This is a genomic window from Aeromicrobium massiliense JC14 (assembly GCF_000312105.1).
Classification (GTDB): domain Bacteria; phylum Actinomycetota; class Actinomycetes; order Propionibacteriales; family Nocardioidaceae; genus Aeromicrobium; species Aeromicrobium massiliense.
Map to the genome: position 1 here is coordinate 61875 of NZ_HE978636.1, position 56916 is coordinate 118790.

Below are 56916 nucleotides of genomic sequence, written 5' to 3' on the forward strand. Positions count from 1 at the left end.
GCTCGTCGCGGACGTCGGCGTCGAGTGGACGAGCCTGTGGTCCGCCCGCGACGAGGCGTAGCCGCGCTCAGGCCTTGAGCCGCTCCAGGAAGCTGCGCACGTGGCTGTCGAGGTTGGACGACGTGGAGCGCAGGCTCTCGTCGTCGTGCCCGGCGATGCGCGAGTCCAGCGCGTCCACGCTGCCCCGCACGCCCTCGATCGAGGCCACGATCGCGTCCAGGGCCGCCGAGACTGCCTCGATCGCGCCCTGCGACGAGCCTAGCTGCTGCTCGACGCGGCGCGACGCGGCGTTCGTCTCCTCGGCCAGGCGCTTGACCTCGTCGGCGACGACGGCGAAGCCCTTGCCGGCCGCTCCGGCGCGCGCCGCCTCGATCGAGGCGTTCAGGGCGAGCAGCTTCGTCTGGTCCGAGACGTTGCTGATCAGGCCCACCACCTGGCCGATGACCTGCGACGACTCGGTCAGGTGCTCGACCGAGGCGCCCGCGCTCACCGCGTCCTCCTGCAGGGCGGTGACGTCGCGCAGCATCTCGCCGGCGGTCTGCGTCATGTCCGACGCCGCGACGTCGACGCGCTGCGAGCTGGACAGGATCTCGCGCTCGAACTCCAGCACGTCGCTCGCACGCTGACGGGCGAACGCGGCGATGCGGCGCTCGCTCTCGGCCAGCGACTCGCGCGCGGTGTTGATGGTCGTCGCGTGCACGCGGAACGCGCCCGGCAGTCCGCGCAGCAGCAGCCGGCGCTCGTGCCGCCCGGCCGTCGCGGCGGACAGGGACGCGCTGGCCTCGCGGACGAAGCCGTCGGTGACGTCGATCATCCGGTTCACGTCGCGGCGCACCGTCGGGGTGTCGACGCCGTCGACCTCCGGCAGCGGGCCGACCCGCTGCTCCAGGTCGCCCCGGCTCGTCGCTGCGGCCACCCGGCCGAGCTCGGCCACGACCTGGCGCAGTGCCGCGTTCTCGGCCTCCAGCGCCTGCACGGCCTGGCTCCGTCGTCCGATCCTCATGCGCTCGCCTCCAGGCTCCACACCCACGCGTCGTAGTCGGTCCCCTGCTCGCGCAGCTGCTCGTCGAGCCACGCACGGGACGCCTCGGCGGCCGCGGGCCCCGAGAGGCCGGCCTCCTGCGTCCGCATCGCGGCGTACAGCTCCTCGACCGGCCGCAGCGCCGAGCGGCGCGGTGCGCGACGCATCGAGTGGTACCCCGTGATCGCGCCGGTCCGGTCGAACGTCGGGGTCACGTGGGCGAAGACCCAGTACGCACCGCCGTCGTGGGCGAGGTTCTTCACGTAGGCGAAGATCTCCTGGCCCGCCTGCACCCGCTCCCACAGCAGCCCGAACACGCCGCGGGGCATGTCGGGGTGCCGGATGAGGTTGTGCGCCTGCCCCACCGCGTCCTCCTCGGTCAGCGCGCTGAAGCGCAGGAAGACGTCGTTGGCGTACGTGATGCGCCCTCGCAGGTCGGTCTTGGTGACGATCAGCTCCTCCTCCTGGAGGTGCCGCTCGGCGCCCGTGGGGGCGATCGTGGGAGTCATGGTTCCTTCCGGGCGCGGACAGGGCTGGGTCGTTCCCATCGGCAACCGGGCGCCCCACCTGACCAGGAGTGACCTGGCCCACAGGCTCACTCCACGGGCAGGCCGAGCCCCCGGGCGATGAGCATGCGCTGCACCTCGGACGTGCCCTCGCCGATCTCGAGGATCTTGGCGTCGCGGTAGAAGCGCGCGACCGGGTACTCCTCCATGAAGCCGTAGCCGCCGAAGACCTGCGTCGCGATGCGGGTCGCGGTGACCGCCGCCTCGGACGTGTAGAGCTTGGCGATGGAGGCGGCCTGCTTGAGCTCCTTGACCGGTGCTCCGGCGTCCTTCATGGCCGCGGCCCGGTAGGTCATCGTGCGGCCCACCTCGGCCATGACGGCCAGGTCGGCGACCTGGAAGGCGACGCCCTGCTTGGCCCCGATCGGCTTGCCGAACGTGGTGCGCTGGCCGGCGTACTCGACGCAGAGGTCGAGGCAGGCCTGGACGCAGCCCACGGCGAGCGCCGCGATCGCGATGCGTCCGTCGTCGAGCGTGGCCAGGAACTGCGCGTACCCCCGGCCGCGGTCGCCGAGCAGGTGGTCGGCCGGCACGCGGACGTCCTGCAGCGTGAGCGGGTGGGTGTCGGAGATGTGCCAGCCGAGCTTGTCGTACGGCGCCTCGGCGGTGAACCCGGGCGTGCCGGCCGGCACCATGATCGCGCTGATCTCCGGCCGGCCGCGGTCGTCCGTGCCGGTGCGCGCGGTGACCGTGACGAGCGAGGTGATCTCGCTGCCGGAGTTGGTGATGAACTGCTTGGCGCCGTTCACCACCCACGCGTCGCCGTCCAGCTCGGCGCGGGTGCGCGTGGCGCCGGCGTCCGAGCCCGCGCCCGGCTCGGTGAGGCCGAACCCGGCCAGCCGCCGGCCGGCGACGAGGTCGGGCAGCCAGCGCTGCTTCTGCTCCTCGGTGCCGAAGGTCAGGATCGGGTTGATGCCCAGGCCGACGCCGGCCTCGAGCGTGATGCCGATCGACTGGTCGACCCGGCCGAGCTCCTCGATCGCGACGCACAGGCTGGTGAAGTCGCCGCCGGACCCGCCGAGCTCCTCGGGCGCGGTGAGCCCGAACAGCCCCATGTCGCCCATCTTCTGGACGACGTCGACCGGGAAGTGGTGCGCCTTGTCCCACGCGGCGACGTGCGGCGCGACCTCGCCCTCGGCGAAGTCGCGGACGGCGTGACGGAAGGCCTGGTGCTCGGCGGACAGCTCGAAGGACATGCCCGCAGGTTAACGCACGTTAACCGGCCGCGGAAGGCGGCCGGGTTACCTACCTCACACGGTGCCCCGGAAGGGCCGGGCCTAGACTCGGGACGCCTGTCGACACCGAGGAGATTTCCGTGAGCAAGCCGCTGTCCAAGGTCCTGATCGCGAACCGCGGCGAGATCGCCGTCCGGGTCGTCCGCGCCTGCAAGGACGCCGGCATCGCGAGCGTGGCGGTGTACGCCGAGCCCGACCGCGACGCGCAGTTCGTCCGGCTCGCCGACGAGGCCTATTCGCTCGAGGGCGCGACCCCGGCCGACTCCTACCTGTCGATCGAGAAGATCATCGCCGTCGCCCAGCGCAGCGGCGCCGACAGCGTCCACCCCGGCTACGGCTTCCTGGCCGAGAACGCCGACTTCGCCCAGGCCGTCCTGGACGCCGGGCTCATCTGGATCGGCCCCCCGCCGGCGGCCATCGACGCCCTGGGCGACAAGGCCAAGGCCAAGCAGATCGCGCAGAAGGCGAACGCTCCGCTGGCGCCCGGCACCAAGGAGCCGGTCAAGGACGCCGACGAGGTCATCGCCTTCGCCGACGAGGTCGGCCTGCCGATCGCCATCAAGGCCGTCTTCGGCGGCGGCGGGCGCGGCCTCAAGGTCGCCCGCACCCGCGAGGAGATCCCGGAGCTGTACGAGTCGGCGGTCCGCGAGGCCGTGTCCGCGTTCGGCCGCGGCGAGTGCCTGGTCGAGAAGTTCCTCGACAAGCCGCGCCACGTCGAGACCCAGTGCCTGGCCGACAGCCACGGCAACGTCGTCGTGGTCTCCACCCGTGACTGCTCGCTGCAGCGCCGGCACCAGAAGCTCGTCGAGGAGGCGCCCGCGCCGTTCCTGAGCGACGACCAGCTCGAGCGTCTCTACGCCTCGTCCAAGGCCATCCTCAAGGAGGCCGGCTACGTCGGCGCCGGCACGTGCGAGTTCCTGGTGGCCCGCGACGGCACGATCAGCTTCCTGGAGGTCAACACCCGCCTGCAGGTCGAGCACCCGGTCTCCGAGGAGGTCACCGGCCTGGACCTCGTGCGCGAGATGTTCCGCATCGCCGCCGGCGAGGAGCTCGGCTACGACGACCCCGAGATCCGCGGCCACTCGATCGAGTACCGGATCAACGCCGAGGACGGCGGCCGCGGCTTCCTGCCCGCGCCCGGCACGCTGACCCGCTGGAACCCGCCGTCGGGCCCCGGCGTCCGCGTCGACGGCGGCTACACCGAGGGCGAGACGATCCCCGGCTCCTTCGACTCCCTCGTGGCCAAGCTCATCGTCACCGGCGCCACCCGCGAGCAGGCGCTCGAGCGCTCGCGCCGCGCGCTGGCCGAGTTCGAGGTCGACGGCATGCCCACCGTCATCCCGTTCCACCGCTCGGTCATCGAGGACCCGGCGTACACCGCCGAGGACGGCTCGTTCGACGTCTACACGACCTGGATCGAGACCGACTACGACAACCAGATCGAGCCGTACTCCGGTGCCGCCGCCGAGGGCGAGGACGCCGGCGAGCGCGAGCGCGTGACCGTCGAGGTCGCCGGCAAGCGCGTCGAGGTCGTCCTGCCCGCCGGGCTCGGGGCCAGCGCGGCGCCCGCCGCCGGCGCCAAGAAGGCCAAGCGCAAGGCCGGCGGCAGCGCGGGCGCGGCCGCCAGCGGCGACTCGCTCACCTCGCCCATGCAGGGCACCGTCGTGAAGATCGCCGTCGAGGAGGGCCAGACCGTCGCCGAGGGCGACCTGGTCGTCGTCATCGAGGCGATGAAGATGGAGCAGCCGCTCAACGCCCACAAGGCCGGTGTCGTCACCGGCCTCAGCGCCGAGATCGGCGCGACGCTGGGCGCCGGCGCGGTGGTCGCCGACATCTTGGACGCCGACCCGGCCTGACCCGGCACGCACGAAGGGCCCCCGACCGCGCGGTCGGGGGCCCTTCGTCGTCCGCAGGTCAGACGCGCTGCGGCGCCTGGTCGTCGATCTCGCCGTACGCGATGCCGGCCGCCCAGACCACGAGCGTGACGCCGACCCAGGTGCCCCAGCCCTCGATCTCGAAGCCCTGGTGGGACGACACCCAGTCGGTCAGCAGCAGCGCGACGAAGGTCAGCAGCAGACCGCCGGGGACGGTGTAGGCGCGCACGTACGGCACCCGCCAGCGGCGCACGGCGTAGCGCATCCCGGCCCACAGCGCGGTGAACAGCACCACGGCCAGCACGAACCCGCCCAGGCTCATCGAGACGCCGAACAGCCACGCGGCCAGGCCCAGCGACAGGGCGTTGACCACGGCGGACACGAGGACGGAGGTCAGCAGCGGGCGCACCCGAGCAGTATCCCAGAGGCCCGCCGGGCCCGTCACCGTCGGATCAGGCGAAGCCGAACCAGGTCGACTTCAGCCCGAGGCCGAAGCGGACCTTGTCACCGGTGAGGGTCGCGCTGCCCTTGGTGCCGGTCAGGACGACCGTGGTCGCGCGTCCGCCCCACGTGCCGCCACCGACGCGCTTGGTCACCTGCACGGTGCGCAGGGTGCCGATCGACGGGGCCAGCTTCTCCAGCGCGGTGCGCTGCACGGTCGCCCGCCACGTGTTGTTTGGGTTCGTGCTCCAGGCGTCGTACTTGTCGTCCTGGTTGCGCAGGTACGGCATCGAGCCGTCCGCCTGGCGACCGCCCGTGGACGAGGAGAACTGGGTCAGCGCCGGAGAGCCCTGGTAGGCCAGGAACTGGGCCGCCGTGGCGTTCACCGCGTTCTGGCCGCGCTCGGTCTCGGCCGACAGGCCGCCGTAGACCTGGCAGGACGTCGTGTCGCACAGGTCGTAGTAGCGCGACGCGCTCATCGAGCGCATGGCGTAGGTACGAGCCGCGACCGCCTGGGCCCGCACCGCGTTGCCGTGCCAGCTCGTGGGCATCTCGGCCGGCACCACGCCGAGCAGGTACTGCTCGAGGGTCAGGACGTTCACGGTGCGGCGTGACGTGGAGGACGCGATGCCCGAGCGCATCGCGCCCCGGTACGCCTTCTCCGCGCCGCCGGGCAGGACGAGCGTCACCGTGCCGTCGGTGGAGTAGAGCTGCACGTGACCGGACATGCCGGTGCGCTGGTTCGTCCACGACCCGGTGGCCGTCTTGCGCTGCAGCGTCGTGGTGGCCGCGCCGTCGCGCAGCAGCCGGAACTCGGCCTGCCCGGTCGGCAGCGTGGAGACCGCGCCGCCCACCGACAGGCGCAGGCCGGACTCGGCCTTGACCCGGACGTCCGAGGTGGTGTCGGCCTCGATCCGCACGCGGACGTCGACACGACGGCTCGCCAGGCTCGTGCCCGGGTAGTAGTACGCCAGGATCTGCTGCCAGGTCTGGCCGTGGTTCTTGGCCGCGTTGTAGGCCCCGTACTGGCTCATGCCGATGCCGTGGCCGAAGCCGCGGCCGCTGAAGGCGACCGTGGTTCCACTGACCGTGACCTTGTTCGACGTCGCCGCCGGGGTCGCCGGGGTCGACGGGGCCGGCGCGGGCGCGGGCGTCGAGGTGTTGACCGGGGCGACGGCCGGCCGGGGCGCACCGGCCGTGGGCCGCGGCCAGCCGCGGCTCAGCGACGGACCCGAACGGCTCTTGAGCCGCTTGCCGCGCTTGTCGTAGGCCCGAGCCGTGCCGCTGCGCAGGTCGACGTCGATGCGTCCCTTGGAGAACGTGACCCGGTACGTCTTGGACGAGAGCTTGCGCAGCGACCCGCGGGGGTAGCCGAGCGCGCCACGGGTCTCCTTGAGCGAGCGGTACAGCTTCTCGGCCGTGCCCCAGACCGCGTACGCGGACGAGCGCGACGTGCGCTGGTAGATCGTGCCGCCCTCGAAGCGCTGGTAGCGCCCGGACTTGGACATCACCTTGGAGCGCGGGAAGCCCAGCACGCCGGCGTCGCGGCCCAGGCCGGCGTAGCGCTGCAGGATCTTGCCCTCGACCAGGCGGGTGCCGCGACCGCTCTTGGAGTAGATGTCGGCCTTCATGAAGATCGTGCGGTAGCCGCCGCCGACCTGCGACTCGCCGTAGAACACCGTGCCGGTCCGGCCGGCGCCCAGGCGCGCGGCGTAGCGCTTGACGGCCGTGTTGTAGCCGGCGACGTAGCCCGCGACGCGGTCCCGCAGCCCGCCGGACTGGGTCAGCCAGGCGTAGCCGTAGCGCCCCGGGCAGGCGGTGGCCTTGACGTCGCGGTGGCCCATGATCCGCTGGTACTTGCGGCCGCCGATGCTGACGGTGCCCTTCGCCGGGATGTAGTGGGTGGCCATGCGCCAGCCGATGATCTTGACGACCGCGTTCTTCAGCGGCTCGGTCAGCGCGGCGGTGTCGTAGTTGCCCATCATCGAGACGCCCACGGTGTACTGGTTGACCGCCGTGACGCCCGCGTGCGCGCCGCGCACCATCTTGGGCGTGCCACCGGCGCGGCCCTCGAAGATCTGGCCGTACTTGTCGACCAGGAAGTTGTAGCCGATGTCGCACCATCCCAGGGCGTCCATGTGGTACTTCTGCGCGCTGCGCACGATGCCGGCCGACTGCGCCTTCGTGTAGCTGTTCGAGCCGGCCGTGTGGTGGAGCACCACACCGAGCGTCCGGGTGGCCACGGTCGGCGAGTCGCAGCGCTTGGCCGCCTTGGCGCCCCAGCGAGAGCGGGTGATGATCGCCGGCGGCGGGGTGAACGCCGGGCGCCCGTCGTAGTTCGCGGCGACGAGCTCGAGCGGCTCGGCGTCGACCGCGTCGGGGTCGTCCTCAGCCCCCTCGGGAAGCGCCGGCTCCTCGGGGACCACCGGGTCGGGCGCGACGACCGCGTCGGTGTCGCCCGGGTCGACCATGGCGACCGCGAGGTCCTGGGGCACGACACCGTTGCTGCTGCGGAAGCGGGCGGCCACGCCGTCGGAGTCGCCGACCCAGATGCCGTCGGTGCCCTCGGTCGCGGCGGTGCCGCCGGTCTCGACGTCGATGCTCTCCCACGCGCCCCAGGTGCCGTCCTGGCGGGTGCGGACGTCGACGACGACGTCCTCGGCACCACTGCCGCCGGCCCAGGTCACGCCGACCATCGAGAAGCCCTTGACGTCCTCACGGACGACCTCGGCCACGACGGGGCGGGACGCGCTCGCGCCCTGGGCAGCGGCCGGCTTGGCCGGGACCGGCACCGTGCGCATGCGCGGCTCCTCGGCCGGCGCCGCCTCGACCGTGGCCTCCTCCTCGACGACCTCGGGCTCGGGCTCGGCGGCGGGCTCGGGAGCGGTGACGGCGGGCTCGGGATCGGCGGCGGGTGCCGGGTCCGCCTCCGGGGCCGCGGCGACGTGCGGCGTCGGCCGCTCGGCCGGGGCGACCGTCTCGCTCGGCGCCGGTGCCGACGGCTCGACCTGGGCGGGCACGTCACCGGCGACGGTGTCGTCCGGGGGGCTCGAGACGACCGCGACGCCCACGACGGCGAAGACGGCGGTGGTCACGGTCAGACGACGGGCGAAGCGCCAGGCCTGCATGGGGGAAGTCCAATCCTGGAGGGCATGCGACAGGTGTTGCTCATGTGACAGAAGTTGCCACGGAGGATTATGCCTGTGGTATCGGCAGGCGTGAACCCCATCTGAGCGGGACTCCCCGGCGATCTCGTCGCGCGGGACGATGGTCAGAGCGTGGTGTGCAGGTGCCGCGCGGCCTCGGCGACCGAGCCCGACAGCGACGGGTACACGGTGAACGCGCCCGCGACCTGGTCGGCGGTGAGCGACGACGACACCGCGAGCGAGAGCACGTGGACGAGCTCGCTGGCCCGCGGGCCGACGATGACGCCGCCCACGACCGTGCCGACGCCCCGGCGGGCGAACAGCTTCACGAAGCCGTCGTGGATGCCCTGCATCTTGGCCCGGGCGTTGGACGCCAGCGGGTAGCTGGCGACGTCGACGAGCATCCCCTGCTCCTGGATCGCCTTCTGCGACAGGCCGACGGTGGCGATCTCGGGGGACGTGAAGATGTTGCTCGACATCTTGCGCAGGTCGAGCGGGTGCACGGCGTCGCCCAGCAGGTGCGACATCGCGATGCGGCCCTGCTCGGCGGCGACCGAGGCGAGCATGAGCACGCCGGTGCAGTCGCCGGCCGCGTAGATGCCGCGAGCGTGGGTGCGCGAGACCTTGTCGACCTTGACGAAGCCGCCGTCGTCCAGGCGGACGCCGGCCTCCTCCAGGCCCAAGCCCTCGGTGTTCGGGATCGAGCCGAGCGCCAGCAGGCAGTGCGAGCCCTCGACGGTGCGCCCGTCGGTGAGCGTCACGGTGACGGTGTCGCCGTCGCGCACGACCGACTGCATGCGCGAGCGGCCCAGCACCTCCATGCCTCGGCGACGGAACACGTCCTCGATCAGGTTTGCGGCGTCCTCGTCCTCGCCGGGCAGGACGCGGTCGCGGCTCGAGACGAGCGTGACCCGCACGCCCAGGCCGTTGTAGGCGGAGGCGAACTCGGCGCCGGTGACGCCGGAGCCGACCACGACGAGGTGCTCGGGCAGCGTGGTGAGGCCGTAGAGCTGCTCCCAGGTGAGGATGCGCTCGCCGTCGGGCATCGCGTCGGGGCTGACCCGCGGGTGCGCGCCGGTGGCGACCAGGATCGCGTCGGCGTCGATCGTCTCGGTGCCGCCGGCGGTGAGCTCGACCTCGACCCGTCCCGGTCCCGAGACCCGGGCGCTGCCGTCGAGCAGGCGGGCGCCGACGTCCTGGAGCCGCTGGGCGATGTCGCCGGACTGCGCCTCGGCCAGCGACGTGACGCGGGCGTTCACCGCGGCCATGTCGGCCTTGATCTCGCGCGGCACCTGCACGCCGAGCTCCGCGGCCCCCGCGACCTCGGTGAGGAAGTCGGACGTGGCGATGAGCGTCTTGCTCGGGACGCAGTCGGTCAGCACGGTGGAGCCGCCGATGCCCGTCTTCTCGACGAGCGTCACGTCCGCCCCCAGCCTGCGGGCGACGAGCGCCGCCTCGTAGCCGCCGGGTCCGCCACCGATGATCGCCACGTGAGTCACGTGGGCCATTGTCCCGCAGCCCGTGCCCGGCTGGCGAACCGGCTCGACCGGCTCAGGCGCGGTAGGTGTCGAGGCGGCCGGCCAGCTCGGCGAAGAACGCGGTGTTGAGCGCGAAGCCGGCCCGCACCTCCTCCAGGACCCGGGCCTTCTGCGCCTCGTCCAGCGGAAGCGCGTCGAGCCGGGCGCGGTAGCCGTCCTTGTACGGCTTCGGCTTCTCGATGCCCGGGAAGGCGTAGAACGCCAGCGCCTCAGGCCCGACGCCGTAGGTGCGGCCGACGATGCGGCCGATCGCCAGGCCGCCGGAGAGGTCGCCCAGGTAGCGCGTGTAGTGGTGCGCGACGTAGAGCCCGCCCCACGCGGCGGCGGCGCGCACCCGGTCGGCGTAGGCGGCGGTCGCGCCGCTCACCAGGCCGGGGGTGGCGTGCCGGCCCCAGTGGGCCAGGTCGGCGTCGATCGCGGTGAGCCGCTCGAGCGCCTCGTCGCGCACCGCGTCGACGAGCGGGTCGCCGGCGAGCTCGGCACCGACCTGCTCGAGCGCCTCGTAGACCGGTCGCAGGCCGGTCAGGTAGTCGGCGTAGGCGCGCTCGGTGAGGCGCCCCTCCAGCAGCTCGGACATGAAGGACGTGCCCTCGGCCTGCTCGTGGGCGGCCTTGGAGCCTTCGCGCACGACCACGGAGAGCGGCTGGGCGACGAGCTCGGTCTCGACGACGGTCATGCGGACTCCTTTTGGTGACTTGCTGTCAGAAACATGATGACACAGCGTCACCTGATGGTCTACCGTTTGCCAAGGCTCACCTAACTTAGGTTAGCCTCACCCCTTGACGGGGGTCAATGACGAAAGGAACGTCGTGCGTCTCGCCCGTGCTGCCATCGCCGCCTCGGCCCTGCTCGCCCTCGCCGCCTGCGGCTCGCTCCCCGAGCGCGGGCACGCCTCGGACGGCGACACCGCCTCGGTCGCGCTGGCCGACGCCACGGCGCTGGACGACCCGCGGTCGTACACCGGGCCCACGCACGCGGGCCTCGGCGAGCTGGCCATCGAGCCGGTCGCCGAGGACGTCGAGCCGCAGCTGCCCGTCACGGTCACCGACAGCCAGGGCACGAAGGTCACCGTCACGGACGCCAGCCGCATCCTGGCCCTGGACGTCTACGGCACGCTCTCGCAGACCGTCTTCGAGCTCGGTCTCGGCGACCGGGTCGTCGGCCGCGACGTCTCCACGCAGTTCGCCGAGGCGCAGGACCTGCCGCTCGTGACGAGCACCGGGCACGACCTGAGCGCCGAGAAGATCCTCGAGCTGAACCCGTCGGTCATCCTCACCGACACGTCGCTGGGCCCGTGGGACGTCGTGCTGCAGATGCGCGACGCGGGCATCCCGGTCGTGGTCGTCGACGGCGAGCGCGGCCTGGACAACATCGACGACCTCACGCACGAGGTGGCCGAGGCGCTCGGCGTGCCCGAGCCGGGCCAGGCCCTCGCCGAGCGGACCCAGGCCGAGGTCGACGAGGTGCGGGCCGAGATCGCCAAGGTCGCCCCGGCCACCACCCAGGGCAAGCTGCGGGCCGCGTTCCTCTACGTGCGTGGCAACGCCGGCATCTACTACATGTTCGGTGAGGGCTCGGGCGCCGACGGGCTCATCGACGCGCTCGGTCTCTACGACGTGGCCGGCGAGATCGGCTGGAAGGGCATGAAGCCGGTCAACGACGAGGGCATCGTCGCGGCGCAGCCCGAGCTGCTGATCCTCATGACCAAGGGCCTGGAGTCCGCCGGCGGCGTCGACGGCCTGCTCGAGCGCCTGCCCGCGCTCGCCCAGACCCCGGCCGGCCAGAACCGGCGCATCGTCGACATGGACGACGCGTTCGTGCTCGGCTACGGCCCGCGCACCGCCGACGTGCTCAACAGCCTGGCCGTCGCCGTCTACGCGCCGGAGTCGGTCGAGGGCGCCGAGTGACCGCCGTCCTGGACGCACACGCCGAGGCGCCCGCACTCCCCCGTGCCCGCACCGCGCGCACGTCGGGGCTGTTCCTCGCGCTGGGCGCCCTGCTCGTCGTCATGGTGCTCGTCGCGGCCGGACGCGGGCACCTGGACGTGCCGCCGATGCAGGTGCTCGGGTCGATCCTGCACCGGCTCGGCCTGGACGTCGGCCCGCTCCCCGAGCACCCGCAGGGCGACGCGACGCTGTGGAACGTCCGCTTCCCGCGGGTCGCCCTGGCCGTGCTGGTCGGCGCCTCGCTCGCCACCGCCGGCGCACTCATGCAGGGCGTGTTCGGCAACCCGCTGGCCGAGCCGAGCGTCGTGGGCGTCTCCACCGGCGCCGCCTTCGCCGCGTCCGTCTCCATCGTGTTCTCGCTGGCCTTCGCCGGCAGCTGGACGACGCCGCTGCTCGCCTTCGCCGGCGGCCTGGTCACCACGCTGCTGGTCTACGTCATGTCGCGCTCGGACGGCCGCACCGAGGTCGTCACCCTCGTGCTCACCGGCATCGCCGTGAACGCGGTCTGCAGCGCCGGCATGGCCCTCATGCTCTTCCTCGGCGACACCGCGGCCCGCGAGGAGATCGTCTTCTGGCAGCTGGGCAGCCTCAACGGCAGCCGCTGGCAGCACGTCGTCATCGTCCTGCCGTTCGTCGTGGCCGGCCTGGCCGGCGCCGCGGTGATCGCCCGCCGGCTGGACGTGCTGGCGCTCGGCGACCGGGCCGCCCGGCACGTCGGCATCGACGTCGAGCGGTTGCGCGTGGTCGCGATCGTGCTGGTCGCGCTGCTGACGGCCGCCGCCGTCTCGTTCGCCGGCATCATCGGGTTCGTCGGGCTCGTCGTGCCGCACCTCGTGCGCATGGTCGTCGGTCCGGGCCACCGGGTGCTCGTGCCCGCGAGCGCGCTGGGCGGCGCGGTGCTGCTGCTCGCCGCCGACCTCGTGGCCCGCACCGCCGTCGAGTCGGCCGACCTGCCGATCGGCATGCTGACCTCGCTCGTCGGCGGGCCGTTCTTCTTCTGGCTGCTGCGCCGCACGCGCCGCAGCGCCGGGGGGTGGGCGTGATGCTGCGCGTGAAGGACGTCGTCGTCGCCTACGGCGAGCGCCGCGTGCTCGACGGCGTGAGCCTCGAGGTGTCCCCCGGCGAGCTCGTCGCCCTGGTCGGCCCCAACGGCGCCGGCAAGTCGACGCTCATGGCCGTCATGAGCGGCGACGTGAAGCCCCAGCGCGGGCACGCCTCGGTCGACGGCGTGGACGTCGCGGCCTGGCGGGCCAAGGACCTGGCGCGCCGCCGGGCCGTCCTGACCCAGGAGCAGCGGCTCGCGTTCGGCTTCAGCGCCGTCGACGTCGTCCGCATGGGCCGGGCCCCCTGGGCGCGCACCGACCGCGAGGACGAGGACGACCGCGTCGTCGCCGAGTCGATGCTGCGCACCGACGTCGTCCACCTGGCCGGCCAGCCGTTCCCGACGCTCTCGGGCGGCGAGAAGGCGCGCACCTCGTTCGCGCGCGTCCTGGCCCAGGAGACCGAGCTCGTGCTGCTGGACGAACCGACCGCCGCGCTCGACCTGCGCCACCAGGACCAGGTGCTCGCCGAGGCCCGGGCCCTGGCGCTGGGCGGGCGGGCCGTCGTCGCGGTCGTCCACGACCTCAGCGTCGCGGCCGCCTACGCCGACCGGATGGCCGTGCTGCACGGCGGCGCGGTCGTGGCCGACGGCGTCCCCCGCGACGTGCTGCGGCCCGACCTCGTCGGCGAGGTCTACGAGCACCCGGTGGACGTCGTCGAGCACGGCGGCCGGCTGCTGGTCGTCCCGCACCGCCTGCACACCACTCCCACCCCTCAGGAGGAGACCCCGTGGTCGTCCGCTCGTTGATCTGCGTCGCCCTCGTGGCGGGGTCCGTCGCCGCCGGGTCCGTCCCGGCCCAGGCCGCGTCACGCGTGAGCGTCGGTGGGGCCGGCGGGGACGCCGCGATCGCCGCCGAGGGGAGCACCACGCTGACCCTGCGCGGCAGCGGCTTCCAGTCCGTGAAGGGTGGCCATGGCGGCATCTACGTCATGTTCGGCACGGTCGACGGGGCGTGGCAGCCGAGCAGGGGAACGGGCGGGTACGCCTACGTCGCCGACAGCGAGAGCCGGTCGAACGCCGGCTACCAGCGCTTCGTCGCGTTCCCCGGCTCCGACACCGCTGCGGAGGCCAACGGCGGCACCATCTCGGCCAAGGGCTCGTGGTCCACCGAGCTGACCGTCCCCGGCGTCACGTTCACCGCCGTGAACCGCAAGGGCGAGAGCGTCCAGGTCGACTGCCGCACCGATCGGTGCGGCGTCATCACCGTCGGGGCGCACGGCGTCGTGAACGCCAACAACGAGACGTTCACGCCGGTGAGCGTCGCGGCCGGCTCCGCGGGCACGGCCGCCCCGAGCGGCGGCTCCGCCACGCCGACGCCCGCCGCGACACCGACCACCACGGTCCCGGCCGCCGGAACGCGCAGGCCTAAGGCGGCGATCGACCCGGCGACGGCCGTGGAGGGGCACGTCCTCACCTTCACGGCCACCGGCTTCCGACCGCAGGAGCAGGTCGTGGTCTCGCTGGACGGCGGCGTGGCCGCGGTCGGTCCGCTCACCACCGGCACCAGCGGCGAGCTCGCCGGCGTCATCCAGCTGCCGTCGTCCGTCGGGGCCGGCACCCACGTGCTGTCGCTGACCGGCGCGTTGTCGGGCGCCGCCCCCGCGCTGAACTTCCCGGTGACCCGCGCGTCCAGCGACGTGGCTCCGGTGGCCGAGGAGGAGGACGGCCGCGCCTGGCTGCCCGTCGCCTTCGCCGTCGTCGGCGCCGTCGCGCTGCTCGGTGCGGTCGGCTTCCGCGCCGTCCGGTTCCTGCGCCGTCCGGTCGAGGAGGGCAGCCATGCGTGAGCGCGGCACCCTGCGGCTCGCCGCCGGCGGCGTCCTGGCCGCCCTCGGCCTCGTCGCCCTGCCCTGGCAGGCCCCCACGGCCGAGGCCGCGGTCGAGACCGTCGATGACGCGTCGTTCACGTGGGGCATCAGCGGGTACGCCCAGAAGGGCATCTTCGGCCCCTGGGAGATCAGCGGCACCAGCGGCGACGCCCGGAAGGTGACGACCACGGCGTCCGAGCTCGGCCTGTCCCCGGTGCCGGCGACGTCCCTGCCGTCGGGCGTGAGCTCGGTCAACGCGGTGCGGTTCACCGGCGGCGACGGCACGGTCGACCGCGACACCGGCGAGGCCTCGCTGCGGTGGACCGGGCGCTACACCGTGAACGCCTACCCGGCCTCGTTCGGCGCCCCGGCCGAGGTCTACGCCGACCCGCGGCTGGACGTCGGCGCCGACGGGTCGGGCACGCTCACCGCCGAGCTGACCCTCGCCGCCGGCCAGGACATGAGCGGCAACCCGACCCCGCCGCGGTCGTTCGGCCGGCTCACGCTGATGACGTTCTCGTCCGGCTCGATCAGCGGCCTGGACGACGAGGGCTACCGGCTCGAGCCCGACTACCGCGGCGTGCGCGTGACCCTGCCGTCGGGCGCCACCGCGCAGACGCGGAGCTGCTCGACCTCCGGTGGCGCCACCGGCTGGTGGGGTGCGTGGCCGCAGGACTTCCTGAGCGCCGTCGGCGACACCAGCATCGCCGCCCACTTCTACTCCACCGGCTGCGCCGGCATGCAGGACAACAAGCCGCCGCTCCCGGTCGACGTCTCGTTCGGCACCCCTGACGAGCCCGTCACCCCGACCCCCACGACCCCGACCCCCACCACACCGACGAAGCCCGCGCCCAGCGAGCCGGCGCCGTCGACGCCCGCCGACGACGATGCGGCCTGGACCGTGGACGACGCCCAGCTGCGCTGGGGCGTGAACAACGAGTCCAACAACCGGTCGCACGCCCCGCAGCGGTACAACTTCCTGTCCGCCGGCAGGCTGCCCGACCCGGGCAGGGGCGGGCAGTCGGTCACCGCGACGCAGTGGCGCCAGCGCGACGGCGACGTGCGGATCGAGAAGTACGTCGACGGCAAGGGCTACGTCCCGGCGACCTGGAACGGGCTGAGCACCGGCTCCGACGGCGCGCTCGACACCTCCCCCAGCGACGGCGTGTTCACCCGCCACCAGGTCGTCCTCGACGGCGGCCAGGGGCGCATCGACCCGCGCACCGAGACCGGCACCATTCGCTGGACGGGCTCGTTCAGCGTCGTCTTCTACTCCGGCTTCACGTTCTTCCACGTCAGCGACCCGACGCTCGTCGTGCGTGACGGCCGCGCGCGGGTCACGGCGACGTTGAGCGGCTACGGCTCGGACCAGGCCGACCAGTCCGTGTGGCGGGCGATCCCGGCCCGGACGGTCACGCTGGCCGACCTCGGCCGGGTAGACCTGAAGGGCGACGCCGGCTTCACAGTCACCCCCGCGTACGACCGGGTGAAGGTCGACGTGGGCGACGGCACGCCGCAGGTCCGCACCGGAGCCGGCTGGGGCTCGTTCCCGCAGTCGTTCGTCGGCTTCCAGCGTGAGGTCGGCACCGCCGCCTTCTGGTACTCCAGCGGCGGCGCGAGCGACGCGGCGAAGAAGGCGCTCCCGATGAGCGTCAGCTACGACGCCGACGCGCCCGTCGCCCCGGCGGCACCGGCGTCCACCGGCCCGGCGTCCACGCCGGGCACCCCGGCGACCGCACCGACCACGACGTCCGTGCCCGCGCGGATCACCGCACCGGTCGCCGGCGCACCGCTGGCGTCGGCACCGCAGTCGACGCTCGCGTCCGGACCCGCCGAGACGGTCGCCGGCGCACCGACCGTGCGTCCCACGTCGTCCACGAGCGCCGGGCTGCTGTCCGGCGACCGCGGCTGGTGGGTGGGCGGCGGACTGCTGCTCGCCGCGGCCGGCCCGGCCCTCCCGCTTCCCCTCCCCCGGCTCCGCCGGGCCTAGCCCTTCCCCACGGCGCGTCCGCGCCACCTCCCGAAAGGAACACGATGAGCAGCACCTTGCTGTCCCGGGCCACCTCGGCCCGGCGCCGGACGGTGTCCGGCCTCCTCGCCACGGCGCTCGCCGCGGCCACCCTGGCGGTCACCCCCGGCACCGCCCAGGCCGCCGAGGGCGACCCGACCCTGAGCTGGAACGTGTCGACGCAGTTCGTCGACCACTTCACGAAGGCGTCGTTCAACAACAACACGCTCGTCGCGAGCAGCGGCGCCACCTACGACGCGGCCACGAAGTCCGCGACGTTCGCGCAGGAGAGCGGCTGGGTCAACCCGGTCACCAAGACCGCGTCGGTGCAGTACGACGGCTCGCTCAAGGGCTCGTTCATCTCCACCGCCAACGTGCTGCAGTACAGCATCGAGATCGCCGACCCCAAGATCGTGCTGGCCGCCGACGGCACCGGCCGGGTCGTCGCCGACGTCGCCTGGGAGGTGCCCACCGGCACCCCGACGACCGGCAGCAGCCAGGACGTCGTGGTCACCACCTTCGACGGTGCCGGCACCACCTGGGGCAGCCAGGACGGCGACGCGACGCTCGGCGCGACGCCCGCGTTCGAGGGCGTCCTGCCCGCCGGCAGCCAGGCCGCGACCGACCTGGGCCTGACGACGAACAGCAGCGGCACCCCCGTGCCGATCGACGGCGCCGCGTTCGCACCGACGTTCCTGGGCGCCCTGCCCTCGTCTCTGCGCGCGCACTTCTACAAGTCGGGCGCCACCTCGGACACGAAGAAGGCGCCCTCGGCGTTCGCCGCCGCCGCGGCGCGGCCGTCGCTGACCGCGCGCACCCTCACGAGTACCCCCGACGCGCTCGAGATCGAGGTCTCCGGCCGGAGCTACATGGCCGGCGGCGTCGGCGTCTACGTCAGCCTCGGCTCGGCGTTCTCGGCCACCGACCCGTCGGCGTTCGTCGCCACCAGCTGGGTCAACGCGATCGCGGCGGACGGCTCGTTCACCACGGTCCTGAAGCTGCCGGCCGACAAGGTCGCGGCGCTCGACCCGGCCAAGACGTGGACGCTGTCCACCCAGAAGGCGCACGGCCAGTCGGCCACCGACGCGTCGCAGACCGTCGAGCTCCCCGCGGACCTCGACTTCTCCACGCTGGTCCGTCAGGCCACCACCGTGTCGGCCCCGGCGGTCACCACCCCGGTCGGCAAGGCGGCGACGCTGACCGTCGACGTCGACTCCACGCGCACCGTGGACGAAGGCACCGTCACGCTCACCGGCGTCGGCGCCACCGCGACCGCCCCGGTCGAGGACGGCACGGCGACCTTCACGCTGCCGGGCACCCTGCCCGCCGGCGTCCGCACGGCGACGCTCTCGTTCGGCCAGACGACGTTCTTCGCGCCGGCCACCGCCAGCACGAAGGTGACCGTCACCAAGGCCACGACCACCGCGCCGCGCATCGCCATCTCGCCGGCCACCACCGTCCGGGCCGGCCGCGCCACGATCGACCTGACGGCGGGCGGCGCGCAGCCGACCGGTCGGGTCGCGGTCACGCTGACGAAGGGCACGGAGCGTCGCGCGCTCACCGGCACGCTCGTCCGCGGCCGGGCCACGGTCGCCGTCCCGGCCCTGTCGGCCGGCACCTGGCGCGCCACGGTCTCCTACGCCGGCGACGGCACGCAGACCGCGGCGACGGGCACGACGACCTTCGTCGTCCGCAAGGCCTCCGTGGCCAAGCCGGCGGTCAAGGTCGTCAAGAAGCCCACGACCCGCAAGGCCGGCTCGGTGCGCGTCACCGTCCGCTCGGCGTCCGCGGGCACGCCCACGGGCAAGGTGCGTGTGCAGCTGGTCAAGGGCCGCTCGACCAAGACGTACACCGTGCGGCTGAACAGCCGCGGCCAGGCGAACGTCAAGACGTCCAAGCTGGCCAAGGGCAGCTGGAAGGTCTACGTCACCTACTACGGCGACACGAAGTTCGACGCCCGGGCGAAGGTCCGCACGTCGACGGTGAAGGTCACGCGCTGACCTGACGCACGACGAGGGGCCCCGGGCGCGGTCGCCCGGGGCCCCTCCTCGTCCCGGCGCTGCCGAGATGTGGACGCAGAAGCACCACGTCCTCGGCGATCGTGGTGCGTTCGCGTCCACATCGCGCCGGAGGCCGCGCTCGGCGAGGTCAGCGGACGCCGAGACCGCCGAGCACGAAGCGCTCCGCGGTGTCGCGCGAGACCTCGCGGCGCTGCAGGCATGCATGGACGAGCGAGACGGCCTCGCCCACGTCGGGGACATCGATCACGCCGGCGTCCTGACCCTCCTCGAGCAGGCGGCGCAGCACCCGCTCCACGTCGTGGACGTGCTCGCGGATCTGGCTGAGCGACTCCCGCGACAGCACGCCCATCACCTCCGGCCCGAACCCCAGGTGGGTGGACTCGGCGAAGTCGCGGTGGTGGCGCACGTAGACGCGCAGCCGCTCGACCGGGTCGTCGGACGCCTCGAGGTCCGCCTCGAGCCGGGCGACGTACTCGCTGGTCTCCTCGCCGGCGTAGGCCACGAGCACGGCCTCGCGGTCGGCGAAGTGGTTGTACAGCGCGGTGCGTCCGACCCCGGCCCGCTCGGCCAGGTCGGCCATCGTCACGGCGGCGAACGAGCGCTCGTCCATGAGCTCCACGAGCGCCTCGAAGACCCGGCGACGCACCTGCGCCCGGTGCTCGACGAGCGACCCCCCGATGATCTTCGGCATCCGGCCAGGGTAGAGCAGACGGCGTGCTGCAGCCCGCTGCCCCGAGCCGTAGGGTCTGACCGTGAACACCTCCGACATCGCCGACCAGGCCGCGGACGCTCTGCGCGAGCTCACCGACGGCGCCGACCACGACGTCGCCCTCGTGATGGGCTCGGGCTGGCTGCCCGCCGCGGACGTGCTGGGCGAGCCCGAGCACGAGATCCACCTCGCCGACCTGCCCGGCTTCAGCGCCCCCGCCGTCGAGGGCCACGGCGGCACCGTCCGCTCGGTGCGCCTGGGCGACAAGCGCGCGCTGGTCTTCCTGGGCCGCACCCACTTCTACGAGGGCAAGGGCGTCGGCGCCGTCGTCCACGGCGTGCGCACCGCCGCCGCCGCGGGCGTCAAGACCGTCGTGCTGACCAACGGCTGCGGCGGGCTCAACCCCGACTGGCAGCCCGGCACCCCGGTGCTCATCAGCGACCACATCAACCTGACGGCCACCTCGCCGCTGGTGGGCGCGAACTTCGTCGACCTCACCGACCTGTACTCCTCGCGCCTGCGCACGCTCGTCCGCGAGGTCGACCCGAGCCTGGACGAGGGCGTCTACGTCCAGTTCCCCGGCCCGCACTACGAGACCCCGGCCGAGATCAACATGGTCCGCGCCATCGGCGGCGACCTGGTCGGCATGTCGACCGCGCTGGAGGCCATCGCCGCCCGCGCGGCCGGCCTGGAGGTGCTCGGCATCTCGCTGGTCACCAACGCCGCCGCCGGCGTCACCGGCGAGCCGCTGGACCACGAGGAGGTCCTCGCGGCCGGCCAGGCGGCCGCCACGCGCATGGGCACCCTGCTGGCCGACGTCCTTCCGCGCATCTGAGGAGACCCGCCATGACCACGCTCACCGACCGCGCCCGGCTCTGGCTCGACCAGGACCCGGACGACGAGACCCGCACCGAGCTGCAGCAGCTGCTGGACGACGGCGACACGGCCGCCCTCGAGGACCGCTTCGCCGAGCGGCTGCAGTTCGGCACCGCGGGCCTGCGCGGCGAGCTGGGCGCCGGGCCGAACCGCATGAACCGGGTCATCGTGGCCCAGGCGGCGGCCGGCCTGGCGGCGTACCTCAAGCAGCACGAGGACGACCCGAGCGTCGTCGTCGGGTACGACGCGCGCTACAAGTCCGAGCGGTTCGCCCGCGACACCGCCGAGGTCATGCAGGGCCTGGGCGTGCGCGCCCACCTGCTGCCCACCCACCTGCCGACGCCGGTGCTCGCCTTCGCGATCCGTCACCTCGGCGTGAGCGCGGGCGTCATGGTCACCGCCTCGCACAACCCGCCGCGCGACAACGGCTACAAGGTCTACCTGGGTGACTCCAGCCAGATCGTGCCGCCGGCCGACGCCGACATCTCCGCCGAGATCGACCGGGTCGGACGCGTCGACGAGCTGCCCCGCTCGTCCGACTACACGGTGCTCGGCGACGACGTGGCCGCCGCGTACGTGGAGGCTTGCGTGGCGCTCGCGTCCGACGGGCCGCGCGACGTCGTGGCGGTCTACACGCCGATGCACGGCGTCGGCCGTGACACCCTGCTCGAGGTGCTCGACCGGGCCGGCTTCCCCGCGCCGCACGTCGTCACCGAGCAGGGCGACCCCGACCCGGCGTTCCCCACCGTCGCCTTCCCGAACCCCGAGGAGCCCGGCGCGATGGATCTCGCGCTGGCGCTGGCGTCCGACGTGGACGCCGACGTGATCATCGCCAACGACCCCGACGCCGACCGCTGCGCCGTGGGCGTGCGTGACGGCGACGGCCACCGGATGCTCTCGGGCGACCAGGTCGGCTCGCTGCTCGGCCACTACATGCTGGAGCGCGGCGCGGAGGGCACCTACGCGGCGTCCATCGTGTCGTCGTCGGTGCTGGGCCGGCAGGCCGAGGCGGCCGGACGCCCGTGGCGCCAGACGCTCACCGGGTTCAAGTGGCTGGGCAAGATCGACGACCTGGCCTACGGCTACGAGGAGGCGCTCGGCTACAGCGTCGCCCCGCACATCGCCCGCGACAAGGACGGCGTCTCGGCCGCCCTCGCGGTGCACGAGCTGGCCGCGTCGCTCAAGGCCGAGGGCCGCACGCTGCTCGACCTGCTCGACGACATCGCCCGCGAGCACGGCCTGCACGCCACCACGCAGCTGTCGGTGCGGGTCGACGACCGCTCGATCATCAGCGACGCCATGACGACCCTGCGCACGTCCCCGCCGGAGTCGCTCGGCGGGCTGGCGGTCACGTCGGTCGACGACCTCGAGGACGGCTACGAGGGCCTGCCGCCGACCGACGGCATCCGGATCGGGCTCGAGGGCGGCGCGCGGGTCATCGCGCGTCCGTCGGGCACCGAGCCGAAGCTCAAGTGCTACCTGGAGGTCGTGGTCGAGGCCGGCGCCGACGTCGACGCGGCCCGGCGCGAGGCCGGCGAGCGGCTCGACGCGATCAAGGCCGACCTCTCGACCCTGCTCGGCCTCTAGCCCGCACCCTCACCTCGTCGCGGCGCTGCCGCGAAGTGTGAGGAAAAGGACCCCTTTCCGCGCGAAAGGGGTCCTTTTCTTCACGAATCCCGGCGGACGCCGGGCTCGGGTGACTCAGTAGCTGGAGGCGTCCTCGGTGGTGGACGCCTCGGCGCCGGCCAGCCGCGACCCCAGCTCGTCCAGGATCGTCGCCGTGGCGCTGGTGCCGAAGCGGGTGACGCCGAGCGCCTTCATCTCCAGCAGGGTGTCGAGGCTGCGCACGCCGCCGGACGCCTTGACCTGCACGTGCTCGGGCGAGCTCGCGCGCATGAGGGTGACGTGCTCGATCGTCGCGCCGCCGCCGGCGAAGCCCGTGGACGTCTTGACGAAGTCGGCGCCCGCGTCGGCGGTGGCGCGGCAGGCGGCGACGATCTCGTCGTCGCTCAGGTACGCGGTCTCGAAGATGACCTTGACGACCTTGCCCTGAGCCGCGGCGACCACCGCGGCGATGTCGTCGCGGACGTCGTCGAGCAGGCCGCTGCGCAGGCGACCGATGTTCAGCACCATGTCCAGCTCGGACGCGCCGTCGGCGAGCGCCTGCTCGGCCTCGGCGACCTTGGCCTGGGTGGACGTCGTGCCGTGCGGGAAGCCGATGACCGTGCCGACCGCGACGCCGGAGCCGTCGAGCCGGGCCACCGCGTGCGCGACGTCGCTGGGACGCACGCAGACGCTGAAGATGCGGTAGCGCGCCGCGAGGTCCAGGTCGGTGTCGACCTGGTCGCGGGTGAGCTCGGGCTTGAGGATCGCGTGGTCGATCATGCCGGCGATGTCGGCCACGGTGACGTCGAGTGCCATGCAGGCCAGCGTAGTCGGGCGTCTAGAGTGCTCGGGTGCCCCGTCGCGTCGTGATCCTCGCCGGACCCTCGGGCTCGGGCAAGTCCCGGCTCGCGCGCCGGCTCGGCGTCCCCACCCTGCGCCTGGACGACTTCTACCGCGACCTCGACGAGCCGGGCATGCCGATGTCCGACCTCGGCCTCGTCGACTGGGACCACCCAGGCTCGTGGGACGCCGACCAGGCGGTGTCCACCATCGCGGAGCTGTGCGCCACCGGCACCGCCGACGTGCCGGTCTACTCGCTGTCGGCCAGCCGCCGGGTCGACCTGGAGCACCTGCGCGTCAGCACCGACCTGTTCGTCGCCGAGGGCCTGTTCGCCCCGCAGATCGTCGACACCTGCCGCCGCGCCGGGCTGCTGGAGGAGGCGATCTGCCTGCGCCGCCCGCGCATGGTGACGTTCTGCCTGCGCCTGTTCCGCGACCTGCGCGAGGGCCGCAAGGCGCCGCACGTGCTGGTGCGCCGCGGCTGGCGGCTCATGAAGGACGAGCCCGCGGTCGTCGCCGAGGCCGTCGCGCACGGCTGCGTCCCCATGACCCCCAAGCAGGCCGAGAAGCGGCTGCAGAGGAGCTGAGCGTGCGCATCACCATCCTGTCCGGCGGCATCGGCGGGGCCCGGTTCGTGTCCGGCGTCGTCGCCGCCGCGCCCGACGCCGACGTCACCGTCGTCGCCAACACCGCCGACGACATCTGGCTGCACGGGCTGCGCGTCTGCCCCGACCTGGACTCGCTCATGTACACGCTCGGCGGCGGCATCGACTCCGAGCGCCGCTGGGGCCGCGCCGACGAGACGTGGAGCGCCAAGGAGGACCTGGCCGCGTACGGCGAGGGACCGGACTGGTTCGGCCTGGGCGACCGCGACATCGCCACCCACCTCGTGCGCACCCAGATGCTGCGCGAGGGGCGTGGCCTGACCGCCGCCACGGCGCACCTGTGCGAACGCTGGCGACCGGGCGTCACGCTGCTGCCGATGACCGAGGACGAGGTCGAGACCCACCTGGACGCGGTGGTCGACGGCGAGACGCGCCACCTGCACTTCCAGGAGTACTGGATCCGGTACCGCGCCGGCGTCCCGTTCACCGCGCTCTCCTACGACGGCGTCGAGGCGTCCACGCCGGCGCCCGGCGTCGTCGAGGCGATCGCCGGCGCCGACGTCGTGCTCGTCGCCCCGTCGAACCCGGTCGTCTCCATCGGGCCGATCGTCGCCGTGCCGGGCCTCGCGGACGCGCTGCGGTCGACGTCCGCCCCGGTCGTCGGCGTCTCGCCGATCATCGGCGGCGGCGCGGTGCGCGGCATGGCCGACCAGCTCATGGGTGGCCTGGGCCGCGAGATCAGCGCCGCCGCGGTCGCCGAGACCTACGGCTCGCGCCGCGACGGCGGCCTGCTCGACGGCTGGCTCGTGGACGGCCAGGACGCCGATGCCGTCGACCGCCTCTCCCCCACCGGCCTGGCCGCGCGCGCCGTCCCGCTGTTCATGGACGACGACGCCACGACCCGCCAGCTCGCCCACGACGCGATCACCCTGGTCCAGGAGCTGCGTCCGTGATCGGCCTCGGGCCCGCCGGCCTGTTGCTGATCCTGGCTCTGGTCGGGGTGTGGCTGTGGGCGGCCGTCGACACCGTCCGGACCACGATGGCCCGGCCTGGGCTCGGTGAGATCGGTCTCCTGGTCGCGGTGGTCGTCGGCGGCCCGCCCGTGGCCCTGCTCTACCTGCTGCTGCGCCTGACGTTCTGGTCCGAGCGCTGGGAACGCCGCCAGGACCGCCGCCGAGCCGCGCGAGTGTCCGCCGAGCGGTGACCTGTGGTCACTTTCCCGCACGGAAGTGACGACCACTCACCGCCCGCTAGTCCGTGAGGATGCGCGACCGTCCGGCACGGCTAGCCGGTCTGCTGGACGAACGTGTTGAGCTCGGCGCCGAAGTCGTCGAGCACCTGGCTGGTGTTGCGGCCCAGGCCGATCTCGCGGGCCCCGGCCAGGTCGCCGAGGACGTCGATGTCGCGGCGGACGCCAGCCGGCACGTCGGCCATCTCGACCGCCCCGAGCTCGCGATGGCGGCGGGCCGAGTCGGGTCCGTAGGCGGTGCGCAGGAGCCCGGGCGTGCGGGCGACGACGAGCGTCGTGCCGTGGCCGGCGGCGTCGGGGCAGAACGCCAGGTCGTGGTCGGCCGCCGAGCGCAGGACGCCCGACAGGTCGGGTCCGGTGAGGGCGGGCAGGTCGCCGGGCAGGACGGCGATGGGACGGCGGGGGAAGCGCTTGCGGGCCCAGTCGGCGCCGCGGGCGACCGCGTCGTTGAGCGCGTCGCCGCGGGCCCGGGTGCGGTCGGCGACCACCTCGGCGCCGACGAACCGCGCGTACTCGGCCACGCCGGCGTCAGGCGTCACCACCACCGTGCGGACGACGATGCCGGCGTCCAGGACGGCGGCGAGGGTGTCCTTGAGCAGGGCGCGGGCGAAGGCGTGCCGGACGATGGGGTCCTCGTGGAGGCGCGACTTGGCGTGGGTCCACGACTTGATGGGCAGCACCGCGGTGAACTGCACGGGAGCGTCGGGCACTGCGTCACCCCCGTGAGGTCGTGGTTCGACGGGACGGTCCGGGCGGCGCTCGTGACGCCGGTCCCATCGTAGCCAGGCAGGTGGTCCGTCAGGTTTCGCTCAGATGACGGGACGGGGGCGCCCGTACGAGGTGGTGCGCTGCACCGCGGGGCGTCCGACCCTGGCGGCCATCTGCTCCAGCTCGTGGACGTCCTTGCGCGAGCCCTGCGTCGACCCCGCCATGCGGCTGATCGTCTCCTCCATGAGCGTGCCACCCAGGTCGTTGACGCCGCCGCGCAGGATCTGGTCGAGCACCGTCGGCTCGAGCTTGACCCACGAGACCTGCACGTTGTCGACGAGCCCGTGCAGCATGATCCGGGCCAGCGCGTGCACGGCCCGGTTGTCGCGCACCGTCGGGCCCGGACGCGCGACGCCGGCCAGGTAGATCGGGCTGGACTGGTGGACGAACGGCAGCGGCACGAACTCGGTGAAGCCGCCCGTCTCGCGCTGCAGGTCGGCGACGGTGCGCAGGTGCCCGACCCAGTGGCCGGGGTGGTCGACGTGGCCGTACATCATCGTCGCCGTCGTCGGCAGGCCCACGCGGTGCGCCGTGGTGACGACCTCGATCCATTGGCTGGCCGGCAGCTTGCCCTTGGTCAGCACCCAGCGGACCTCGTCGTCGAGGATCTCCGCGGCCGTGCCGGGCAGCGAGTCGACGCCCGCCTCCTTCGCCGCGACCAGCCAGTCGTGGATCGACAGCCCCGTGCGGGCCACGCCGTTCATGACCTCCATCGGGCTGTACGCGTGCATGTGCAGCCCGGGCTCGGCCTGCTTCACCGCGCGGGCGATGTCGAAGTACGAGCTGGCCGGCATCTCCGGGTCGATGCCGCCCTGCATGCAGACCTCGGTGGCGCCGAACGCGACCGCCTCGTGCGCCCGGGCCTGGATCTCGTCCAGCGACAGGGTGAACGCGTCGGCGTCGGTCTTGCGCTGGGCGAACGCGCAGAACCGGCAGCCGGTGTAGCAGACGTTGGTGAAGTTGATGTTCCGGTTCACCACGTAGGTCAGGTCGTCGCCGACGGCGTCGCGGCGCAGGTCGTCGGCCAGCGCGCACACCGCCTCGAGCTCGGGCCCCTCGGGCGCGGTCATGAGCGCCAGCGCCTGGTCGTGCGTCAGCCCGGCCGGGTCGCGCTCGGCCGCCCGCAGCGCCGCCGCCACGTCGGTGTCGAGCCGCTCGACGGTCGAGGACGAGCGGACCTGCTCACGCAGCTGCGCCCAGTCGCCGTAGACGTCGTCGAAGTCACCGCGCCGGTCGCTGGAGCGTCCGACGGTGTCGATCGTCGTCTCCAGGTCGGTGCGGCCGGCGTCGGCCCAGCCGCCGTCCGGCTCCTGCCAGGGCAGGCCGGACGGTCGCGCGTCCGGGTCGGCCAGGCCGTCGGGGCCGCGCAGGGCGTCCACGTGGGCCTGGAGCCGGGGGTCGAGCCACGGCAGGCCCAGGTACGGCGGGTGGGCGGTGAGCCGCTCCCGCAGCGCGAACCCGGCGTCGGCGCACAGGGCGGCCAGCTTGTCGACGTTCGGCCACGGACGTTCAGGGTTGACGTGGTCGGGCGTCAGCGGGCTGATGCCGCCGAAGTCGTCGATGCCGGCGTCGACGAGGGCGCGGCACTCGACCAGGTCGACCAGGTTCGGCGGCGCCTGCACCCGCACCTGGGGGCCGAGCACGACGCGCGCGGTGGCGATGGCGGCCACGTACTCGTCCAGCGGCAGGTCGTCGTCGTGCCGCATCGCGGTGTCGGGCTTGGCCCGGAAGTTCTGGACGATGACCTCCTGCACCGAGCCGTACGCACGGTGCACCCGGCGCAGCTCGAACAGCGCGTCGGCGCGCTCGGCCAGCGTCTCGCCGATGCCCACCAGCACGCCGGTCGTGAACGGGACGTTGAGCCGTCCGGCGTCCTCGAGCACGCGCAGCCGGACGGCCGGGTCCTTGTCGGGGCTGCGGAAGTGCGGCAGCCCCTTCGTCTCGTACAGCCGCCGGGACGTCGTCTCCAGCATCATGCCCATGGACGGCGCGACCGGCTTGAGCCGGTTCATCTCCGCCCAGCTCATGACGCCGGGGTTCAGGTGCGGCAGCAGGCCGGTCTCCTCCAGCACCCGCACCGCCATCGCCCGCACGTACTCGAGCGTGGTCTCGTACCCGGCCTCCTCGAGCCACTGCTGGGCCTCGGGCCAGCGGTCCTCGGGGCGGTCGCCCAGCGTGAACAGGGCCTCCTTGCAGCCCATCGCCGCGCCGTCGCGGGCGATCTTCAGCACCTCGTCCGGCGTGAGGAACGGCGCCTCCCCAGTCCGCTCCAGGTGGCCGGGCGTCGTCACGAACGTGCAGTAGTGGCAGCGGTCGCGGCACAGCCGGGTCAGCGGGATGAACACCTTGCGCGAGTAGGTGAGGACGCCCGGACGCCCGGCGGCCTCCAGCCCCGCGTCGCGCACCCGGGCAGCCACGGCCATCAGCCGCTCCAGGTGCTCGCCGCGCGCGGCCAGCAGCGCGGTGGCCTCGCGCGCGTCGATCGCCTTGCCGGCCTCGGCGCGGGTGACGGCCCGCGCGACCTCGCGGTCGGTGGGCACGGTGTCGACGGTGTCGGTCACGCTGACCTCCCGGTCAGGCCTGCAGCGCGGCGTAGGCGGGCTTGATGAGGCGCTCGATGAGGTCGATGCGGCGGTCGAAGGGCAGGAACGCGCTCTTCATCGCGTTGACCGTGAACCAGCGCAGGTCGTCCAGGCCGTACCCGAACGCGTCCACGAGCAGCTGCATCTCGCGGCTCATCGACGTGCCGCTCATGAGCCGGTTGTCGCAGTTGACGGTGACGCGGAAGCCGAGCTCCTTGAGCGGGCCGATCGGGTGGTCGGCGATGGACGTCATGCCGGGCACCGCGTGGGTCTGCAGGTTCGACGACGGGCACATCTCCAGCGGGATGCGGCGGTCGCGGACGTACGAGGCGAGCCGGCCCAGGCGAGGACCGCCCGGCGCGTCGAAGTCGATGTCGTCGACGATGCGCACGCCGTGGCCGAGCCGCTCGGCGCCGCAGCGCTGGATGGCCTGCCAGATCGACGGCAGGCCGAAGGCCTCGCCGGCGTGGATCGTGAAGTGCGCGTTCTCGCGGCGCAGGTACTCGAACGCCTCCAGGTGCAGGATCGGCGGGAAGCCGTCCTCGGCGCCGGCGATGTCGAAGCCGAAGACGCCGCGGTCGCGGTGGTCGACGACGAGCTCGGCGATCTCCAGGCCGCGGTCGGCGTGCCGCATCGCGGTGAGCAGCTGGCCGACGACGATCTCGCGGCCGTCGGCCTCGGCGGCCTTCACGCCGGACGCGATGCCGTGCTGCACCGCGTCGACCGCCTCGGTCAGCGACAGGCCGCGCTCGAGGTGCTGCTCGGGGGCCCAGCGCAGCTCGGCGTAGACGACGCCGTCGGCGGCCAGGTCGACGACCGCCTCGTGGGCGACGCGGGCCAGGTGCTCGCGGGTCTGCATGACGGCCGTCGTGTGCGCGAACGTCTCCAGGTAGCGCGGCAGCGAGCCGCTGTTGGCGGCCTCGGCGAACCAGGTGCCGAGCGCCTCGGCCCCCTGCGCCGGGAGCTCGTGGCCGATCTCGGCAGCGATCTCGGCGACGGTGGCCGGACGGACGCCGCCGTCGAGGTGCTCGTGGAGCGCGACCTTCGGGGCGCGGCGGATCTGGTCGGCGGTGGCGGGAGTCGTCATGTCAGGAGTCCATCAGAAGGACGATCGCCTCCGCCACGCAGGCTGGCTTCTCGACCCCCTCGATCTCGATCGTGTGGGTGAGCTGCACCTGCTGGCCGCGCTCGATCTCGTTGACCTTGCTCAGCACGACGCGGTCGCGGATGCGCGAGCCGACCCGCACCGGCGACATGAAGCGCACCCGGTCCAGGCCGTAGTTCACCCGCGCGGTCTCGCCCGCGAAGGCGAACGCCTGGGCCCCCAGGAACGGGATGAGCGAGAGGGTCAGGTAGCCGTGCGCCACGGTCGCGCCGAAGGGGCCGGTGGCGGCCTTGTGCGGGTCGACGTGGATCCACTGGTGGTCGCCGGTCGCGTCGGCGAACATGTCGATCCGCTCCTGGGAGATCTCGAGCCACGTGCTGACGCCGAGCTCGGTCCCCTCGGCGGCCTTGATCTCGTCCCGGTCGTTCAGCACACGCATGGTCCACACCCTAAGTCCCGCCGGCCCAGCCGCGGTCGCGGCACGGGCCGGCGAGGACGCCGTCAGTCGACCCGGCCGAGGACGACGTCGGTGCGCTCGAACGGCTCGTCGCCCAGGTCGAACGAGCCCTCCAGCGCCGCGAGAGCCCGGTCGAACCGCTCGGGCCGGTCGGCGTGCAGCGTCATGAGCGGCTGGCCGGCCGTGACCGTGTCGCCGGGCTTGGCGTGCAGCGTGACGCCGGCGCCGAGGTCGAGCTGCTCGCCCGGCTTGGAGCGTCCGGCACCCAGGCGCCAGGCGGCGATGCCCACGTCGTAGGCGTCCAGGCGCTGCAGCGTGCCGGCCGTGGGCGCGGTGACGACGTGCGTCTCGCGCGCCTGCGGCAGCGCGGCGTCGGGGTCGCCGCCCTGGGCGGTGATCATGCGGCGCCACACGTCCATCGCCCGGCCGTCGGCCAGCGCGTCGGCGGGGTCGACGTCGGTGCGTCCGGCTGCCGCGAGCATCTCGCGGGCCAGCGCGAGGGTCAGCTCGACGACGTCCGCAGGGCCGCCGCCGGCGAGCACGTCGACGGCCTCGGCGACCTCGAGCGCGTTGCCGGCGGCCACGCCGAGCGGCGTGGCCATGTCGGTCAGCAGCGCGACGGTGTTGACTCCCGCGTCCTTCCCGAGCGCGACCATCGTCTCGGCCAGCTCCCGGGCTCGGTCGATGTCCTTCATGAAGGCGCCGGAGCCGACCTTGACGTCCAGGACGAGCGCGCCGGTGCCCTCGGCGATCTTCTTGCTCATGATCGAGCTGGCGATGAGCGGGATCGCCTCGACCGTGCCGGTGACGTCGCGCAGCGCGTAGAGCTTCTTGTCGGCGGGGGCCAGGCCGGCGCCGGCGGCGCAGATGACCGCGCCGATCTGGTCGAGCTGGGCCAGCATCGCCTCGTTGGTGAGGGACGCCTGCCAGCCGGGGATCGACTCGAGCTTGTCGAGCGTGCCGCCGGTGTGGCCCAGGCCGCGGCCCGACAGCTGCGGCACGGCGACGCCGCACGCCGCGACGAGCGGGGCCAGCGGCAGCGTGATCATGTCGCCGACGCCGCCGGTGGAGTGCTTGTCGGCGGTCGGCCACGACAGCGACGAGAAGTCCATGCGCTCGCCGCTGGCGATCATGGCGTTCGTCCAGCGCGAGATCTCGCGGCGGTCCATGCCGTTGAGCAGGATGGCCATGGCCAGCGCCGACATCTGCTCGGGCACGACGTCGCCGCGGGTGAACGCGTCGACGACCCAGTCGATCTGGCTGTCGGTGAGGGCGTGGCCGTCGCGCTTGGCCATGATCACCTCGGGGGCGTCGTGCGGGGCGGCCACGTTCACAGGACAACCTCGATCTTCTCGTAGCCGCGCAGCACCCAGGTGGGACGTCGCGGGGCCTCGCCGGCCAGGGACAGGGTCGGGAAACGGTCCAGCAGGTGGCGCAGCGTGATGCCCAGCTCCAGGCGCGCCAGCGGGGCGCCCAGGCAGAAGTGCAGGCCCATGCCGAAGCCGACGTGCGGGTTGGGGTCGCGGGCGACGTCGAACTCGTCCGGACGCTCGAAGACGGCCGCGTCGCGGTTGGCCGAGCCCATGAGGCACGCGACCCGCTCGCCCTGCGCGACGGCCTGGCCGGCGACCTCGAGGTCGACCGTGGCCGTGCGCTCGAACAGCTGCAGCGGCGCGTCGTAGCGGATGAGCTCCTCCAGCGCCACGTCGACCGGCACCTGCCCGGACGTGACCCGCTCCAGCTGGTCGCGGTGCGACAGCAGGGCGTGCAGGCCGTTGCCGAACGTGTTGACCGAGGCCTCGTGCCCGGCGTTGAGCAGCAGCACGACCGTCGCGACGAGCTCTTCGTCGTCGAGCTTGCCGCCGCCGTCGCGCTCGCGGATCAGGTCGGTGACCAGGTCGTCGCCGGGGTTGCCGGCGTCGAGCGCGGCCTTGCGCTCGGCGACGACCGCGCGGACGTACTCGGCGAACAGCGTGCTGGAGCGCACCGCCTCGGCCTTCACGTCCTCGCCGACGCCCTGCTCGTACATGTGGACGATGCCCTGGCTCCACTCGCGCAGCAGCGCGTGGTCGGCCCGCGGGACGCCGAGCAGGTCGGCGATGACGAACACCGGCATCGGCTCGGCGTAGGCGGCCAGGACGTCGATCGTGTCGCCCGGTGCGTAGGCGTCCAGCATCTCGGCGGCCAGCGTCTCGATGCGCGGGCGCATGCGGTCGACGTGGCCGCGGCCGAACGCCCCGGCCAGCAGCCGCCGCATGCGGGTGTGCGCCGGCGGCTCGTTCTCCATCAGCTGGTTGCGGTGGAGCGTGTTGAACGGCTCCATCTGCTCGACCGGCTCCCAGTCGGTCCAGAGCCGGCCCAGGCGGCGGTCGCGCAGCACCGCGCTCACGCTGGCGTGGGTCGTGGCCAGCCAGCGTCCGCCGGCCTCGTCGCGCACCATCGGCGCGGTGGCGCGCAGCTGCGCGAGCAGCGGGTAGGGATCGGCCACGAAGGCCGGGTCGGTGAGGTCGAGCGGGGTGGAGATGAGCGTCACTGGTCCTTCTGGAGCGTCTTCAGGTCGGTGTCGTCGAACGCGTCGGGCAGCACCTCGGCCATCGTCTTGATGCCCGACGGGGTCTGCAGCTGCATCGTCGGGCCGCCGTTCTCCCACAGGAGCTGGCGGCAGCGGCCGCACGGCATGAGCGCGCGGCCGCGCGAGTCGACGCACGCGACGGCCAGCAGGCGTCCGCCGCCGGTCGCGTGCAGGGCCGAGACCATGCCGCACTCGGCGCACAGGGCGACGCCGTACGCGGCGTTCTCCACGTTGCACCCGAGCACGACGCGTCCGTCGTCGACCAGGCCCGCGACGCCGACCGCGTAGCCGGAGTACGGCGCGTAGGCGCGCTCCATCACCTGGGTCGCGTAGCGGGTCAGCGACTCCCAGTCGATCGGGTCGTCGGGGCCGTCGATGCCGATCATCCGGCGCTGCCCTTGCGGTACGTCTGTCCGGCCGCAGCAGGGGGCCGGAGCCGTTGCGAGGCGAGGGCCAGGACGAGCAGCGTCGTCACGTACGGCGTCATGCCGGTGAGGTCCTCGGGGATCGAGTCGCTCAGCAGGAACCACAGCGCGACGAGCACGCCCATGACGCCGCTGACGATCGCCGCCGTGCGGGCCGCCTTGCGCCACTGCCAGACCGCGAGACCGACCAGCAGCACCGCCACGAGCAGCAGCAGGCCGTGGATGCTCTCGCCGCCGCCGCGCAGGCGCAGCGTGTCGGTGTAGCCGAACAGGCCGGCGCCGGCGAGCAGGCCGCCGGGACGCCAGTTGCCGAAGATCATCGCCGCCAGGCCGATGTAGCCGCGTCCGCCGGTCTGCCCCTCGCGGAACGTGCTGGACGCGACCAGGGCCAGGAAGCCGCCGGCCAGGCCGGCGATGCCGCCGGAGATCAGCACCGCGACGAACTTGTAGCGGATGACGTTGACGCCGAGCGACTCCGACGAGGCCGGGCTCTCGCCCACCGAGCGCAGGCGCAGGCCGAAGCTCGTGCGCCACAGGACGAACCACGTCAGCACGAACAGCAGGATCGCGATGAGCGTCAGCACCGACAGGTTCGTCACCAGCGCGCGCAGCACCGCCGCGCCGTCGGAGACGAAGAACCAGTTCTTGGCCTCGAGCTCGCCGAGCGGGTCCGACAGGGCGTCGATCGAGATCGCCGGCAGGGCGTCGATCGGGGGCGACTGGGTCTGACCACCGCCCCGGACGCCGGTGAACGTCAGCGCGGCCAGGTACTGCACGGCGCCGGCGGCGATGATGTTGATCGCGACGCCCGAGACGATGTGGTCGACGCCGAACGTCACCGTGGCCACCGCGTGGATGAGGCCGCCGAGGGCGCCGAACAGGATCGCGCCGAGCACGCCCTGCCAGGGGCCGTAGAAGTAGCCGAAGTAGCCGGCACCGAAGGTGCCGAGGATCATCATGCCCTCGAGGCCGATGTTGACGATGCCCGCGCGCTCGGACCACAGCCCGGCGAGTCCGGCCAGGCCGATCGGCACGGCGGCGACGAGCGTCGCGCGCAGGGTGCCGGACGACGCGAGGTCGTCGGCGCCGGTCAGGACGCGCAGCAGCGACAGCAGCACCGTCAGGGCGACGACGACGAGCAGGACGCGGCCGGGCGTGACCCGGCGCTTCCCGGCGAGGCGGGGTGCGGTGACGAGGCTCATGCCTTGGCCTCCTCGATCGTGGCCGGCTCGTCCAGGGCGGCCGCCACCTGACGCTGCTCGAGCCGGACGCGGTAGCGCCGGACGACCTCGTAGGCGATGACGACCGTGAGGACGATGACGCCCTGGGTGATCTTGACGATGTCGGGCGAGACGCCCACCACGATCTGCAGGCTGTTGGACTGCTCGTCGAGGAACGCGAACAGCAGAGCGCCCAGCGCGATGCCGATCGGGTGGTTGCGGCCGAGCAGTGCGATGGCGATGCCGGCGAAGCCCAGGCCGGACTGGAACGTCGAGCCGTAGGAGTAGTCGTTGCCGAACAGCAGCGGCAGGCCGACCAGGCCGGCCGCGCCGCCGGAGAGCAGCATCGAGACGACGATCATCTTCTTGACGCTGATGCCGCTGGCCACGGCCGCGGTCTCCGAGCGTCCGGTCGCGCGCAGGTCGAAGCCGAAGCGGGTCTTGGACAGCACGAACCAGTAGACGAAGCCGACCAGGGCGGCCAGGAACACGAAGCCGTAGACCTTGACCGTGACGTCGCCGAACAGCTGGATGCCGGGGACGCGGCTCTCCTCGGGCACGACCTTCGTGGCGGTGTTGTTGCCGCCGTCGTCGACCGCGACCTTGCGCAGCAGGTAGGCCACGAGCGCGGTCGCGATCGCGTTCAGCATGATCGTGGAGATGACCTCGCTGACGCCGCGCGTGACGCGCAGCAGGCCGGCGATGCCGGCCCACATGGCGCCGACGAGCACGGCCGCGACGACGGCGAGCAGCGTGTTGAGGTAGCCGGGCAGCCAGCCCTCGCCGGCGACGACGGCCGCCGCGAAGGACGCGACGCGGTACTGGCCGTCGACGCCGATGTTGAACAGGTTCATGCGGAAGCCGATGGCCACCGCGATCGCCGACAGGTAGTAGACCGTGGCGGCGTTGATGATGTTCACGATCGCGCGGTGGCTCGGGACGCTGAGGATCTGCGCCCACACGTCGGCGACGGAGTCGCCGGCCGCGAGGAGCACCAGGCTGGTGATGACGAAGGCCATCAGCAGGGCCAGCACCGGCGCGCCGACGGCGAGCACGACGCGCGTGGTCCTAGGGCTCACGGGCAGACCTCCATGAAGATCGAAGAGTACGGACGTCCGCCCGTGAGGACCTGAACGGGTCGCTCGCTGCGCTCGCTCATCGAACGTCTCCTTCTGCGGCACCGGTCATCGCCGAGCCGAGGTCCTCGGGGGTCACGTGCTCGGGGTCGAAGCTGCGGACCAGGCGTCCGCGCAGCAGCACCGAGATGGTGTCGGACAGGCCGATCAGCTCGTCCAGGTCGGCCGAGATCAGCAGCACGGCCAGGCCGTCGCGACGGGCGCGCTTGATGTGCCCCCAGATCGCCGCCTGGGCGCCGACGTCGACGCCGCGGGTCGGGTGGGCCGCGATGAGCAGCACCGGGTCGCCGGACATCTCGCGGCCGACGATGAGCTTCTGCTGGTTGCCGCCGGACAGCGCGCGGGCGAGGGTGTCGATGCCCGGGGTGCGGACGTCGTACTCCTCCACGATGCGCTGGGTGTCGGCGCGGGCACCGGCGCGGTCGACGAGCGGCCCCTTCACCACGGGGCGGCGGGTCTGGTGGCCGAGCACCCGGTTCTCCCAGAGCGGGGCGTCCAGCAGCAGGCCGTGGCGGTGGCGGTCCTCGGGGACGTAGCCGATGCCGGCCTCGCGACGCTCGCGCGTGGAGCGGCCGGTCAGGTCGGCGCCGGCGAGCGTCACGCGTCCGGTGGCGGTCGAGCGCATGCCCATGATCGCCTCGACGAGCTCGGCCTGGCCGTTGCCCTCGACGCCGGCGATGCCGAGGATCTCGCCCCGGTGGATGGTCAGGTCGATGCCGTCGAGGAGCTTGCGCTCGCCGCCGAGCACCGTGAGCGTGAGGTCCTGGACGTCCAGGACGACCTCGTCGGTGACGGTGGACGTCTCGGTGGCCGGGCTGGGCAGCTCGGAGCCGACCATCATCTCGGCCAGCTGGCGGGAGGTCACCGAGCCGGCGGGGACGGTGTCGACGGTCGTGCCACGGCGCACCACGGTGACGTCGTCGGCCACGGACAGCACCTCGTCGAGCTTGTGCGAGATGAACAGCACGGCCAGGCCCTCGGCCTTGAGCTCGCGCAGGTTGTCGAACAGCTCGTCGACCTCCTGCGGAACGAGCACGGCGGTCGGCTCGTCCAGGATGATCACCTTCGCGCCGCGGTAGAGCACCTTGAGGATCTCCACGCGCTGGCGGGCCCCCACGCCGAGGTCCTCGACGAGCACGTCGGGGTCGACCTCCAGGCCGTAGGTGGTGGCCAGCTCCAGGACGCGGCGGCGCGCCTCGTCGCCGATGCCGTGCAGCTTCTCGGCACCGAGCACGACGTTCTCGAGCACGGTGAAGTTGTCGGCCAGCATGAAGTGCTGGAAGACCATGCCGACGCCCGCGGCGATCGCGTCGGCCGGGGACGACAGGCTGACCTGCTCGCCGCCGATCTCGATCGTGCCGGAGTCGGGCTTCTGGACCCCGTAGAGGATCTTCATGAGCGTCGACTTGCCGGCGCCGTTCTCGCCGACGACGGCGTGGACGGTGCCGCGACGCACGTCGATGTTGACGTCGTGGTTGGCCACGACGCCGGGGAAGGTCTTGCCGATGTCGCGCAGTCGGACGACCACCTCGCCGGGGGGCGCGGTCACGGAGTCGCTCACGACTCTCCTCTCTGGGGGGCTCGGACGGGCCGAGGGACAAAGCCGGGCCCGGGGGTCACGGTACGCGACGCCCCGGGCCCGGGTCAGAGCCGGATCACGGCTTCGTGGGGACCTCGATGGTGCCGTCCACGATCTGCTTCTTGTAGTCCTCGAGCTGGTCGGCGACGTCCTTGAGGTGATCGCCGGTCGTCGAGTAGCCGACGCCGTTCGACGCCAGGTCGTAGACCTGCGCGCCGGTCTTGGCCGCACCGTCGTGGACGCTCTTGAGGAACTCGTGCACCGCGACGTCGATGTTCTTGACCATCGAGGTCAGGATGACGTCCTTGACCGAGTCGTCGGCGGTGAGCGCCTGGTCGGAGTCGACACCGATCGCCCACGCGCCGTCCTTGGCCGAGACGGCCTCGAACACGCCGCCGCCGGAGCCGCCGGCCGCGTGGTAGACGATGTCGGCGCCGCCGTCGAGCATGCCCTCGGCCGCGGTCTTGCCCTTGGCCGGGTCACCGAAGCCGCTGAAGTCCGGCGGCTGGGTCAGGTAGCGCGACTGGATCTTGATGTCGGGCTTGACCGCCTTGGCACCGGCGACGTAGCCGGCCTCGAACTTCTGGATGAGCTCGGTCTCGACGCCACCGACGAAGCCGATGGTGCCGGTCTCGCTCTTGAGCGCCGCGGCCGCGCCGACCAGGAACGAGCCCTGCTCCTCGGCGAACAGCAGGTTCGTGATGTTCTCGCCCTCGACGGCGTCGTCGACGATCGCGAAGCTGACCTCGGGGTTCTCCTTGGCGACCTTGCCGACCGACGCGCTGTAGGCGAAGCCCACGGCGACGACCGGGTTGTAGCCCGCGTCGACGAGCTCCTGGAGGCGACCCTCACGAGCCGACTCGGCCTCGCCGTCCTGCGCCTCGGCGGTCTGGAAGTCGAAGCCGAACTCGCACGCGGCCTTCTTCATGCCCTTCGCGGCGGAGTCGTTGAACGACTGGTCGCCCTCACCACCGACGTCGAAGGCCATGCCGACCTTCATGTCGGAGGTCTTCTCGACGCAGTTCTCGCCACCGGACTCGGTGGACGCGGAGTCATCGCTCTTCTTGGAACACGCCGCACCCGCGAGCACGAGTGCGACCACGCCGGCGACGGCGGCGGTTTTGGTCAGACGACGCAAGATGTTTCCTCCTCAAGGACGGAGGCCCGCCCGGGCCCCAGGAGGCACCCTAACCTCCGGCGTTCCCCGGCCTTGCCCGGTCAACCAAGTTGTAACAATCGACCGACCGCGTCACGGCTGGATCGCGGCACAGGCCATGACCCGGGCGCCCACGCCGATCGCCGCCTCGTCGACCCGCAGGTTGCCCTGGTGCAGGTCGTACGTGGGTCCGTCGGGCGTCCGCGTGCCCAGGCGGCCCATGGCGCCGGGGATGGACTCGACGTACCAGGCGAAGTCCTCGCCACCGAGCGACTGCATGGTGGTGGCGACGGCCGCCGGACCGAGGGCGTCGGCCACGGCCTGGCGCAGCAGCTGCGTGGAGCCGAAGTCGTTGACCACGGGCGGGACGCCGCGGGTGTAGTGCACGTCGGCGCTGACGCCGTAGGGCTTGACGATGTCGCTGATCAGCCCGCGCACGAGGTGCTCGGCCTGGTGCCAGGCGTTGGCGTCCAGCATGCGCAGCGTGCCGCTGAGCTCGCCGCTGGCCGGGATGACGTTGGCCGCGACGCCCGAGCGCACCTGGCCCCAGACCAGGCTCGCGCCGGCGCGCGGGTCGAACCGACGCGACAGGGCGGCCGGCAGCTGGGTGATGAGCGAGCCGAGCGCGTAGGTGAGGTCCTCGGTCAGGTGCGGACGCGACGTGTGCCCGCCGCGGCCGCTGAGCGCGATGGTGATGCGGTCCGAGGCGCCGGTGATCGGTCCCTCGCGCAGGCCCACGCGACCGACGTCCAGGGACGGGTCGCAGTGCAGGGCGAAGATGCGGGTGACGCCGCGCAGCGCGCCCGCGGCCATGACCTGCAGCGCGCCGCCGGGCATGACCTCCTCGGCGGGCTGGAACAGCAGCCGGACGCGGTTCGGCAGCGGGGTCTCGGCGTGCACCTCGGCGAGGGCGAGCGCCGCGCCGACGAGGGCCGAGACGTGCACGTCGTGGCCGCAGGCGTGCGCGACGCCGGGCACCGTGGAGCGCCACGGGTCCTTGGTCGTGTCCTCCAGCGGCAGCGCGTCCAGGTCGGCGCGCAGGCAGACCAGCGGCGCGTCCTCGGGGCCGACGTCGGCGGTCAGGCCGCTGTCACCGAGTCGCGTGTGGCCGATGGATGCCTTGTCGAGCCAGGACGCGACGACGTCCGTGGTGCGCTCCTCCTGCCACGACAGCTCGGGGTAGGCGTGCAGGTCGCGGCGCAGGGAGACGAGGTCGGGGGTCAGTCGCTCGACCGCGTGCTGGATCCGCTCGGCCGACGTCGTCATGCCTCCCAGCGTATCGCCGGACACCCGGACTGACTCGTTCGTCCACGCCGCGGGACGGCCGTTCACGCGGGTCGGCGCTCGAGCACCCGGGTTATCTGGGCGACGGTCTCGTCGGCCAGCTTCTCGAGCTTGCGGCGCAGCACGACGGACGCGACGAGGTTCACCAGCGGCGTGAACCGGAAGTCGGCGCGGTAGTGGACCTGCGTGCCCGCGCCGGACGCGGTGAAGGTCAGCGTGTCCTTGGTCGTCGCGCTGTCGTTCGTCCCGCGGAACACGACCCGCGAGGGCGGCCGGTGCTCGACGGTCTCGTACGTGAGGTCGGTCGTGCGGCCCATGAACGACGACGTGTTGGCGTACATCGTCCCGACGCCGCCGTCGCCGGCGGTGCGGGTCGTGCGGACGGTGCCGGGGTCCCAGTCCCGCGTGTGCTCGAAGTCGGCGAGGTAGGCGAAGACCTCGTCGACCGGACGGCGGACGGTGAACGTGCGCTCGACGTGCATGGGCCGACGCTAGGTCCGTCGGGCCCGTCCCGCACCCCGCAGGGACGCCGTTCCGCGGGCCGGAGCGCGCGCACGCGACTACCGTGGGGCCATGTCCGGCTTCTCGATCACCTACGCGTTGTTCACGCTGCTCGGGGTGCTGTTCCTGGCCGCCGTGCTTGGCGGGTGCATCTGGGTCATCGCGCGCAACTTCCGCGAGGCCCGCCGGCACGGCCTCGACCCGTTCACCCTGCAGACCACCGCCTACGGCCGCGTGCTCACCAGCCGCCTGGTCGAGCCGCCGCGCTCGCTCGAGGACCGGCTGGCGCAGATCGACGACCTGCACGCCCGCGGCGTCATCGACGACGAGGAGCGCCGCTCCGCCCGCGCGTCCGCCCTCGCCGACCTCTGAGGCTCAGGACGCCAGCGACGCGGCCTGCTCGGCCCGCTCGCGTCCGGTGGCCAGCACCGCCGGGCTGACCGGACGCCGCCAGCGCAGCGTCACCGGGTGCTGGCGCAGGTACAGCCCCGCCGCCACGCTCACGGCGACCAGCACGATGCCGCCGCCGACGAGCAGCGACCAGCGTCCACCCATCTCCTCGCCGACCCAGCCGATGAACGGCGAGCCGACCGGACCGCCGCCCATGAAGACCATGAGGTACAGCGCCGCGACGCGACCGCGCATCTCCGGGTCCGAGGTCATCTGGATGGTCGCGTTGGCCGCCGTGACCATCGTCAGGGCGCTGAGGCCCACGAAGGGCAGGATCAGCGCGTACGTCAGGTAGGTCGGCATGAGGCCGGCGGCGATCTCGAGCACCGCGAAGACGAGCGCGGCGCCGACCACGAGCCGCAGCCGCGGCTTGGCCCGGCGGGCGGCGATGAGGGCGCCGGCCAGCGAGCCGATCGCCATGATCGACCCGAGCACGCCGTACTCCCCCGCGCCCTTGCCGAACACGTCCGTGGCCATGAGCGCGCTCGTCATCTGGAAGTTCATGCCGAAGGTGCCGACGAAGAAGACGGTGACGAGGGTGAGGACGAGGTCCGGGCGAGAGCGCACGTACCGGACGCCGTCGCGCACCGCGCCCTTGCCGCGCCGGGCGACCGGGGCCGGGTGGAGCTGGTCGACGTCCAGACGGGTGATCGACCACAGCACCGCGAAGTAGCTCAGGCCGTTGACCAGGATGACCCAGCCGGCCGCTGCGGCGCCCGAGCCGAGCGCGGCGATGAGCAGGCCGGCGACGGCCGGGCCGATCATGCGGGCGGCGTTGAACGAGGCCGAGTTGAGCCCGACCGCGTTGGGCAGGTCGTCGCGCGAGACCATCTCGCCGACGAACGACTGCCGGGCCGGCGCGTCGAACGCGGTCGCGACGCCGAACAGGAACGCGATGAGGTAGACGTGCCAGGTCTGGACGACGCCGGTCACGGCCAGGACGCCCAGGACGATCGCCGGGGCGGCCATCGCCAGCTGCGTCCACATGAGCACACGGCGCTTGGGGAACCGGTCGGCGACGACGCCGGCCAGCGGGGAGAAGAGCAGGGCGGGGAGGAGCTGGAGCCCGGTCACCAGGCCGAGGGCCGTGCCGCTGCCGGTGAGGACCAGCACCAGCCAGTCCTGCGCGACGCGCTGCATCCACGTGCCGACGTTGGAGACGATCGCCCCGGCGGCGTAGGTGCGGTAGTTGGGGACGGCCAGGGCCTTGAAGGTGGGGCTCGTACGGATCACTCGCTATCGGAAAGACGCTCGAACAGGACGGTGGCCTTCCGCAGCAGGGCTCGCTCGTCGGCGGACAGGTCGCGCATGCGCCGGTCCAGCCAGGCGTCGCGGCGGGCCCGCTCCTCGGCGAGGACGTCCTCGCCCTTGTCCGAGAGCCGGACCAGGACCTGGCGGCCGTCGTCGGGGTGCGGCTCCCGCAGGAGCAGCCCGTCGTCGACGAGGCAGCCGATGGTCCGCGTGACCGAGGGCGGGCTGACCCGCTCACGGTGGGCGACCTGCGAGGGGGTGCAGGGTCCCATGAGGCGCACCGTCCCCAGCACCGACAGCTGCGTGGCGGTCAGCGCCGAGTGGCGCTCCTGTCGCAGCCGTCGGTTGAGCCGGGCGACGGACGTCGCGAGCTTCTGCGCATCGGTAGGCACTTACTTAGCATAGTTCATTACCTGTGCTAACTAAAGTCGGCCGAGGGCAGCGGGGCGGGCAGGGCCGCCATCGCCGTCTCCGCGATGCCCCGCAGGTCGTCCACGTCGCCGCCGTCACGGGCGCAGCCGGACATGCCGCGAAGGACGGCCACGAGGAACGAGGCGAGCCGGTCCGTGTCCACCGCGGCGGCGAGCTCACCGTCGCGGACCCCGCGGTCGAGCCGGTCCTTGAGCCGCTCTCGCAGAGCGTCCCGCTGGGCCTCGAGCCGCGGCTCGGTCAGCACGAGGCAGCCGGCCGGCGTGGCCGGGTCGGTGTGGGCACGCGCCGTGTCGTCGAGCACCCGCGCCACCGCCTCGCGCACGGTCGGCAGCGCCATGGCGACGTCGACCGCCTCGCACGTCCGGGCGAAGTACGTCGCCGAGGCCTCCTCGAACAGGCGCTGCTTGTCCCCGAACGCGGCGTAGAGGCTGGGCGGCGTCACGCCCATGGCGGACGTCAGCATGGCGATCGAGGTGCCCTCGTAGCCCGCGCGCCAGAACTGCTCGACCGCGGACGCCAGCGCGGCTTCGCGGTCGAAGCTGCGGGGTCGGCCGGCCATGGCGCGAGCATAACGTATCGATCACTACAGAACCTGCTACTCTCGCCACGCAATCACTAGCGATCACTACAGAATGGACAGGTCATGGATCTCAAGGGTGCGGTGGTGCTCGTCACCGGAGCGAACCGAGGCATCGGCGCGGAGTTCGTCGAGCAGTTCCAGCGGCGCGGGGCGGCCAAGGTCTACGCCGGGGCCCGGGACGCGGCCTCGATCACCGCCGACGGCGTGCACGCGCTCGAGCTCGACGTCACCGACCCCGCGCAGGTCACCGCTGCGGCCGCCGCCGCGGGCGACGTCCAGGTGCTCGTCAACAACGCCGGGATCTCCACGGGCACGTCCCTCGTCCACGGCGACGAGGCGGCCATCCGGCGCGAGATGGACACGAACTTCTACGGCCCGCTGCTCATGACCCGCGCCTTCGCCCCCGTCCTGGCGTCGAACGGCGGGGGCGCGATCGTCAACGTCGTCTCGGCCCTGTCGTGGTTCACCGTCCCGAGCGCCGGGGCGTACGCCGCGTCGAAGGCGGCCACCTGGATGCTGACCGACTCCACCCGGCTCGAGCTCGCCAGCCAGGGCACGCACGTCGTCGGGGTGCACATGGGCCTGGTCGACACCGACATGGCGAAGGGCACCGACGGACCCAAGATCGCGCCCTCGGAGCTGGTGGGCGCCGGCCTGGACGCCGTCGAGTCCGGTGCGCAGGAGGTGCTGGCGGACGACTGGGCGAAGTTCGTCAAGGCCGGGCTCGCCCAGGACCCGCAGGCGCGGTACGCGCAGATCCTCGGCGCCCTCGGGGCCTGAGAGCCTGCGGCACGCGACGAGGCCCCCGTCCGCCGCAGCGGTCGGGGGCCTCGTCGAGGTGGTGCGAGCCGTCAGGCCTCGCCGCGCGAGAGCGCGCCGAGCAGGTCGCGGTTGAGCCGCGCGATCGTCGACAGCGGGATGCCCTTGGGGCAGGACGCCGTGCACTCGCCGATGTTGGTGCAGCCGCCGAAGCCCTCGGCGTCGTGCTGGGCCACCATGTTGATGACGCGCGAGTCACGCTCGGGCTGGCCCTGCGGGAGCAGGCCCAGGTGCGTCACCTTGGCGGCGGTGAACAGCATCGCCGAGCCGTTCGGGCACGCCGCGACACAGGCGCCGCAGGCGATGCACGTGGCGGCCGAGAACGCGTCGTCCGCGTCGTGCTTGGCGACGGGGGCCGCGTTGGCCTCCGGGGCCGAGCCGGTCGGGGCCGAGATGTAGCCGCCGGCCTGGATGATGCGGTCGAACGCGCCGCGGTCGACGACCAGGTCCTTGATGACCGGGAACGCCTTGGCGCGCCACGGCTCGATGTCGATGTGGTCGCCGTCCTTGAAGCTGCGCATGTGCAGCTGGCAGGTGGTGGTGACCTCGGGACCGTGCGCCAGGCCGTTGATCACGATGCCGCACATGCCGCAGATGCCCTCGCGGCAGTCCGAGTCGAACGCGATCGGGTCCTCGCCCTCGAACGTGAGCTGCTCGTTGAGCACGTCGAGCATCTCCAGGAAGGACATGTGCTCGCTGACGCCGTCGAGGGCGTACGTGACCATCTTGCCCTCGGCCTCGGCGTTCTTCTGGCGCCAGGCGCGAATGAAGATCCTCACTTGTAGCTCCTCGCCTTCATCTCGATGTACTCGTACGTGAGCGGCTCCTTGTGGAGCACCGGCTTGTCACCGGCGAACTCCCAGGCCGCGGCGTACGCGTACTCGTCGTCGTGTCGGAGGGCCTCGCCCTCCTCGGTCTGGCTCTCGGCGCGGAAGTGGCCGCCGCAGGACTCGGCGCGGTTGAGCGCGTCGATGCACATGAGCTCACCGAGCTCGATGAAGTCCGCGACGCGTCCGGCGCGCTCGAGGGCCTGGTTGAGCTCCTCGTTGACGCCCGTGACCTTCACGTTCGTCCAGAACTCGTTCTTCAGCTCACGGATGAGCCCGATGGCCTTGAGCAGCCCCTCCTCGGTGCGCTCCATGCCGCAGTACTCCCACATGATGTGGCCGAGCTCCTTGTGGATGGAGTCGACCGAGCGGGTGCCGTTGATGCTGAGCATCGTCTGCACGCGCTCCTCGACCTCGCGCAGCGCCTCGACGACGGCCGGGTGGTCGTCGGCGATCGGCTCGAACGGGCCGGCGGACAGGTAGTCCGGCAGCGTCGAGGGCAGGACGAAGTAGCCGTCGGCCAGGCCCTGCATGAGCGCCGAGGCGCCCAGGCGGTTGGCGCCCTGGTCGGAGAAGTTGGCCTCGCCGGCGCAGTACAGGCCCGGGATGGTGGTCTGCAGGTCGTAGTCGACCCACAGGCCGCCCATGACGTAGTGCACGGCCGGGTAGACGCGCATGCCCGTCTCGTACGGGTCCTCGCCCGTGATGCGGGCGTACATGTCGAACAGGTTGCCGTACTTGGCCTCGACCGTCTTGCGGCCCATGCGGGCGATCGCGTCGGCGAAGTCGAGGTAGACGCCCAGGCCGCCGGGACCGACGCCGTAGCCCTCGTCGCACGCCGTCTTGGCCGCGCGCGAGGCGATGTCGCGGGGCACGAGGTTGCCGAAGGCCGGGTAGCGACGCTCCAGGAAGTAGTCGCGGTCCTCCTCGGGGATCTCGCGCGGGTCCTTCTCGAGGTCGGCCTTGTTCTTGGGCACCCAGATGCGTCCGTCGTTGCGCAGCGACTCCGACATCAGGGTCAGCTTCGACTGGTAGTCGCCGGAGACCGGGATGCAGGTCGGGTGGATCTGCGTGAAGCACGGGTTGCCGAAGTAGGCACCCTTGCGGTGCGCCCTCCACGTGGCCGTGACGTTCGAGCCCATGGCGTTGGTCGACAGGAAGAACACGTTGCCGTAGCCGCCGGTGCACAGCACCACGACGTCGGCGGTGTGCGCCTCGATCGCGCCGGTGACCATGTCGCGCGTGACGATGCCGCGGGCCTTGCCGTCGACGATGATCACGTCGAGCATCTCGTGACGGTCGTAGTTCTTCACCGTGCCGGCCGCGACCTGGCGCTCGAGCGCCTGGTAGGCGCCGAGCAGCAGCTGCTGGCCGGTCTGGCCGCGGGCGTAGAACGTGCGCGAGACCTGGACGCCGCCGAACGAGCGGTTGTCGAGCAGGCCGCCGTACTCACGGGCGAACGGGACGCCCTGCGCGACGCACTGGTCGATGATGTTGGCCGAGACCTGCGCCAGGCGGTAGGTGTTCGACTCGCGGGCGCGGAAGTCGCCGCCCTTCACCGTGTCGTAGAAGAGCCGGTAGATCGAGTCGCCGTCGTTGCGGTAGTTCTTCGCCGCGTTGATGCCGCCCTGGGCGGCGATCGAGTGGGCGCGGCGCGGGCTGTCCTGGTAGCAGAACGTCTGCACGTTGTAGCCCTGCTCGCCCAGCGACGCGGCCGCCGCGGCGCCGGCCAGGCCGGTGCCGACGATGATCACGTTGAGCTTGCGGCGGTTGGCCGGGTTGACCAGCTTCGCGTTGAACTTGCGCGTGTCCCAGCGCTGCTCGATCGGGCCGGCCGGGGCCTTGGTGTCGTGGATGTCCGCCCCGAGGTCGAACAGGTCGGGGAAGGCGGAGGTGTCAGTCATGCGTCAGCTCCCGAGTCCGAAGAAGAAGATGGCCGTGGGGGGCAGCAGGAAGCCGACCACGATGACCAGGGTCAGCACCCAGGCCAGGGCGGTCAGGCGGCTGCCGCGACGGGTGTCGGCGCGGTTCTGGCCGAGCGAGGTGAACGCGCTCCAGATGCCGTGCCACAGGTGGAAGCCGACGGCGAGCATCGCGACCACGTACGACAGGTAGACCCACCAGATCTCGAAGCCGTTGACGACGCGCTCGTACGGGCTGTCGCTGGCGCCGCCGGGGTGGATCTGGTTCCCGGTCAGGTGCAGCAGGTGGTAGACGATGAACAGCGCGATGACCAGGCCGCCCCAGCGCAGCGTGAACGTCGCGTACGAGCGCTGCACGCCGCGGCGGTTCTGCTTGGAGTGGTAGCGGGTGCCGTTCTTGTAGCCGGCCGCCTTGCGGTCGCGGACCGCCAGGCGCACCGCGGAGTAGACGTGCAGGACGACCGCGGCGAGCAGCACCACGCGGACGATCCAGAGCAGTCCCTCGTGCGGGAGCATCGGCTCGCCGAAGGTGCGCAGGTGGTGCGCGTACTCGTCGAACCCGTCCTGTCCGGCGAAGACCTTGAGGTTGCCGTACATGTGCAGCAACAGGTAGCCGACCATGATGAGGCCGCTGACGGCCATCGTGTACTTGAGGACCACCGTCGAGCGGCGGGCGCGCTTCAGTGCAGGCAGAGTGACCACCGGCTCACGGTACGTCAGGGACTTCGATACGCGCCAAGTTCGACTGAGGCTCACTTTCATAGCCGTTGGCTATGCTGGGCCGGTGCACCTGCAGCAGCTCGCCTACTTCGTCGCGGTCGCGCAGACCCGGCACTTCACCCAGGCCGCCGACCTCAGCGGCGTCTCGCAGCCGAGCCTGTCCAAGCAGATCCGCGTGCTGGAGAACTCGCTCGGCACGCCGCTGTTCGTCCGCGACCGGGGCGGGGTCGAGCTGACCAGCGCGGGCGAGGCGCTGCTCCCCCACGCCCAGCGCATCCTCATCGACGTCGAGGCCGCTCAGCGCGCCGTGCACGAGGTGGCCGGCCTGCGCCGCGGCCTCGTGCGCGTCGGTGCGACGCCGAGCCTGTGCGACGCGGCCCTGGCCGACGGTGTCGCCCGCTTCCACCAGCGCCACCCGGGCATCGACCTGGTGGTCGAGGAGGGCGGCTCGCGCCTGCTCGCCCAGGCGCTGGTGCGCGGCCGGCTCGACGTGGCGCTGCTCATCGCGCCGCTCACCGACTCCCAGGACGACATCGTCACCACGCCGGTCCTGCGCGAGCGGCTCGTGCTGGCCAGCCCGGTCGACGCCGACGTGCCCGACTCGATGGACGTGGCCGACCTGCGCGACGTGCCGCTGGTGATGTTCCGCGAGGGCTACGACCTGCGCGACGTCACCCTCATGGCCTGCCGACGTGCCGGGTTCAGCCCGCGCATCGCGCTCGAGGGCGGCGAGATGAGCGCCGTGCTGCGCTTCGTCGAGACCGGCCTGGGCCACGCCGTGGTGCCGTCGATGGTGCTGGCGAACCGGCCACAGCTGCGCGGCACGCCGCTGACCAACCCGGTGCTGGAGCGCACCGTGGCCATCGCGCACCGCGACGTCGGCTCGATGCCGCTGGCCGCGCGCGCCTTCACCGAGGAGCTCGCCGAGCACCTCGCCGAGCTGGAGCAGCCGGTCTAGGACGCCCCGCGCAGCGCGTAGGTGCGCCGCGGCACCCAGCCCGACGGGCCCTCGTCCAGGTAGAGCGCGAACTCGGCGACGGTGAAGTCGGCGGTGAAGTCGGCCAGGTCGGCGTAGGCCCGGTCGAGCGCCTCGTCGTCCAGGTTCTGCGCGACGGTGACGTGCGGGTGGAACGGGAACGACGGCTCGGGGGCGTCGATCTTGGCGCGGATGCGCTGGGCGAGCATCTCGGTGTAGGAGATGCCCTGGCTGACCGCCACGAACACGACCGGCGAGATCGGCCGGAACGTGCCGGTGCCCCGCAGCCGCATGGTGAAGCTGGGCAGCGCGGCGGCGGCGTCCTGCAGGGCGGCGTCCAGACAGTCGAGCCGGTCGTCGGCGACCTCGGTCGGCGGCACGAGCGTCACGTGGCTGGGCACCGTCCGGGCCATCGGGTCGCCGAACTCGGCCCGCTTGTCGCGCAGCAGCGACCCGTGGGGCTCGGGGACGGCGATCGAGACGCCGATGGTGACCATGGCGCGTCAGCCCCGCTTCACGAACCCGGAGCGCTCGTAGACCAGGTCCAGCGTCGTGGACGCCACCGCGCGGGCCTTCTCCGCACCGGCGGCCAGGATGCGGTCGAGCTCGCCGCGGTCGCCGAGCAGCTCGCGCGTCCGGTCGCCGAAGTCGCCCACGAAGTCGGCCACCAGGTCGCCGAGCGCCACCTTGAGGTGCCCGTACTGCTGGCCGGCGTACTCCTCGACGATGCTGTCGATCGTCCGGCCGGTGAGCGCCGCGTAGATGGTCAGCAGGTTCGAGATGCCGGGCTTCTCGACCGGGTCGAAGGCGATCTCGGTGCCCGAGTCGGTGACCGCGGAACGGATCTTCTTGGCGACCTGCTTGCGCGAGTCGTTCAGGTCGACGACGCCGGCGTGGGAGGCGTTGGAGCCGCTCATCTTGGCGGTCGGCTCCTGCAGGTCGTAGATCTTCGCCGTCGCCTTGACGATGTGCGCCTCGGGCACGGTGAACGTCTCGCCGAAGCGGTGGTTGAACCGCTGCGCCAGGTTGCGGGTCAGCTCGACGTGCTGGCGCTGGTCCTCGCCCACGGGCACCTTGTCGGCCTGGTAGACGAGGATGTCGGCCGCCATGAGGATCGGGTAGGTGAACAGCCCGACGCTCGCCGCCTCGGTGCCCTTCTTGGCCGTCTTGTCCTTGAACTGCGTCATGCGTCCGGCCTCGCCGAAGCCGGTGATGCCGTTGAGCACCCAGGCCAGCTGGGCGTGCTCGGGCACGTGGCTCTGCACGAACAGGGTGCTGCGCTCGGGGTCGACCCCAGCGGCGAGCAGCTGGGCGGCCGCGACGTAGGTGCGCTCGCGCAGCAGCGCGGGGTCGTACTCGACCGTGATCGCGTGCAGGTCGGGGATGAAGTAGAAGGCGTCGAAGTCCTCCTGCAGCGCCACCCACTGCTTGAAGGCGCCGAAGTAGTTGCCCAGGTGGTAGGAGTCGGCCGTGGGCTGGGCGCCGGAGAGCGCGCGCGGACGAGCCGGGGTGGGGACCGAGGACATGTGTGCATTCTGCCAGTCGCCGCCGGGGCGCCCACCGCTAGGCTCGGCCGGGTGAACGGGGCGGAGCAGGTGCAGCAGTGGTCGGTGCCCGGACGGGTCAACCTCGTCGGGGAGCACCTCGACTACAACGGCGGGGCCTCGCTCCCCATCGCCATCGACAAGGGCTTCACCGTGAAGGTGCGTCCGCGCCCCGACGAGACGGTCAACGTGTGGAGCGCCGGCCAGAAGGCCTCGTTCCCCGTCGGCGTGCAGCCCGGTGACGTCGACGGCTGGGCGGCGTACGTCGCCGGCACCGTCTGGGCCGCGCGCGAGGCCGGGCACCGCGTCGGCGGGGTCGACCTCGTCCTCGACAGCGACCTACCCTCGGGTGCCGGGCTGTCGTCGTCCGCCGCGCTCACCTGCGGCGTCGCCGTCTCGCTCGACTCCCTCGGCGGCTGGCAGCAGGGCCCCACCGACCTGGCCGTCCTGGCCCGGCGCGCCGAGAACGACTTCGTCGGCGCTCCCACCGGCCTCATGGACCAGCTGGCCGTCATGCACGGACGCCGCGGTCACGCCGTGCGCGTCGACGCCGCGACCGAGCCGCCGTCCGTCGAGGTCGTGCCGATCGACTGGGAGTCCGCGGGTCTCGTGCTCGCCGTCATCGCCACCGGCGTCAACCACTCCCACGCCGACGGCGGCTACGCCGACCGGCACGCCGAGTCCCGCCGGGCCGCCGAGGCGCTCGGTGTCGAGCACCTGGCCCAGGTCGGCCTGGACGCGCTCGTGACGCTCGAGGACGAGACGCTCAAGGCCCGCACCCGGCACGTGCTCACCGAGAACGCGCGCGTCAAGGCGTTCGTCCGGGCCGCCGCCGACGGCTCCTGGGCCCAGGCCGGCACCATCCTCACCGCTTCGCACGCCTCGCTGCGCGACGACTACCAGGTGAGCGCCGCCGAGCTAGACGTCGCCGTCGACACCGCGCTCGAGGCCGGCGCCCTCGGCGCCCGCATGACCGGTGGCGGCTTCGGCGGCAGCGCCATCGCCCTGGTCGAGCGCGACAGGGCGGCGGACATGGCGCAGGCCGTCGAGGCCGCGTTCGAGCACATGAGCTGGAAGAAGCCGCAGGTCTTCCCGGTCTCGCCCGCCGACGGCGCGCGCCGCACCGCCTGAGCCGCTGGGGCCGGAGCACGCCCCCGGCGCGGACGACGCGGGCAGCCGCAGTGCCACACTGAGCGGGTGAGCACCACCCGCATCGCGTACCAGGGCGAGCCCGGCGCGAACTCCCACATGGTCATCGACGAGCACTACCCCGACGCGCAGCCCGTCCCGTGCGCGTCCTTCGAGGACGTCTTCGCCGCCGTGACCGCCGGCGACGCCGACCTGGCGATGATCCCGATCGACAACTCGATCGCCGGCCGGGTGGCCGACATCCACCACTTCCTGCCCACGTCCGGGCTGCACATCGTGGCCGAGCACTTCCTGCGCATCCGGTTCGCCGTCATGGGCACGCCGGGCACCACGCTGGACTCGGTCAAGACGGTGCACAGCCACGTCCACGCCCTCGGCCAGTGCCGCAAGATCATCCGCGAGCACGGCTGGACCCCGCTGATCAGCGGCGACACCGCCGGCGCCGCGCGCGAGATCGCCGAGGCCCACGACCCGAGCCGCGCGTCCATCTCGCCGCCGCTCGCCGCGCAGATCTACGGCCTGGAGGTGCTGGCCGAGGACGTCGAGGACGAGGACCACAACACGACCCGGTTCGTGGTGCTGTCGCGCGAGCCGCGCCGCGCGCCCGCCGGCGACGGCCCCGTGGTGACGACGTTCGTGTTCAACGTCCGCAACCTGCCCGCGGCGCTGTACAAGGCGCTCGGCGGGTTCGCCACCAACGGCGTCAACATGACCAAGCTGGAGAGCTACATGGTCGGCGGCGAGTTCACCGCGACGCAGTTCCTGTGCGAGGTCGACGGCCACCCCGACGAGCCCGGCCTGGCCCGCGCCCTGGAGGAGCTCGCCTTCTTCACGACGGACGTCGACGTCCTCGGCGTCTACCCGGCCAGCCCGTTCCGGTCGGCGTCGTGACCGACGAGCTCCCCTGGCCCCTGTGCGTCCCCGTCCTCACCGACGGTGAGGTGACGCTGCGCGCCCACACCCCCGACGACGTCGACGACCTGCACACGATGTCGACCGACCCCGAGACCCTGCGCTGGACGTCCGTGCCGCTCGACCAGCCGCGCGAGGGCAGCGAGGACTTCGCGCTCCGGCAGATCCCGGCCTGGTGGGCGGACGGCTCGAACGCCGGCTTCGCGATCGAGGCGCTCGACGACGACGGTCGCCCGCGCTTCGCCGGCAACGTCGACCTGCGCGGCGGACCGGTGGCCAGCATCGGCTACGCGCTCGCCCCCTGGGCGCGCGGACGCGGCGTCATGCGCCGGGCGGTCGACCTCGTCGTGCAGTGGGGCTTCGCCGAGCGGGGCGTCGAGGCGGTGCACTGGAGCGCCCACGTGGGCAACGAGACGTCGCTGCGGGTCGCGCACGCCTGCGGCTTCGAGCTGCTCGGCACCACCCCCGCCTCGCTCCACGAGCGCGGCCGGGTGCTGGACGCCTGGACCGCGGTGATCCGCTTCGGCGACGCGCCGACGCCCCGCACGCGCTGGGCCGAGCCGGTCGTCCTGGAGGGCGAGCGGGTCCGGCTGCGTCCGCTGCGCGAGGGCGACCTGCTCCGCGTCGTGCAGGCCTGCACGGACCCCGTGACCCGGCAGTGGGTCGACGGCCTGCCCGACCCGTACACGCTGGCGAGCGCGGCGGACTTCCTCGCCGACTCGGTCTGGCACGCGGCCACCGGCGAGAAGGCGACGTGGGCGATCGCCGATGCGGACGACGACGAGCTCGCCGGCCTGGTGAGCGTCATGGGCCTGCGCGGCCTCGACCCGACGTCCGGCGAGGTCGGCTACTGGGCCCACCCGGACGCGCGCGGGCGCGGGCTCGTGACCGAGGCGGTGACCCTGGCCGTCCGGCACGCGCTCGACCCCGCCGGGCTCGACCGGCGCCGGCTCACCCTGCACGCGGCGGCGGGCAACGCGCCCAGCAACGCGATCGCCGTCCGCACGGGCTTCGAGCGCGTGGGCACCGAGCGACAGGCCGAGCGGCTCGGCGACGGCCGCTACGACGACCTGCACGCGTACGACCTGCTCCGCGCGTAGTCGTCGGTGGGCGCAACTACCCTGGGCCCATGACGCAGACGCGCGACAACGCGGGCACCGACCTCGCCCAGGGGCACAACCCCTGGCCGGCCCTGTGGGCCATGGTCATCGGGTTCTTCATGATCCTGGTCGACAACACGATCGTCTCGGTGGCGACCCCGGCGATCGGGCGCGACCTCGACGCCGACGTCAACGCCGTCATCTGGGTGACCAGCGCCTACCTGCTCGCCTACGCCGTGCCGCTGCTGGTCACCGGACGGCTCGGTGACCGGTTCGGCCCGAAGAACGTCTACCTGACCGGGCTGGCGATCTTCACGCTCGCGTCCCTGTGGTGCGCGCTCACCGGGTCGATCGAGGGCCTGGTCGTGGCCCGCGTCGTCCAGGGCCTGGGCGCCTCGCTCATGACCCCGCAGACGATGGCGGTCATCACCCGCACGTTCCCGCCGCAGCGCCGCGGCAGCGCGATGGCGCTGTGGGGCGCCACCGCCGGCGTCGCGACCCTCGTCGGCCCGGTGCTCGGCGGCGTGCTCGTCGACGCCGCAGGCTGGGAGTGGATCTTCCTGGTCAACGTCCCGGTCGGCGTCGTGGGCTTCGTGCTCGCCTGGCGGCTGGTGCCCACGCTGCCGACGCACAGTCACTCCTTCGACTGGGTCGGCGTCGCGCTCAGCGCGCTCGGCATGTTCCTGCTGGTGTTCGGCATCCAGGAGGGCGAGAAGTACGACTGGGGCACGATCACCGGCGTCGTCTCGGTGCCGCTGCTCATCGGCGGCGGCCTGGTCGTGCTGGCGGTCTTCGTCTGGTGGCAGTCGCGGGTCCGCACCGAGCCGCTCGTGCCGCTGGGCCTGTTCCGCGACCGCAACTTCTCGCTGTCGAACGTCGGCATCGCCGCCGTCTCGGGCGCGATCACCGCGATGTCGCTGCCGTTCATGTTCTACGCCCAGTTCGTCCGCGGCTACAGCCCGACCGAGTCGGGCCTGCTGCTCGTGCCCATGGCCGTCATGACCGCGGTGCTGGCCCCGGTCGTCGGACGCCTGGTCGACCGGGTGCACCCGCGCTACCTCGTCGCCACCGGCTTCGCCTCGTCCTCGGCCGCGATCTGGTGGCTGCTGGCGACCATCACGCCCGACCGCGCGGTCTGGCAGCTGCTGCTGCCGATGGCCCTGTTCGGCGTCGGCAACGCCTTCCTGTGGGCGCCGCTGAGCACCACCGCCACGCGCAACCTGCCGCTCAGCGCCGCCGGGGCCGGAGCCGGCGTCTACAACACCGTCCGCCAGGTGGCCGCCGCCCTCGGCAGCGCGGCCATCGCGGCGATGATCCAGGCCCGGCTCGTCGCGCACCTGGGCGACCAGGCCGGCAGCAGCGACGCCCTGCAGTCGTCGGGCACCACGCTGCCCCCGCAGGTGGCCGCCGAGTTCGCCGACGCGATGGCCGAGTCGCTGGTGCTGCCGGCCGTCATCCTGCTCGCCGGGCTGGTCGTGGCGATGTTCCTGGCCAAGCCCACCCACGAGGGCTACGGGCGCCGGGGCGACTAGTCTGCACCCGTGACCGCCTCGTACGTCCTGACGCTCTCCTGCCCCGACCGCCCCGGCCTGGTCCACGCGGTCTCCCGCTGGGTCGCCGAGGCGGGCGGCAACATCCTGGACAGCCAGCAGTTCACCGACACCGCGAGCGGCCAGTTCTTCCTGCGCCTGCACTTCGACTTCCCCGCCGCGCGCGACACCGACGAGCTGCGCTCGTCGTTCGGCGCGGTGGCGGACGAGCACGCGATGGACTTCACCCTGGTCGTCGCCGAGGCCCCGCTGCGCACCATCGTGATGGTCTCCAAGGACCTGCACTGCCTCAACGACCTGCTGTTCCGCCAGAGCACCGGTGGGCTGAACATCGAGATCCCGGCGATCGTGTCGAACCACCCGGACGCCGAGCGGCTGGCCCGCTCCTACGACGTCCCGTTCCACCACGTGCCGGTCACGGCCGACACCAAGACCCAGGCCGAGGCGCGCCTCCTCGAGCTCGTCGCCGAGCTCGACGTCGACCTCGTCGTCCTGGCCCGCTACATGCAGATCCTGTCCGACGACCTGTGCCGAGCGCTCGAGGGACGGGCGATCAACATCCACCACTCGTTCCTGCCCAGCTTCAAGGGCGCGCGGCCCTACCACCAGGCGCACCAGCGCGGCGTGAAGCTGATCGGCGCCACGGCCCACTACGTGACCGCGGCGCTCGACGAGGGCCCGATCATCGACCAGGGCGTCCTGCGCGTCGACCACCGGATGGCGCCCGCCGACCTGGCCCGGGTGGGCCGCGACGTGGAGTCCCAGACCCTCTCGCGGGCCGTGCGGCTGCACAGCGAGTCGCGCGTCCTCATGGACGGGCCGCGCACCGTCGTCTTCGACTGACCTAGCACGCATCCCGGTCCGCGGACGTCCGGACCAGCATGTGAGCAGGTCTCCGCGGGCGGGCGGCCGCGCCTAGCGTGCTCGGGACGGCACGCACCCGGCGTGCCCCGAGCCGAAGGCCTCCCCGATGTCCCGACACCGACTCGCCGCTCTCGCGACCGCCCTCGTCTCCACCGTGGCGCTCGCCGCGTGCGGCGGTGGCGCCTCAGGCTCGGGCGACTCCCTCTCGCTGGTCGGCTTCGCCGTGCCGAAGGCCGGCAACAACGCCGCGCAGGCCGCGTTCGCCCAGACCGACGAGGGCAAGGGCACGACCTGGAAGGAGTCCTACGGCGCCTCGGGCGACCAGAGCCGCGCCGTGGCCAACGGCCTGGACGCCGACTACGTCCACTTCTCGCTCACGCCGGACGTCGACCGACTCGTCGAGGCCGGGCTCGTCGCCGACGACTGGGACGCCGGCGCGAACAAGGGCATCGTCACCGACTCGGTCGTGGTGCTGGTCGTCCGCAAGGGCAACCCGAAGAACATCCAGGGATGGGACGACCTGGTGAAGCCGGGCGTCGGCATCGTGACCCCGAACCCCGGCTCGTCCGGCTCGGCCCGCTGGAACATCCTCGGCGCCTGGCAGCACGTGATCGCGAACGGCGGCAGCGAGGCCGAGGCCCAGGCGTTCCTGACCAAGCTGGTCGGCAACGTCGAGGCGCTCCCCGGCAGCGGCCGCGACGCCACCACCGCGTTCCAGGGCGGCACCGGCGACGTGCTGATCTCCTACGAGAACGAGGCGATCCTGGCCCGCCAGAACGGCGAGGAGATCGACTACGTCGTCCCGTCGGACACGCTCAAGATCGAGAACCCGGCGGCCGTCACCGAGGACGCGGACCCGAAGGCCGAGGCGTTCCTGGACTTCGTCCTGAGCCCCGAGGGTCAGGCGGAGTACGTGAAGAAGGGCTTCCGCCCGCTCGAGTCGGTCGAGGGCGTGGACGTCGGCGAGGTCGAGGGCGCCAACGACCCGAGCGACCCGTTCCCGACCCCCGAGAAGCTGTGGACGATCGACGGCGACTTCGGCGGGTGGGACGCCGTGAACACGAAGTTCTTCGACGAGGACGCCGGCATCGTCACCAAGATCCTGCAGGAGTCCGGCAACTCGTGACCACTCTCGCCCCGACGGACCCGGGAACGGCGCGCCAGCGCCGCTCCCGGGCGTCGTCGTCCCTGACCCGCGGCTCGGCGATCGGCCTGGGCCTGACGCTGACCTGGTTCAGCCTGCTCGTCCTCATCCCGCTCGCCCTGGTGGTCGTCTCGGCCGCCGAGGGCGGCTGGCAGACGTTCGCCGACACGCTGCGCAACCCGCAGACCGCCGCGGCCCTGCGCCTGACCGTCACGCAGTCGCTGCTCGTCACCCTCGTCAACGTCGTGATGGGCACGCTCATCGCCTGGGTGCTCGTGCGCGACTCGTTCCCGGGCAAGGCGCTGCTCGAGGTCGTCATCGACATCCCGTTCGCGCTGCCCACGATCGTCGCCGGCCTGGTGCTGCTGAGCCTGTACGGACCGCAGAGCCCGATCGGGATCGACGTTGCCAACACCGAGGCGTCGGTGTTCCTCGCGCTGCTGTTCGTGACGCTGCCGTTCGTGGTCCGCACGGTGCAGCCGGTGCTCATCGAGCTCGACCGCGACGTCGAGGAGGCCGCCGCCTCCCTGGGCGCGAGCCGGTTCACAACCTTCCGCCGCGTGCTGCTGCCCGCCCTGACCCCGGCCATCACCGCCGGCGCCGCCCTGTCGTTCGCCCGCGGCATCAGCGAGTACGGGTCGCTCGTGCTGCTGTCGGGCAACCTGCCGCTGAAGACCGAGGTCGCCTCGGTGCGCATCCTGACCTACATCGAGAACGGCAACGAGGCGGCGGCCGCCGCGGTCGCGACGATCCTGCTGGTCGTGGCGCTGCTGGCGATCACCGTGCTGCAGCTGGTGTCCCGGGCGGTGGCGCGCCGTGGCTAGCCGCACCCGCGCCCCGCGCACGGCGGGCACGTACGTCCGCCGGACGGTCGTCGCGGTCTACCTGTTCCTGCTCGTCGTGTGGCCCGTCGCCCTCGTCGTCCGGCACACCTTCGACGGCGGCACCGCGAACCTCGAGGCCGCCCTGACCGACCCCGTGGTGACCACGGCGCTGCGGCTCACCGTCGTGGTCGCGGTCTGGGCGGTCGTCATCAACACAGTCTTCGGCGTCGCCATCTCGATCCTGCTCGTGCGTCACGAGTTCCGCGGACGCCGGGTGCTGTCGGCGCTCATCGACCTGCCGCTCTCGGTCTCCCCCGTGGTCGTCGGCCTGGCCCTGCTGCTGGCGTACGGCGGAGCCAACGGCGCGCTCGGCCCCACGGTCGAGGGGCTCGGGCTGCAGATCGCCTTCGCCACCCCCGGCATCGTCATGGCCACCGCGTTCGTCGCCCTGCCCCTGGTGATCCGCGAGGTCGTCCCCGT

Annotated in this window: 54 protein-coding genes (2 of these 54 running past the window's edge); 24 read left to right on the plus strand and 30 right to left on the minus strand. The window is 72.7% G+C overall.

Going from position 1 to position 56916, the window contains the following annotated elements; all coding sequences use genetic code 11:
* Positions 1 to 61 carry the 3' portion of a Maf family protein gene (locus HGAM_RS00310; RefSeq protein WP_019143473.1) on the plus strand. 536 nt of this gene lie to the left of the window's left edge, so only the last 61 of its 597 coding nucleotides appear in the window; the start codon falls outside the window, past its left edge; it ends in the stop codon at positions 59 to 61.
* Between the two features lie 6 nt (positions 62 to 67).
* Here the strand turns inward: HGAM_RS00310 and HGAM_RS16970 are convergent, their stop codons facing one another.
* The 3 genes from HGAM_RS16970 to HGAM_RS00325 all read right to left on the minus strand — a co-directional run bounded on the left by HGAM_RS16970 (position 68) and on the right by HGAM_RS00325 (position 2783).
* On the minus strand, positions 68 to 1003 hold the full coding sequence (locus HGAM_RS16970) for a methyl-accepting chemotaxis protein (RefSeq protein ID WP_081591754.1): 936 nt from the start codon (positions 1001 to 1003) through the stop codon (positions 68 to 70).
* Positions 1000 to 1530 (minus strand): PAS domain-containing protein, encoded by a 531-nt coding sequence (locus HGAM_RS00320; RefSeq protein WP_019143475.1) that lies wholly within the window; start codon positions 1528 to 1530, stop codon positions 1000 to 1002. The genes HGAM_RS16970 and HGAM_RS00320 overlap by 4 nt, the downstream gene beginning before the upstream one ends.
* A gap of 86 nt (positions 1531 to 1616) precedes the next feature.
* The gene (locus tag HGAM_RS00325; protein ID WP_019143476.1) at positions 1617 to 2783 is read right to left on the minus strand and encodes an acyl-CoA dehydrogenase family protein; all 1167 of its coding nucleotides are present in this window, start codon (positions 2781 to 2783) and stop codon (positions 1617 to 1619) included.
* Positions 2784 to 2896: 113 nt separating this feature from the next.
* Between HGAM_RS00325 and HGAM_RS00330 the strand changes: the two genes are divergently transcribed.
* Positions 2897 to 4678 (plus strand): acetyl/propionyl/methylcrotonyl-CoA carboxylase subunit alpha, encoded by a 1782-nt coding sequence (locus HGAM_RS00330; RefSeq protein WP_038951436.1) that lies wholly within the window; start codon positions 2897 to 2899, stop codon positions 4676 to 4678.
* Between the two features lie 58 nt (positions 4679 to 4736).
* Here the strand turns inward: HGAM_RS00330 and HGAM_RS16975 are convergent, their stop codons facing one another.
* The 4 genes from HGAM_RS16975 to HGAM_RS00350 form a co-directional block, all read right to left on the minus strand.
* A complete protein-coding gene (locus tag HGAM_RS16975; protein WP_019143478.1) occupies positions 4737 to 5105 on the minus strand; it encodes a phage holin family protein in 369 nt (122 codons plus the stop codon).
* Between the two features lie 43 nt (positions 5106 to 5148).
* Positions 5149 to 8265: a SpoIID/LytB domain-containing protein gene (locus HGAM_RS16980; protein ID WP_019143479.1), complete on the minus strand. Its 3117-nt coding sequence runs from the start codon at positions 8263 to 8265 to the stop codon at positions 5149 to 5151.
* 143 nt (positions 8266 to 8408) lie between these two features.
* Positions 8409 to 9782 (minus strand): NAD(P)H-quinone dehydrogenase, encoded by a 1374-nt coding sequence (locus HGAM_RS00345; RefSeq protein ID WP_019143480.1) that lies wholly within the window; start codon positions 9780 to 9782, stop codon positions 8409 to 8411.
* A gap of 52 nt (positions 9783 to 9834) precedes the next feature.
* Complete coding sequence (locus tag HGAM_RS00350) at positions 9835 to 10497, minus strand: biliverdin-producing heme oxygenase (RefSeq protein ID WP_019143481.1); 663 nt, start codon at positions 10495 to 10497, stop codon at positions 9835 to 9837.
* A gap of 133 nt (positions 10498 to 10630) precedes the next feature.
* Between HGAM_RS00350 and HGAM_RS00355 the strand changes: the two genes are divergently transcribed.
* Genes HGAM_RS00355 through HGAM_RS00380 form a run of 6 tightly spaced genes read left to right on the plus strand, consistent with a single transcriptional unit; the run spans position 10631 to position 18682 of the window.
* Entirely contained in the window at positions 10631 to 11728 is a 1098-nt protein-coding gene (locus HGAM_RS00355) for a heme/hemin ABC transporter substrate-binding protein (RefSeq protein WP_019143482.1), read from the plus strand.
* Positions 11725 to 12810 carry a FecCD family ABC transporter permease gene (locus HGAM_RS00360; protein WP_019143483.1) on the plus strand — a complete coding sequence of 362 codons (1086 nt, stop codon included), beginning with the start codon at positions 11725 to 11727 and terminating at the stop codon, positions 12808 to 12810. Before HGAM_RS00355 ends, HGAM_RS00360 begins: the two co-directional genes overlap by 4 nt.
* Entirely contained in the window at positions 12810 to 13616 is an 807-nt protein-coding gene (locus HGAM_RS16985; RefSeq protein ID WP_081591831.1) for a heme ABC transporter ATP-binding protein, read from the plus strand. The genes HGAM_RS00360 and HGAM_RS16985 overlap by 1 nt, the downstream gene beginning before the upstream one ends.
* Positions 13598 to 14653 (plus strand): hypothetical protein, encoded by a 1056-nt coding sequence (locus HGAM_RS16990; protein ID WP_019143485.1) that lies wholly within the window; start codon positions 13598 to 13600, stop codon positions 14651 to 14653. The genes HGAM_RS16985 and HGAM_RS16990 overlap by 19 nt, the downstream gene beginning before the upstream one ends.
* Complete coding sequence (locus tag HGAM_RS16995) at positions 14646 to 16664, plus strand: hypothetical protein (protein ID WP_049798084.1); 2019 nt, start codon at positions 14646 to 14648, stop codon at positions 16662 to 16664. The genes HGAM_RS16990 and HGAM_RS16995 overlap by 8 nt, the downstream gene beginning before the upstream one ends.
* Before the next feature lie 44 nt (positions 16665 to 16708).
* Positions 16709 to 18682 (plus strand): HtaA domain-containing protein, encoded by a 1974-nt coding sequence (locus tag HGAM_RS00380; protein ID WP_019143486.1) that lies wholly within the window; start codon positions 16709 to 16711, stop codon positions 18680 to 18682.
* A 148-nt stretch (positions 18683 to 18830) separates the two neighbouring features.
* Here HGAM_RS00380 and HGAM_RS00385 read toward each other — a convergent pair whose 3' ends face one another.
* Positions 18831 to 19394 (minus strand): TetR/AcrR family transcriptional regulator, encoded by a 564-nt coding sequence (locus tag HGAM_RS00385; RefSeq protein ID WP_019143487.1) that lies wholly within the window; start codon positions 19392 to 19394, stop codon positions 18831 to 18833.
* 55 nt (positions 19395 to 19449) lie between these two features.
* On the opposite strand from HGAM_RS00385, the gene HGAM_RS00390 reads away from it, so the two are divergent.
* Positions 19450 to 20247, plus strand: a complete 798-nt coding sequence (locus tag HGAM_RS00390) for a purine-nucleoside phosphorylase (RefSeq protein WP_049798085.1) — start codon at positions 19450 to 19452, stop codon at positions 20245 to 20247.
* Between the two features lie 11 nt (positions 20248 to 20258).
* Positions 20259 to 21875, plus strand: coding sequence for a phospho-sugar mutase (locus tag HGAM_RS00395; RefSeq protein ID WP_019143489.1), 1617 nt, complete (start codon positions 20259 to 20261; stop codon positions 21873 to 21875).
* Between the two features lie 114 nt (positions 21876 to 21989).
* Here HGAM_RS00395 and deoC read toward each other — a convergent pair whose 3' ends face one another.
* A complete protein-coding gene (gene deoC / locus HGAM_RS00400) occupies positions 21990 to 22709 on the minus strand; it encodes a deoxyribose-phosphate aldolase (protein WP_019143490.1) in 720 nt (239 codons plus the stop codon).
* 35 nt (positions 22710 to 22744) lie between these two features.
* On the opposite strand from deoC, the gene HGAM_RS00405 reads away from it, so the two are divergent.
* From HGAM_RS00405 to HGAM_RS00415, 3 genes are read left to right on the plus strand one after another with little or no spacing between them, the layout of a single operon-like run.
* Entirely contained in the window at positions 22745 to 23320 is a 576-nt protein-coding gene (locus HGAM_RS00405; RefSeq protein ID WP_019143491.1) for a uridine kinase family protein, read from the plus strand.
* Positions 23321 to 23322: 2 nt separating this feature from the next.
* Positions 23323 to 24291 (plus strand): 2-phospho-L-lactate transferase, encoded by a 969-nt coding sequence (gene cofD, locus HGAM_RS00410; protein WP_019143492.1) that lies wholly within the window; start codon positions 23323 to 23325, stop codon positions 24289 to 24291.
* Entirely contained in the window at positions 24288 to 24542 is a 255-nt protein-coding gene (locus HGAM_RS00415) for a hypothetical protein (protein ID WP_019143493.1), read from the plus strand. The genes cofD and HGAM_RS00415 overlap by 4 nt, the downstream gene beginning before the upstream one ends.
* An 80-nt stretch (positions 24543 to 24622) precedes the next feature.
* On the opposite strand, the gene cofC is transcribed toward HGAM_RS00415, so the two are convergent.
* The 13 genes from cofC to HGAM_RS00480 all read right to left on the minus strand — a co-directional run bounded on the left by cofC (position 24623) and on the right by HGAM_RS00480 (position 39353).
* Positions 24623 to 25297: a 2-phospho-L-lactate guanylyltransferase gene (gene cofC, locus HGAM_RS17000; protein ID WP_020691527.1), complete on the minus strand. Its 675-nt coding sequence runs from the start codon at positions 25295 to 25297 to the stop codon at positions 24623 to 24625.
* Between the two features lie 99 nt (positions 25298 to 25396).
* Positions 25397 to 27916, minus strand: coding sequence for a bifunctional FO biosynthesis protein CofGH (locus HGAM_RS00425; RefSeq protein ID WP_019143495.1), 2520 nt, complete (start codon positions 27914 to 27916; stop codon positions 25397 to 25399).
* A 13-nt stretch (positions 27917 to 27929) separates the two neighbouring features.
* Complete coding sequence (locus tag HGAM_RS00430) at positions 27930 to 29024, minus strand: adenosine deaminase (protein WP_019143496.1); 1095 nt, start codon at positions 29022 to 29024, stop codon at positions 27930 to 27932.
* A gap of 1 nt (position 29025) precedes the next feature.
* Positions 29026 to 29481, minus strand: coding sequence for a MaoC family dehydratase (locus HGAM_RS00435; protein WP_019143497.1), 456 nt, complete (start codon positions 29479 to 29481; stop codon positions 29026 to 29028).
* Positions 29482 to 29543: 62 nt separating this feature from the next.
* Positions 29544 to 30827, minus strand: a complete 1284-nt coding sequence (locus HGAM_RS00440; protein WP_261794695.1) for a thymidine phosphorylase — start codon at positions 30825 to 30827, stop codon at positions 29544 to 29546.
* A gap of 2 nt (positions 30828 to 30829) precedes the next feature.
* Positions 30830 to 32032, minus strand: coding sequence for a cytochrome P450 (locus HGAM_RS00445; RefSeq protein ID WP_019143499.1), 1203 nt, complete (start codon positions 32030 to 32032; stop codon positions 30830 to 30832).
* Positions 32029 to 32457 carry a cytidine deaminase gene (locus HGAM_RS00450; protein ID WP_019143500.1) on the minus strand — a complete coding sequence of 143 codons (429 nt, stop codon included), beginning with the start codon at positions 32455 to 32457 and terminating at the stop codon, positions 32029 to 32031. The genes HGAM_RS00445 and HGAM_RS00450 overlap by 4 nt, the downstream gene beginning before the upstream one ends.
* Positions 32454 to 33698, minus strand: a complete 1245-nt coding sequence (locus HGAM_RS00455; protein ID WP_019143501.1) for an ABC transporter permease — start codon at positions 33696 to 33698, stop codon at positions 32454 to 32456. Before HGAM_RS00455 ends, HGAM_RS00450 begins: the two co-directional genes overlap by 4 nt.
* Complete coding sequence (locus HGAM_RS00460) at positions 33695 to 34795, minus strand: ABC transporter permease (protein WP_049798086.1); 1101 nt, start codon at positions 34793 to 34795, stop codon at positions 33695 to 33697. The genes HGAM_RS00455 and HGAM_RS00460 overlap by 4 nt, the downstream gene beginning before the upstream one ends.
* A 76-nt stretch (positions 34796 to 34871) precedes the next feature.
* Positions 34872 to 36413: an ABC transporter ATP-binding protein gene (locus HGAM_RS00465; protein ID WP_019143503.1), complete on the minus strand. Its 1542-nt coding sequence runs from the start codon at positions 36411 to 36413 to the stop codon at positions 34872 to 34874.
* A 94-nt stretch (positions 36414 to 36507) separates the two neighbouring features.
* Positions 36508 to 37569 (minus strand): BMP family lipoprotein, encoded by a 1062-nt coding sequence (locus tag HGAM_RS00470; RefSeq protein WP_019143504.1) that lies wholly within the window; start codon positions 37567 to 37569, stop codon positions 36508 to 36510.
* Positions 37570 to 37680: 111 nt separating this feature from the next.
* On the minus strand, positions 37681 to 38853 hold the full coding sequence (locus HGAM_RS00475; RefSeq protein WP_019143505.1) for an amidohydrolase: 1173 nt from the start codon (positions 38851 to 38853) through the stop codon (positions 37681 to 37683).
* 62 nt (positions 38854 to 38915) lie between these two features.
* On the minus strand, positions 38916 to 39353 hold the full coding sequence (locus tag HGAM_RS00480) for an SRPBCC family protein (protein WP_019143506.1): 438 nt from the start codon (positions 39351 to 39353) through the stop codon (positions 38916 to 38918).
* Positions 39354 to 39444: 91 nt separating this feature from the next.
* On the opposite strand from HGAM_RS00480, the gene HGAM_RS17005 reads away from it, so the two are divergent.
* On the plus strand, positions 39445 to 39744 hold the full coding sequence (locus HGAM_RS17005) for a hypothetical protein (RefSeq protein ID WP_019143507.1): 300 nt from the start codon (positions 39445 to 39447) through the stop codon (positions 39742 to 39744).
* A gap of 3 nt (positions 39745 to 39747) precedes the next feature.
* Here the strand turns inward: HGAM_RS17005 and HGAM_RS17010 are convergent, their stop codons facing one another.
* From HGAM_RS17010 to HGAM_RS00500, 3 genes are read right to left on the minus strand one after another with little or no spacing between them, the layout of a single operon-like run.
* On the minus strand, positions 39748 to 41055 hold the full coding sequence (locus tag HGAM_RS17010; RefSeq protein ID WP_019143508.1) for an MFS transporter: 1308 nt from the start codon (positions 41053 to 41055) through the stop codon (positions 39748 to 39750).
* Positions 41052 to 41465: a MarR family winged helix-turn-helix transcriptional regulator gene (locus tag HGAM_RS00495; RefSeq protein ID WP_019143509.1), complete on the minus strand. Its 414-nt coding sequence runs from the start codon at positions 41463 to 41465 to the stop codon at positions 41052 to 41054. Before HGAM_RS00495 ends, HGAM_RS17010 begins: the two co-directional genes overlap by 4 nt.
* Positions 41466 to 41491: 26 nt before the next feature.
* Positions 41492 to 42064 carry a TetR/AcrR family transcriptional regulator gene (locus HGAM_RS00500; RefSeq protein ID WP_019143510.1) on the minus strand — a complete coding sequence of 191 codons (573 nt, stop codon included), beginning with the start codon at positions 42062 to 42064 and terminating at the stop codon, positions 41492 to 41494.
* Positions 42065 to 42148: 84 nt separating this feature from the next.
* Here HGAM_RS00500 and HGAM_RS00505 point away from each other — a divergent pair, with 84 nt between their 5' ends.
* Positions 42149 to 42865 carry an SDR family oxidoreductase gene (locus tag HGAM_RS00505; RefSeq protein WP_019143511.1) on the plus strand — a complete coding sequence of 239 codons (717 nt, stop codon included), beginning with the start codon at positions 42149 to 42151 and terminating at the stop codon, positions 42863 to 42865.
* Between the two features lie 71 nt (positions 42866 to 42936).
* Here the strand turns inward: HGAM_RS00505 and HGAM_RS00510 are convergent, their stop codons facing one another.
* From HGAM_RS00510 to HGAM_RS00520, 3 genes are read right to left on the minus strand one after another with little or no spacing between them, the layout of a single operon-like run.
* Complete coding sequence (locus tag HGAM_RS00510; RefSeq protein WP_019143512.1) at positions 42937 to 43683, minus strand: succinate dehydrogenase/fumarate reductase iron-sulfur subunit; 747 nt, start codon at positions 43681 to 43683, stop codon at positions 42937 to 42939.
* The gene (locus HGAM_RS00515; RefSeq protein WP_019143513.1) at positions 43680 to 45635 is read right to left on the minus strand and encodes a fumarate reductase/succinate dehydrogenase flavoprotein subunit; all 1956 of its coding nucleotides are present in this window, start codon (positions 45633 to 45635) and stop codon (positions 43680 to 43682) included. The genes HGAM_RS00510 and HGAM_RS00515 overlap by 4 nt, the downstream gene beginning before the upstream one ends.
* A 3-nt stretch (positions 45636 to 45638) precedes the next feature.
* On the minus strand, positions 45639 to 46355 hold the full coding sequence (locus HGAM_RS00520) for a succinate dehydrogenase cytochrome b subunit (RefSeq protein WP_019143514.1): 717 nt from the start codon (positions 46353 to 46355) through the stop codon (positions 45639 to 45641).
* 82 nt (positions 46356 to 46437) lie between these two features.
* Here HGAM_RS00520 and HGAM_RS00525 point away from each other — a divergent pair, with 82 nt between their 5' ends.
* Positions 46438 to 47331 (plus strand): LysR substrate-binding domain-containing protein, encoded by an 894-nt coding sequence (locus HGAM_RS00525; protein WP_019143515.1) that lies wholly within the window; start codon positions 46438 to 46440, stop codon positions 47329 to 47331.
* On the opposite strand, the gene HGAM_RS00530 is transcribed toward HGAM_RS00525, so the two are convergent.
* Together HGAM_RS00530 and trpS are read right to left on the minus strand one after the other, a co-directional pair.
* Positions 47328 to 47846, minus strand: coding sequence for a 2'-5' RNA ligase family protein (locus HGAM_RS00530; RefSeq protein WP_019143516.1), 519 nt, complete (start codon positions 47844 to 47846; stop codon positions 47328 to 47330). The two genes, HGAM_RS00525 and HGAM_RS00530, sit on opposite strands and share 4 nt — an antisense overlap.
* Positions 47847 to 47852: 6 nt before the next feature.
* Positions 47853 to 48875, minus strand: a complete 1023-nt coding sequence (trpS, locus tag HGAM_RS00535) for a tryptophan--tRNA ligase (protein WP_019143517.1) — start codon at positions 48873 to 48875, stop codon at positions 47853 to 47855.
* A gap of 51 nt (positions 48876 to 48926) precedes the next feature.
* Here trpS and galK point away from each other — a divergent pair, with 51 nt between their 5' ends.
* The 8 genes from galK to HGAM_RS17015 form a co-directional block, all read left to right on the plus strand.
* Positions 48927 to 50024 (plus strand): galactokinase, encoded by a 1098-nt coding sequence (gene galK, locus HGAM_RS00540; protein WP_019143518.1) that lies wholly within the window; start codon positions 48927 to 48929, stop codon positions 50022 to 50024.
* A 66-nt stretch (positions 50025 to 50090) separates the two neighbouring features.
* On the plus strand, positions 50091 to 50933 hold the full coding sequence (locus HGAM_RS00545; RefSeq protein ID WP_019143519.1) for a prephenate dehydratase: 843 nt from the start codon (positions 50091 to 50093) through the stop codon (positions 50931 to 50933).
* On the plus strand, positions 50930 to 52054 hold the full coding sequence (locus HGAM_RS00550) for a GNAT family N-acetyltransferase (RefSeq protein WP_019143520.1): 1125 nt from the start codon (positions 50930 to 50932) through the stop codon (positions 52052 to 52054). The genes HGAM_RS00545 and HGAM_RS00550 overlap by 4 nt, the downstream gene beginning before the upstream one ends.
* Positions 52055 to 52083: 29 nt before the next feature.
* The gene (locus tag HGAM_RS00555; RefSeq protein WP_019143521.1) at positions 52084 to 53586 is read left to right on the plus strand and encodes an MFS transporter; all 1503 of its coding nucleotides are present in this window, start codon (positions 52084 to 52086) and stop codon (positions 53584 to 53586) included.
* Positions 53587 to 53595: 9 nt separating this feature from the next.
* On the plus strand, positions 53596 to 54447 hold the full coding sequence (gene purU / locus HGAM_RS00560) for a formyltetrahydrofolate deformylase (RefSeq protein WP_019143522.1): 852 nt from the start codon (positions 53596 to 53598) through the stop codon (positions 54445 to 54447).
* Between the two features lie 127 nt (positions 54448 to 54574).
* A complete protein-coding gene (locus HGAM_RS00565; protein ID WP_019143523.1) occupies positions 54575 to 55594 on the plus strand; it encodes a sulfate ABC transporter substrate-binding protein in 1020 nt (339 codons plus the stop codon).
* On the plus strand, positions 55591 to 56436 hold the full coding sequence (cysT, locus tag HGAM_RS00570) for a sulfate ABC transporter permease subunit CysT (protein WP_019143524.1): 846 nt from the start codon (positions 55591 to 55593) through the stop codon (positions 56434 to 56436). The genes HGAM_RS00565 and cysT overlap by 4 nt, the downstream gene beginning before the upstream one ends.
* On the plus strand, positions 56429 to 56916 hold the 5' portion of the coding sequence (locus HGAM_RS17015; protein WP_019143525.1) for a sulfate ABC transporter permease. The gene runs 343 nt beyond the window's last position; only the first 488 of its 831 coding nucleotides appear in the window; the start codon lies at positions 56429 to 56431; its stop codon lies off the right edge, out of view. The genes cysT and HGAM_RS17015 overlap by 8 nt, the downstream gene beginning before the upstream one ends.

Bases quoted from the DNA above. Each gene is read 5' to 3' on its own strand.
- HGAM_RS16970 (WP_081591754.1), bottom strand. From the start codon at position 1,003: ATGAGGATCGGACGACGGAGCCAGGCCGTGCAGGCGCTGGAGGCCGAG.
- HGAM_RS00320 (WP_019143475.1), bottom strand. From the start codon at position 1,530: ATGACTCCCACGATCGCCCCCACGGGCGCCGAGCGGCACCTCCAGGAG.
- HGAM_RS00325 (WP_019143476.1), bottom strand. From the start codon at position 2,783: ATGTCCTTCGAGCTGTCCGCCGAGCACCAGGCCTTCCGTCACGCCGTC.
- HGAM_RS16980 (WP_019143479.1), bottom strand. From the start codon at position 8,265: ATGCAGGCCTGGCGCTTCGCCCGTCGTCTGACCGTGACCACCGCCGTC.
- HGAM_RS00350 (WP_019143481.1), bottom strand. From the start codon at position 10,497: ATGACCGTCGTCGAGACCGAGCTCGTCGCCCAGCCGCTCTCCGTGGTC.
- HGAM_RS16985 (WP_081591831.1), top strand. From the start codon at position 12,810: ATGCTGCGCGTGAAGGACGTCGTCGTCGCCTACGGCGAGCGCCGCGTG.
- HGAM_RS16995 (WP_049798084.1), top strand. From the start codon at position 14,646: ATGCGTGAGCGCGGCACCCTGCGGCTCGCCGCCGGCGGCGTCCTGGCC.
- HGAM_RS00380 (WP_019143486.1), top strand. From the start codon at position 16,709: ATGAGCAGCACCTTGCTGTCCCGGGCCACCTCGGCCCGGCGCCGGACG.
- HGAM_RS00385 (WP_019143487.1), bottom strand. From the start codon at position 19,394: ATGCCGAAGATCATCGGGGGGTCGCTCGTCGAGCACCGGGCGCAGGTG.
- HGAM_RS00395 (WP_019143489.1), top strand. From the start codon at position 20,259: ATGACCACGCTCACCGACCGCGCCCGGCTCTGGCTCGACCAGGACCCG.
- deoC (WP_019143490.1), bottom strand. From the start codon at position 22,709: ATGGCACTCGACGTCACCGTGGCCGACATCGCCGGCATGATCGACCAC.
- HGAM_RS00430 (WP_019143496.1), bottom strand. From the start codon at position 29,024: ATGACGACTCCCGCCACCGCCGACCAGATCCGCCGCGCCCCGAAGGTC.
- HGAM_RS00435 (WP_019143497.1), bottom strand. From the start codon at position 29,481: ATGCGTGTGCTGAACGACCGGGACGAGATCAAGGCCGCCGAGGGGACC.
- HGAM_RS00450 (WP_019143500.1), bottom strand. From the start codon at position 32,457: ATGATCGGCATCGACGGCCCCGACGACCCGATCGACTGGGAGTCGCTG.
- HGAM_RS00455 (WP_019143501.1), bottom strand. From the start codon at position 33,698: ATGAGCCTCGTCACCGCACCCCGCCTCGCCGGGAAGCGCCGGGTCACG.
- HGAM_RS00475 (WP_019143505.1), bottom strand. From the start codon at position 38,853: ATGACGACGTCGGCCGAGCGGATCCAGCACGCGGTCGAGCGACTGACC.
- HGAM_RS00480 (WP_019143506.1), bottom strand. From the start codon at position 39,353: ATGCACGTCGAGCGCACGTTCACCGTCCGCCGTCCGGTCGACGAGGTC.
- HGAM_RS17005 (WP_019143507.1), top strand. From the start codon at position 39,445: ATGTCCGGCTTCTCGATCACCTACGCGTTGTTCACGCTGCTCGGGGTG.
- HGAM_RS00500 (WP_019143510.1), bottom strand. From the start codon at position 42,064: ATGGCCGGCCGACCCCGCAGCTTCGACCGCGAAGCCGCGCTGGCGTCC.
- HGAM_RS00505 (WP_019143511.1), top strand. From the start codon at position 42,149: ATGGATCTCAAGGGTGCGGTGGTGCTCGTCACCGGAGCGAACCGAGGC.
- HGAM_RS00515 (WP_019143513.1), bottom strand. From the start codon at position 45,635: ATGACTGACACCTCCGCCTTCCCCGACCTGTTCGACCTCGGGGCGGAC.
- HGAM_RS00530 (WP_019143516.1), bottom strand. From the start codon at position 47,846: ATGGTCACCATCGGCGTCTCGATCGCCGTCCCCGAGCCCCACGGGTCG.
- trpS (WP_019143517.1), bottom strand. From the start codon at position 48,875: ATGTCCTCGGTCCCCACCCCGGCTCGTCCGCGCGCGCTCTCCGGCGCC.
- HGAM_RS00555 (WP_019143521.1), top strand. From the start codon at position 52,084: ATGACGCAGACGCGCGACAACGCGGGCACCGACCTCGCCCAGGGGCAC.
- HGAM_RS00565 (WP_019143523.1), top strand. From the start codon at position 54,575: ATGTCCCGACACCGACTCGCCGCTCTCGCGACCGCCCTCGTCTCCACC.